The sequence below is a fragment of the Polynucleobacter sp. Fuers-14 genome (assembly GCF_018882045.1).
Lineage (GTDB): Bacteria > Pseudomonadota > Gammaproteobacteria > Burkholderiales > Burkholderiaceae > Polynucleobacter.
The window spans coordinates 1-57,671 of record NZ_JACVPG010000005.1 but is presented as its reverse complement, the minus strand read 5'-3'; the positions used below and the strand labels follow the sequence as shown (position 1 = coordinate 57,671).

Annotated in this window: 52 protein-coding genes, 1 other RNA gene and 1 pseudogene (1 of these 54 running past the window's edge); 40 read left to right on the top strand and 14 right to left on the bottom strand. The window is 46.3% G+C overall.

Annotated features, from left to right (window positions below; translation table 11 throughout):
* Window positions 1–621, bottom strand: the 5' end (the start) of a protein-coding gene (gene rho, locus ICN40_RS03175; RefSeq protein ID WP_011903147.1) for a transcription termination factor Rho. Its footprint begins 642 nt before the window's first position; the window shows 621 of its 1,263 coding nt (coding positions 1–621); it begins with the start codon at window positions 619–621; the stop codon falls past the left edge of the window.
* Window positions 622–869: 248 nt separating this feature from the next.
* Complete coding sequence (trxA, locus tag ICN40_RS03170; RefSeq protein ID WP_062309025.1) at window positions 870–1,196, bottom strand: thioredoxin TrxA; 327 nt, start codon at window positions 1,194–1,196, stop codon at window positions 870–872.
* 110 nt (window positions 1,197–1,306) lie between these two features.
* Between trxA and ICN40_RS03165 the strand changes: the two genes are divergently transcribed.
* Window positions 1,307–4,273: a PD-(D/E)XK nuclease family protein gene (locus ICN40_RS03165; RefSeq protein ID WP_216242146.1), complete on the top strand. Its 2,967-nt coding sequence runs from the start codon at window positions 1,307–1,309 to the stop codon at window positions 4,271–4,273.
* On the top strand, window positions 4,270–7,806 hold the full coding sequence (locus ICN40_RS03160; protein ID WP_308281762.1) for a UvrD-helicase domain-containing protein: 3,537 nt from the start codon (window positions 4,270–4,272) through the stop codon (window positions 7,804–7,806). The genes ICN40_RS03165 and ICN40_RS03160 overlap by 4 nt, the downstream gene beginning before the upstream one ends.
* Window positions 7,807–7,810: 4 nt before the next feature.
* Here ICN40_RS03160 and ICN40_RS03155 read toward each other — a convergent pair whose 3' ends face one another.
* Both ICN40_RS03155 and ICN40_RS03150 read right to left on the bottom strand, forming a co-directional pair.
* Window positions 7,811–8,158, bottom strand: coding sequence for a BrnA antitoxin family protein (locus ICN40_RS03155; RefSeq protein ID WP_216242145.1), 348 nt, complete (start codon window positions 8,156–8,158; stop codon window positions 7,811–7,813).
* The gene (locus ICN40_RS03150; protein ID WP_216242143.1) at window positions 8,139–8,411 is read right to left on the bottom strand and encodes a BrnT family toxin; all 273 of its coding nucleotides are present in this window, start codon (window positions 8,409–8,411) and stop codon (window positions 8,139–8,141) included. Before ICN40_RS03150 ends, ICN40_RS03155 begins: the two co-directional genes overlap by 20 nt.
* A gap of 225 nt (window positions 8,412–8,636) precedes the next feature.
* Here ICN40_RS03150 and ICN40_RS03145 point away from each other — a divergent pair, with 225 nt between their 5' ends.
* Together ICN40_RS03145 and ICN40_RS03140 are read left to right on the top strand one after the other, a co-directional pair.
* Window positions 8,637–9,449: a tol-pal system YbgF family protein gene (locus ICN40_RS03145; RefSeq protein ID WP_255561111.1), complete on the top strand. Its 813-nt coding sequence runs from the start codon at window positions 8,637–8,639 to the stop codon at window positions 9,447–9,449.
* Window positions 9,450–9,477: 28 nt separating this feature from the next.
* A complete protein-coding gene (locus ICN40_RS03140) occupies window positions 9,478–9,981 on the top strand; it encodes a DUF1993 family protein (RefSeq protein ID WP_072582147.1) in 504 nt (167 codons plus the stop codon).
* A gap of 207 nt (window positions 9,982–10,188) precedes the next feature.
* Here ICN40_RS03140 and ICN40_RS03135 read toward each other — a convergent pair whose 3' ends face one another.
* A complete protein-coding gene (locus ICN40_RS03135; RefSeq protein ID WP_216242141.1) occupies window positions 10,189–11,151 on the bottom strand; it encodes a tripartite tricarboxylate transporter substrate binding protein in 963 nt (320 codons plus the stop codon).
* Window positions 11,148–12,215, bottom strand: coding sequence for a tartrate dehydrogenase (locus tag ICN40_RS03130; RefSeq protein WP_216242139.1), 1,068 nt, complete (start codon window positions 12,213–12,215; stop codon window positions 11,148–11,150). The genes ICN40_RS03135 and ICN40_RS03130 overlap by 4 nt, the downstream gene beginning before the upstream one ends.
* Before the next feature lie 229 nt (window positions 12,216–12,444).
* Between ICN40_RS03130 and ICN40_RS03125 the strand changes: the two genes are divergently transcribed.
* The 3 genes from ICN40_RS03125 to ICN40_RS03115 all read left to right on the top strand — a co-directional run bounded on the left by ICN40_RS03125 (window position 12,445) and on the right by ICN40_RS03115 (window position 14,541).
* Entirely contained in the window at window positions 12,445–12,936 is a 492-nt protein-coding gene (locus ICN40_RS03125; RefSeq protein ID WP_216242137.1) for a LexA family transcriptional regulator, read from the top strand.
* A gap of 1 nt (window position 12,937) precedes the next feature.
* Entirely contained in the window at window positions 12,938–14,254 is a 1,317-nt protein-coding gene (locus tag ICN40_RS03120; protein ID WP_255561110.1) for a Y-family DNA polymerase, read from the top strand.
* Window positions 14,255–14,397: 143 nt separating this feature from the next.
* Window positions 14,398–14,541 carry a hypothetical protein gene (locus ICN40_RS03115; RefSeq protein ID WP_216242133.1) on the top strand — a complete coding sequence of 48 codons (144 nt, stop codon included), beginning with the start codon at window positions 14,398–14,400 and terminating at the stop codon, window positions 14,539–14,541.
* Between the two features lie 94 nt (window positions 14,542–14,635).
* Here ICN40_RS03115 and ICN40_RS03110 read toward each other — a convergent pair whose 3' ends face one another.
* The 4 genes from ICN40_RS03110 to ffs all read right to left on the bottom strand — a co-directional run bounded on the left by ICN40_RS03110 (window position 14,636) and on the right by ffs (window position 16,435).
* On the bottom strand, window positions 14,636–14,923 hold the full coding sequence (locus tag ICN40_RS03110) for a helix-turn-helix domain-containing protein (protein ID WP_216242131.1): 288 nt from the start codon (window positions 14,921–14,923) through the stop codon (window positions 14,636–14,638).
* A complete protein-coding gene (locus tag ICN40_RS03105; protein ID WP_216242129.1) occupies window positions 14,920–15,267 on the bottom strand; it encodes a type II toxin-antitoxin system RelE/ParE family toxin in 348 nt (115 codons plus the stop codon). The genes ICN40_RS03110 and ICN40_RS03105 overlap by 4 nt, the downstream gene beginning before the upstream one ends.
* Before the next feature lie 116 nt (window positions 15,268–15,383).
* Window positions 15,384–16,043: a putative quorum-sensing-regulated virulence factor gene (locus tag ICN40_RS03100; protein ID WP_216157040.1), complete on the bottom strand. Its 660-nt coding sequence runs from the start codon at window positions 16,041–16,043 to the stop codon at window positions 15,384–15,386.
* Window positions 16,044–16,336: 293 nt separating this feature from the next.
* Window positions 16,337–16,435: signal recognition particle sRNA small type (gene ffs, locus ICN40_RS03095), an RNA gene on the bottom strand.
* A gap of 32 nt (window positions 16,436–16,467) precedes the next feature.
* On the opposite strand from ffs, the gene dnaX reads away from it, so the two are divergent.
* The 13 genes and pseudogenes from dnaX to ICN40_RS03030 all read left to right on the top strand — a co-directional run bounded on the left by dnaX (window position 16,468) and on the right by ICN40_RS03030 (window position 31,977).
* Window positions 16,468–18,129: a DNA polymerase III subunit gamma/tau gene (dnaX, locus tag ICN40_RS03090; RefSeq protein WP_216242127.1), complete on the top strand. Its 1,662-nt coding sequence runs from the start codon at window positions 16,468–16,470 to the stop codon at window positions 18,127–18,129.
* Between the two features lie 52 nt (window positions 18,130–18,181).
* Complete coding sequence (locus ICN40_RS03085; protein ID WP_215359808.1) at window positions 18,182–18,505, top strand: YbaB/EbfC family nucleoid-associated protein; 324 nt, start codon at window positions 18,182–18,184, stop codon at window positions 18,503–18,505.
* A 33-nt stretch (window positions 18,506–18,538) separates the two neighbouring features.
* On the top strand, window positions 18,539–19,153 hold the full coding sequence (gene recR, locus ICN40_RS03080) for a recombination mediator RecR (protein WP_072582157.1): 615 nt from the start codon (window positions 18,539–18,541) through the stop codon (window positions 19,151–19,153).
* Window positions 19,154–19,396: 243 nt separating this feature from the next.
* Window positions 19,397–20,812: a carbohydrate porin gene (locus ICN40_RS03075; protein ID WP_216242125.1), complete on the top strand. Its 1,416-nt coding sequence runs from the start codon at window positions 19,397–19,399 to the stop codon at window positions 20,810–20,812.
* A 185-nt stretch (window positions 20,813–20,997) separates the two neighbouring features.
* Window positions 20,998–22,515 carry a TolC family protein gene (locus ICN40_RS03070; RefSeq protein WP_072582159.1) on the top strand — a complete coding sequence of 506 codons (1,518 nt, stop codon included), beginning with the start codon at window positions 20,998–21,000 and terminating at the stop codon, window positions 22,513–22,515.
* Between the two features lie 9 nt (window positions 22,516–22,524).
* Window positions 22,525–23,784 carry an efflux RND transporter periplasmic adaptor subunit gene (locus ICN40_RS03065; RefSeq protein ID WP_216242123.1) on the top strand — a complete coding sequence of 420 codons (1,260 nt, stop codon included), beginning with the start codon at window positions 22,525–22,527 and terminating at the stop codon, window positions 23,782–23,784.
* Window positions 23,785–26,862, top strand: a complete 3,078-nt coding sequence (locus tag ICN40_RS03060; protein WP_216242121.1) for an efflux RND transporter permease subunit — start codon at window positions 23,785–23,787, stop codon at window positions 26,860–26,862.
* A 2-nt stretch (window positions 26,863–26,864) separates the two neighbouring features.
* Window positions 26,865–27,650, top strand: a complete 786-nt coding sequence (gene surE, locus ICN40_RS03055; RefSeq protein WP_216242119.1) for a 5'/3'-nucleotidase SurE — start codon at window positions 26,865–26,867, stop codon at window positions 27,648–27,650.
* Window positions 27,651–27,679: 29 nt separating this feature from the next.
* A pseudogene (locus tag ICN40_RS03050) lies at window positions 27,680–28,303 on the top strand (protein-L-isoaspartate(D-aspartate) O-methyltransferase); the annotation flags it as partial.
* A 37-nt stretch (window positions 28,304–28,340) separates the two neighbouring features.
* Window positions 28,341–29,102: a peptidoglycan DD-metalloendopeptidase family protein gene (locus ICN40_RS03045; RefSeq protein ID WP_216242115.1), complete on the top strand. Its 762-nt coding sequence runs from the start codon at window positions 28,341–28,343 to the stop codon at window positions 29,100–29,102.
* Between the two features lie 24 nt (window positions 29,103–29,126).
* A complete protein-coding gene (locus ICN40_RS03040) occupies window positions 29,127–29,948 on the top strand; it encodes a 3'-5' exonuclease (RefSeq protein ID WP_216242114.1) in 822 nt (273 codons plus the stop codon).
* Window positions 29,941–31,368 (top strand): 23S rRNA (uracil(1939)-C(5))-methyltransferase RlmD, encoded by a 1,428-nt coding sequence (rlmD, locus tag ICN40_RS03035; protein WP_216242460.1) that lies wholly within the window; start codon window positions 29,941–29,943, stop codon window positions 31,366–31,368. The genes ICN40_RS03040 and rlmD overlap by 8 nt, the downstream gene beginning before the upstream one ends.
* 51 nt (window positions 31,369–31,419) lie before the next feature.
* Window positions 31,420–31,977, top strand: a complete 558-nt coding sequence (locus ICN40_RS03030) for an outer membrane protein (RefSeq protein WP_216242111.1) — start codon at window positions 31,420–31,422, stop codon at window positions 31,975–31,977.
* A gap of 357 nt (window positions 31,978–32,334) precedes the next feature.
* Here ICN40_RS03030 and ICN40_RS03025 read toward each other — a convergent pair whose 3' ends face one another.
* Window positions 32,335–33,036 (bottom strand): Bax inhibitor-1 family protein, encoded by a 702-nt coding sequence (locus ICN40_RS03025; protein ID WP_215321835.1) that lies wholly within the window; start codon window positions 33,034–33,036, stop codon window positions 32,335–32,337.
* Between the two features lie 260 nt (window positions 33,037–33,296).
* Here ICN40_RS03025 and ndk point away from each other — a divergent pair, with 260 nt between their 5' ends.
* The 15 genes from ndk to ICN40_RS02950 all read left to right on the top strand — a co-directional run bounded on the left by ndk (window position 33,297) and on the right by ICN40_RS02950 (window position 50,363).
* Complete coding sequence (gene ndk / locus ICN40_RS03020) at window positions 33,297–33,722, top strand: nucleoside-diphosphate kinase (RefSeq protein WP_071465494.1); 426 nt, start codon at window positions 33,297–33,299, stop codon at window positions 33,720–33,722.
* A gap of 46 nt (window positions 33,723–33,768) precedes the next feature.
* Window positions 33,769–35,001, top strand: a complete 1,233-nt coding sequence (gene rlmN, locus ICN40_RS03015; RefSeq protein WP_215321836.1) for a 23S rRNA (adenine(2503)-C(2))-methyltransferase RlmN — start codon at window positions 33,769–33,771, stop codon at window positions 34,999–35,001.
* A 28-nt stretch (window positions 35,002–35,029) separates the two neighbouring features.
* On the top strand, window positions 35,030–36,298 hold the full coding sequence (ispG, locus tag ICN40_RS03010) for a flavodoxin-dependent (E)-4-hydroxy-3-methylbut-2-enyl-diphosphate synthase (protein ID WP_216242110.1): 1,269 nt from the start codon (window positions 35,030–35,032) through the stop codon (window positions 36,296–36,298).
* Window positions 36,299–36,315: 17 nt separating this feature from the next.
* A complete protein-coding gene (gene hisS, locus ICN40_RS03005) occupies window positions 36,316–37,644 on the top strand; it encodes a histidine--tRNA ligase (protein ID WP_216242107.1) in 1,329 nt (442 codons plus the stop codon).
* Window positions 37,645–37,692: 48 nt separating this feature from the next.
* Window positions 37,693–38,352 carry a tetratricopeptide repeat protein gene (locus ICN40_RS03000; protein ID WP_216242105.1) on the top strand — a complete coding sequence of 220 codons (660 nt, stop codon included), beginning with the start codon at window positions 37,693–37,695 and terminating at the stop codon, window positions 38,350–38,352.
* Entirely contained in the window at window positions 38,352–39,509 is a 1,158-nt protein-coding gene (bamB, locus tag ICN40_RS02995) for an outer membrane protein assembly factor BamB (RefSeq protein ID WP_216242103.1), read from the top strand. Before ICN40_RS03000 ends, bamB begins: the two co-directional genes overlap by 1 nt.
* Window positions 39,506–40,870: a ribosome biogenesis GTPase Der gene (der, locus tag ICN40_RS02990; protein ID WP_216242101.1), complete on the top strand. Its 1,365-nt coding sequence runs from the start codon at window positions 39,506–39,508 to the stop codon at window positions 40,868–40,870. Before bamB ends, der begins: the two co-directional genes overlap by 4 nt.
* A gap of 186 nt (window positions 40,871–41,056) precedes the next feature.
* Window positions 41,057–41,308 carry an RNA chaperone Hfq gene (gene hfq / locus ICN40_RS02985; protein WP_072582173.1) on the top strand — a complete coding sequence of 84 codons (252 nt, stop codon included), beginning with the start codon at window positions 41,057–41,059 and terminating at the stop codon, window positions 41,306–41,308.
* The gene (hflX, locus tag ICN40_RS02980; protein WP_308281761.1) at window positions 41,268–42,542 is read left to right on the top strand and encodes a GTPase HflX; all 1,275 of its coding nucleotides are present in this window, start codon (window positions 41,268–41,270) and stop codon (window positions 42,540–42,542) included. Before hfq ends, hflX begins: the two co-directional genes overlap by 41 nt.
* Window positions 42,532–44,037 carry an FtsH protease activity modulator HflK gene (hflK, locus tag ICN40_RS02975; protein ID WP_216242099.1) on the top strand — a complete coding sequence of 502 codons (1,506 nt, stop codon included), beginning with the start codon at window positions 42,532–42,534 and terminating at the stop codon, window positions 44,035–44,037. Before hflX ends, hflK begins: the two co-directional genes overlap by 11 nt.
* Window positions 44,037–44,906: a protease modulator HflC gene (hflC, locus tag ICN40_RS02970; RefSeq protein ID WP_216242097.1), complete on the top strand. Its 870-nt coding sequence runs from the start codon at window positions 44,037–44,039 to the stop codon at window positions 44,904–44,906. Before hflK ends, hflC begins: the two co-directional genes overlap by 1 nt.
* A gap of 20 nt (window positions 44,907–44,926) precedes the next feature.
* Complete coding sequence (locus ICN40_RS02965) at window positions 44,927–46,090, top strand: ATP phosphoribosyltransferase regulatory subunit (RefSeq protein ID WP_216242095.1); 1,164 nt, start codon at window positions 44,927–44,929, stop codon at window positions 46,088–46,090.
* Between the two features lie 96 nt (window positions 46,091–46,186).
* Window positions 46,187–47,527, top strand: a complete 1,341-nt coding sequence (locus tag ICN40_RS02960; protein WP_072582178.1) for an adenylosuccinate synthase — start codon at window positions 46,187–46,189, stop codon at window positions 47,525–47,527.
* 60 nt (window positions 47,528–47,587) lie between these two features.
* On the top strand, window positions 47,588–49,804 hold the full coding sequence (locus ICN40_RS02955) for a malate synthase G (protein WP_216242092.1): 2,217 nt from the start codon (window positions 47,588–47,590) through the stop codon (window positions 49,802–49,804).
* 70 nt (window positions 49,805–49,874) lie between these two features.
* Window positions 49,875–50,363, top strand: a complete 489-nt coding sequence (locus ICN40_RS02950; RefSeq protein ID WP_072582180.1) for a hypothetical protein — start codon at window positions 49,875–49,877, stop codon at window positions 50,361–50,363.
* Window positions 50,364–50,456: 93 nt separating this feature from the next.
* On the opposite strand, the gene ICN40_RS02945 is transcribed toward ICN40_RS02950, so the two are convergent.
* A complete protein-coding gene (locus ICN40_RS02945; RefSeq protein ID WP_083564199.1) occupies window positions 50,457–50,963 on the bottom strand; it encodes a hypothetical protein in 507 nt (168 codons plus the stop codon).
* Between the two features lie 109 nt (window positions 50,964–51,072).
* On the opposite strand from ICN40_RS02945, the gene ICN40_RS02940 reads away from it, so the two are divergent.
* Genes ICN40_RS02940 through ICN40_RS02925 form a run of 4 tightly spaced genes read left to right on the top strand, consistent with a single transcriptional unit; the run spans window position 51,073 to window position 54,338 of the window.
* Window positions 51,073–52,293, top strand: coding sequence for an MFS transporter (locus ICN40_RS02940; RefSeq protein ID WP_255538615.1), 1,221 nt, complete (start codon window positions 51,073–51,075; stop codon window positions 52,291–52,293).
* 25 nt (window positions 52,294–52,318) lie between these two features.
* On the top strand, window positions 52,319–53,005 hold the full coding sequence (locus ICN40_RS02935) for a dienelactone hydrolase family protein (RefSeq protein WP_216242090.1): 687 nt from the start codon (window positions 52,319–52,321) through the stop codon (window positions 53,003–53,005).
* A gap of 5 nt (window positions 53,006–53,010) precedes the next feature.
* Window positions 53,011–53,820, top strand: a complete 810-nt coding sequence (locus ICN40_RS02930; RefSeq protein ID WP_072582183.1) for a DUF4239 domain-containing protein — start codon at window positions 53,011–53,013, stop codon at window positions 53,818–53,820.
* 17 nt (window positions 53,821–53,837) lie between these two features.
* Window positions 53,838–54,338, top strand: a complete 501-nt coding sequence (locus ICN40_RS02925; RefSeq protein ID WP_216156977.1) for a hypothetical protein — start codon at window positions 53,838–53,840, stop codon at window positions 54,336–54,338.
* Here the strand turns inward: ICN40_RS02925 and ICN40_RS02920 are convergent.
* On the bottom strand, window positions 54,324–55,646 hold the full coding sequence (locus ICN40_RS02920) for an APC family permease (protein WP_216242088.1): 1,323 nt from the start codon (window positions 55,644–55,646) through the stop codon (window positions 54,324–54,326). The genes ICN40_RS02925 and ICN40_RS02920 overlap by 15 nt on opposite strands.
* Before the next feature lie 154 nt (window positions 55,647–55,800).
* On the opposite strand from ICN40_RS02920, the gene ICN40_RS02915 reads away from it, so the two are divergent.
* Window positions 55,801–57,504, top strand: a complete 1,704-nt coding sequence (locus ICN40_RS02915; RefSeq protein ID WP_216242086.1) for an amidohydrolase — start codon at window positions 55,801–55,803, stop codon at window positions 57,502–57,504.
* 68 nt (window positions 57,505–57,572) lie between these two features.
* Here the strand turns inward: ICN40_RS02915 and ICN40_RS02910 are convergent.
* The coding region (locus ICN40_RS02910) for an IS3 family transposase (RefSeq protein ID WP_216242455.1) at window positions 57,573–57,671 on the bottom strand (99 nt) is incomplete at its 5' end.

Here is a 57,671-nt window from a genome sequence, read left to right as displayed (position 1 = left end):
CAACACAATCAAAATCGCTTCAGGATTATTGGCAGCAATCGCGTGAGCAATGTGCTGCATCATCACAGTCTTACCGGATTTTGGTGAGGCCACAATCAAGCCACGTTGGCCGTAACCAATCGGGGAGATCATGTCGATGATGCGGCCAGTGAGGTTCTCTTCGGCTTTGATATCACGCTCTAAGCTGATCACGCGATTTGGGTGCAATGGGGTTAAGTTCTCGAACATGATGCGGTTCTTGAGGGCTTCTGGAGCCAAACCGTTGATCTTGTCTACCTTTACCAAAGCAAAGTAACGCTCACCATCTTTAGGTGTACGTACTTCACCTTCAACGCTATCACCAGTGTGCAAGTTAAAGCGACGAATCTGCGCAGGGGAGATATAAATATCGTCAGGAGAAGCCATGTAAGAGGCTTCAGGAGAGCGCAAGAAACCAAAGCCATCAGGCAGTACTTCCAAAGTGCCGTCACCGAAAACGGTTTCGCCAGCCTTCGCACGTTTTTTCAGAATGGCAAACATTAATTCTTGTTTGCGCATCCGTTGTGTGTTTTCAATCTCCAAGCTAGCTGCCATTTCAAGCAGAGCGGATACGTGGAGGACTTTGAGTTCAGTTAATTGCATGTGGTTCTCGGGTGTTGATGAATTTGAATTTGGGAATTTGTTTTGGAGTATCGCTGCGCTGATTTAGATCACGCAGAAGTGGAAAAACAGAATTTGGGAATTTGCTAAAAGAAGGGGGAGGTAAATTGCTGAAAATCGGAGCACTGATTAGTGCGTTTGAGTAATACTACACCAAAAAATGCATGTGACAAGCGTTTAAAGCGGTAAAAGCCACAGGCTCAGCTGGTGAACCTGTGGTCTGAGACTATTTACAGATGACTATCAATAAATGCAGTCAACTGGGATTTGGCCAAAGCGCCTACTTTTTGAGCAGCCACGGTGCCATTTTTGAAGAGGATTAGGGTAGGAATGCCGCGAATATTGAACTGGGCAGGAACGCCTTGGTTCTCATCTACGTTCATTTTTGCGATCTGTATCTTGTCGCCATACTCGCCAGCGAGCTCTTCCAGGATCGGACCAATCATTTTGCAAGGACCGCACCACTCAGCCCAGAAGTCGAGCAGAACAGGTTTATCGGACTTGAGGACGTCTTGTTCGAAAGAGGCGTCAGTTACATATTTAATGCCGGCACTCATGAAAATTCCTTATTTAGACTTATTTAGCGAGTTATTTAATTATGTCGTTACAACGCTTATATTAGCAATAAGCGAAACATTCTGCTCAAAATAGATAAATTACTCCATTCATGCCCCAGCCTTTCCAAGCCCTTTCTGAGCAAAAGCAGCCACAAGCTTGGGCAATTGCACCCAATAGCCAAGCGCTTACCCAATTGGCAAAAGGCATCTGGGATTGTGCAGTGCAAACCAATCAGCGCCCCCTAGTGGTTCTGAGTACTGCGGGACCATTAATCGGGGTAAGAGCAGCCCTTGAATTAAACCGACCCAAAGATCTTCCAAGCAACATCGCATTCTTGCCTCAAGTCATCAGCTTTACAGATTGGCTGGAAGCTGCGCCAGGCGCATGGAAATTTCCAAAGAAGCAAAGTGATTTAGAGAGGTGGTTGGGGGTCTATGCCACTTTGCGCAAACACAAAGATCTGCAGTCATGGTTTAAAGCCGAAACAGAATCTGGTGCATGGGGTCTAGCGCAAGCAATCGTTGAAGCATGTGACACCTTATCAACTGCAGTGAGTCCACAACTGCAAAAACAGATTCATGAATTCATTCAAAATAATCGGAGTGAGCAAAGTAATCTCGGCGAGATCTGTCTGAGTCAGGCGCAGAATTTGCTCGATAGTACCGTTGCTAAAGTCTACTCAGGAATGGCGCGTAAGGTCGTTGATCAAGAGACCAAGGTCTTGCTCACATTTTGGCGCTACACCGCGAGTGTGAGCGATCCAGCATTTCGTAATCAGTTTGCAATGGCAGCTCATCTCGAAGCTGCTAAGAATGCAAATCCCGCAAGACCTCTGATATGGGTAGAGACTGCTGATCCGACTCCCATCGATCAAGAGATCATCGGAGCTCTGCTGGCCGAGTATGCCCAATATGCTCCTGTGGTAGAGGCCAGGATGAGCTGGGGTGATGTGGGTTTATGGGCAGAGACAATTGGTACTAGTGATGCGCAGGCAGAGGCGCTCAGGAATGTTAGGCAAGCCCATAGCAAGAGTTGGAGCCTGATTGCAGCTAAACGCTTTGAAGAGCTTGCGTGGGCTGCTGCCAAAACAATAGAGCAACATCTGATTGATGGCAAAACTCAGCTGGCACTTGTTGCACAAGATCGCTTGGTGGCTAGAAGGGTGCGTGCACTGCTTTCAAGATTAGGCCCAGCACTTAACATTCGGGATGAAACCGGTTGGAAGTTATCCACTACGCGTGCTGCAGCTGCACTTAATAGTTGGTTAGAACTTATTAAAGCGCCAAAAGATGGGCCCAGTGCAAAAGCCTTGCTTGAGTTTTTGCAGAATCCTTTTTTAGATCTTGGAAAGATTTTGAATCGAGATGCAGAGGTCTGCATCGGACTCATTGCAGAGCTTGAAGATATCCTGGTGGGTAGTAAGGCAGAGTCTGGTTGGAAAACCTTTCATCTAGCTATCGAAGGCGCGCGAGCGAATGCTGCAAAAACCTCTGGCACGATGCCAAGTGCAGCACTATTTGAGTTATTGCAGTTTGCTCGAGAGCATCATCATGAGTGGCTGACGCTTAAGGTTGATTGCAGTACGACCTATCAGTTGTTGCAGGCTAATCTCCAAGCGACTGGCATGGATCAGAGTCTTGAAAAAGACTCGGCCGGCAAGCAATTGCTGGAAGTGCTCAAGACATTTGATTTGAGTAAGACGCAATACCAACAAACCTCTATTCGTTTGAGTGAATGGCTTAGTTTGCTTAAAACAGTTATTGAAGGCGCAAGCTATCAAGAAGCTGGTAAAGAAGCCAAAGCCACACTGAGCATTTTGCCTTTGAGCTCTACACGTATGCGTGACTTTGAAGCAGTGGTTGTTGTGGGTTGCGATGAGCAGCAGTTGCCAGCTTATTCAGAGCCACTATTATTTTTCTCAGACGCGCTTAATCAGCTGTTAAAGACCTCAACGATAGCGATGCAGTTTGTGCAGCAAGCTAGAGATCTTTCGCAATTGCTAGTGTCATGTCCCAGTGTTGATTTGCTCTGGCAAAGCAAAAGTAATAATGGAGAACCGCTCAGACCATCGGCATGGATACAGCGTTTGCAAAATCTAGTTAAGTGGGAAGCCATTCCAGCTCAATTGAAAAAACGTGCTTTTGAACCGAGGCCCATGGAGATGGCGGTTGCGCATTTTGAAGAAGATCTACCCATGCCGCTATCGATGAGTCCCAGCGCCTATAAGGCTCTGCGGGATTGCCCATATCGATATTACGTCCGCAGTCTGCTAGGCTTACGTAAGAATAAAGAGTTTGATGAGGGCTTTGACGCTTCGTTGGCAGGACAGACATTGCATAAATTGCTCAAGCGTTTCTACCAAGCACTCAAAACCCAAGAGCATACCAATCCCGCTCTAAAAACCAATTCAGATCAAAGACGTGCTTGGATGGAACAAGTCTTAAGCGTTTATTCAGAGCAAGAGTTTGCTTCTTTGATTGAGGGCGATGCAAGAGTGATGGGTGCGTTAAGGGATTGGCAAAAACAAATTCCTAGTTTTGTAGATTGGCAGTTGCAACGTGAGTTAGCGGGTTGGCAATATTTCGATGGCGAAGTCAAAGTTGGCTTTGATTTGCCATTTAAGGATGTAGATGGCAATCCTAAGATCATTCGTATTGAGGGTTATGCCGATCGTTATGACATCAATGTAGATAACAACAAGCTTGCCTCAGTGATTGACTATAAAAATCAACGTTTTGAGAGAGTCAAAGTAAGGGCTGAGCATATTCTGGATGATCCACAGCTATTGATCTACGCACAGGCCGCCAATGAGGGTCAAGAAAGCCATAAGCTGAGTGGACATCAGGTACAGCAAGCCGAATGGGTGGCCTTGAAGGCGGATATTTCTAAGGGCGAGCAAAAAGCACTGCGCAGCCAAGAGGTGGTTGATATGCCGGAAATGATGCAACAGTTTTCTGAGCAAATTACAGAAGATATAGAGCAGCTTTGGGCTAAAAAGCCCATGCAAGCATTCGCTCCTGAAGGGGTATGCCAATACTGCGAAGCAAGAGGCATTTGCAGGAAGGGGATTTGGTGAGCAATCGAATGAATACGCTTCCAGAAAAGCAACCCTATTCAGAGAAGCTTGCTTGTGAGCCACAGCGTTCGGTTATTGTGTCGGCTTGCGCAGGAAGCGGCAAGACTTGGTTATTGGTGGCGCGGATGGTACGGCTGTTGCTCGATGATGTGAAGCCACAAGAGATACTCGCACTCACGTTTACACGCAAAGCGGCGCAAGAAATGCGTGACCGCCTATATGGATTGCTCGAACAATTTTCAAAAAGTGACGATGTCTCTTTGATGAAAGAGCTAACTGCTCGGGGTATAGAAAAAGAGCAAGCTGAAAAATACCTGCCCAAGGCTAAAGCACTTTATGAGCAGGTGCTGGCAAACCCACAACCAATTGTGATTGATACCTTTCATGGTTGGTTTGGCAAGTTGCTGGGCGCAGCCCCAGTATCAATGGGCATTCAGCCAGGGTTTAAGTTGCGTGAAGATGCTAAGCGACTGCAAGAGGAGTGTCTTGATGATTGGTGGGGTGGTCTCAGTCCAGAATTGAAAGCGCATTACGACGTTTTATTGGGCTATTTAGGTTCACACGAGACGCAAAAACTTTTAATGGGTAAAAGTAGCCTCTTTAAACAAAGGGGTGCATGGACTTTCTTTGCAAAGAAATGCCATCAAACTGGCGTCACTCCAATTGAGCAACTAAAGCAATCTCTGCATAAACTCAATATGCCAAACCCATTACTGGCTACTTGGAATGCGCCTAATACATTAGCTGACCTCGAGTTTTTGGAGTATTGCTTTAAAAATAGCAGTACCAATGATCAAAAGCTATTGCCTAATTTAATGCCGGCCCTAGTCTGTAAAAAGGGTGGCGGCAACGTGATGGATGTTGCCAAGAGTTTGCAAGATGTCTTTTTGACGAAAAGCCCTGTGAAGTACCGCAGCGGTAACGATACGATTTTGAATGTTTTGGAAACCTTCTTAAATAATGAAGGTAAAGCAGATCGCATAAGTGATTACATTGCTATCAAGCAAAACTGGGGCCACACCTTTGAGGAATATCTCCTCTGGCAGGCAGAGCAGGAAGTCTTTTCGATTAATGAAGCCTGGTTTGCCTTGAGTCAATCCATGATGGCGCACGCTAATGCCCAAAAAGAGAATATGCGCGTGCGTGATTTTGATGATTTAGAGATTGGTGTTAGCTTATTGATGGGGGAGCCTGAGCACGCAGCCTATCTTCAATCGCGCCTTGATGCAAAGTACAAACAAATTTTGGTGGATGAGTTCCAAGATACCAACCCATTACAGTGGCAAATTTTGCGAGCTTGGTTAGCGGGCTATAGCGAAGGTGATGAGCGGCCAAAAGTCTTTATCGTAGGCGATCCAAAGCAATCAATTTATCGCTTTCGCCGTGCCGATCCTCGATTGTTTGTAAGTGCAGCGCAGTTTTTATATCAACGTCATGATGCTGCTTACATTGAGCAGGATAAAACGCGCCGTAACGCCCCCGAAATCAATAGCGCTGTTAATAGAATTTTTCAGGGTGAGCAAGTACCCCCTGACTATCCGTATTCAGAGCAGCAAACACTGTGGTCCACCCCAGATGAGAGTAAGCCTGCCGACGCTTATGCTGGGCAAGGTGAGATTTACTTGCTGCCATTGATTGCCTATGCAGAGCAGACCCAGGAGTTGCGAGAGGGCAGTGCATTTGATGGAGCGATTGCTGATTCAAGTGAAACAGTTGGAGTAATTCAGCGTCAGCATGAGGGTGAGTTGGTTGCGAGCCTGATTAAAGAAGTTATTGCTACACGCAAGGTCGCTGATAAAGAAGGTGCTAAGGAAATTTGGCGTGAGGCTAGAGCAAGCGATTTTCTATTGCTAGTAAAACGTCGTAAATATTTGCCTCAGTACGAAAGAGCGCTGCGTGATGTGAAGCTCGCCTATGAGAGCCCGCGCTTAGGCGGCTTGCTCAACACTCTTGAGGTCGATGATCTGATTGCCTTGCTTACTATACTTGTGACGCCGCGTCACGATTTACCGCTAGCCCAGGTTCTCAGAAGTCCTATATTTGGTTTTACAGAAAAACAAATGCAGCAACTAGCGGTGGCGATGACTTCTGGTCAATATCGTTCTTGGTGGGATGGGCTACAAGATAGTAGAGAAGCAAAAATACAAGGTGCTGCGCGTTATCTCCAGCATTGGCGGCTTTTAGGGGAGTGCTTACCAGTGCATGACCTACTTGATCGTATTTATCAAGAGGGTGATGTACGCCTCAAATATGCAGCAGTCTGTCAGGATCTCGATCGCCCACAGATATTAGCCAACTTGGATGCATTCTTGGAGGTGGCCCTTAATCAAGATGGCGGCCAGTATCCAAGCCTGAGCCGTTTTATTCAGGAAATGAATACTAAACGCCGCGGTGATGATGATGAAACACCCGACGAAGGTGATGTCGATGCGGCTAGTGATGACAACTTGGTTGAAGTAGATGAAGAGAGCGAGATGTCAGAGGAGGATCGCCATAAGCGCGTGCGCCTGATGACAATTCATGGCGCTAAAGGACTAGAATCGCCATTTGTCATTATTCTTGATGCGAATAATACTGACACTAATGTCGACTACAGCGGTGTCTTAATTGATTGGGCGCCTCAAGAAGAGGGTCCATCCCATTTATCCCTGTTTACTTCTAAAACATTAACTACCCCCCGCGCCAAAATCAATGAGGCCGAGAAGCAAATCGGTGAAAAAGAAAACTGGAACCTGCTTTACGTCGCTATGACTCGTGCACGTCAAGGTCTATGGATTAGCGGTGATGCCCAAAAGCCTACCACCAATAATCCCAGTGGCTTGGATAAAGCTTCTTGGTATGGCAAGGCGAGCAAAGCTGAGTTGTCTGTGTATCAGGTAGGTGAGCAAGTAGTGGCTAAGGGGGAGTTTGAGGCCATCAAACCTGTGCAAGAAAACGCAGTTGAGGATTTTGTCTTGGACTGGGACTCTGCGCAAGAAAGTTATGCGCAAATGCTGTCTGACATCGAGAGCGGTGTGACGGTTGAAGTATTTGCCGGTGAAGATGAGAAAGTAGGCAATTCCGATCCAGAAATCCTAGAAGAGGGCACAAACTTCCATAAGCTGCTCGAGTTCCTCACCCCAGATTCCAGTAATGAAATAAAGCCACCTATGCCAAGCGAGCAAGAGCTTATGAATTGGTTAGGCGTAGATCAAGAGCATGCGAAAACATTACTCTCTCGCACCAAAACAGTCTTAGATGCTCCAGAGCTCAAGCGCTACCTGACATCGGGTGAATGGCTACAAGCTTGGAATGAGCTCGATATCGCTAGTGAAGATGGTAAGAGCTATCGCATGGATCGCTTGGTGGAGCTTGCCGACCATCTGGCCATCATCGATTACAAGCTGACTATCCCAGAAGTGGGTAGCGAGAAATATGAAAAGTATCGCAAGCAATTACAGGGCTACCAAGCTGAACTTACGCGCATCAGAAAAGATAAACCAAACAAGGCGTACTTGATTTCATCAAAAGGCGAGATGGTAGAAGTGAAGTAGGGTGTTAAGCAGCTACCTTGAATTTATTGGCGATCAAGGTCCCCTTGTTTAACTTCTTTTCAACCATCAAGATGGATTTAGATTCTCTTTTTACTTCGCCAAGCACTTGGTTGATAAATGTTTGCCAACCTTCACCTTTAGATTTATAAAAATCTAAAACCTCCTTATCAATCCTTAGGGTAACTTGTTCTTTAATCCCGCTACCCACAGGTCTTCCCCTGCCGCGAACGACTCTGTGTTTAATCGCATTCCACTCTTCTTCCGTGATAGGCGGGTTATCGGGGTCAGATAAGGCGGCCTTAGTAATTGCGGCATCCTCTTCGGCACTCAGTCTAATTAGCTTCTTCTTCATAGATTTTCATCTCACGGTTATTTGCTTTTCTTAAACTAATAATTCTTATCGCTATTTTTGACTCTACATAAATCACGCAATACAGGCGTTCATTCATTAACACCAAAGCAATCCGTCTTTCTTCACCGCAATTCTTTCTTTCATCGATCCAGCTAAAGGCTGTATCCCAATCAAGTATCTTTGCATCTGAGGGCGGAAGGCCATGTTTTACAAGGTTTGAGTCATTTTTTACCGAATCATAGGTGAATTTCATCGGAAATATTGTAGTTACGTTAAATCATAACATCAATGAATTAATATAACTACAAAAATTATGGGAATTTCAATCTAAAGAAGAGGGTAGCAAGGGGTGTGAAGGGGGTGGTCATGCCCTTGAATTTCCCGTAAAAGCCCCCATATAGATCATGAATAGCAAAAATGTCTAAACTGGCGATAATGAAATTCCCAGCAAAACATTTCACGAGGAGTCATGATGAAAATGGGTAATTTACTCAAGTTGTTTGTTGGTCTATTCGCAAGCGCGCTATTACTAACGAGTCATCTTGCTTTTGCAGAAGCTACTTTGCCCGAGGTCTATCAAGCAATTGAATCTGGGCAATTGGCAAAAGCGGATGCCATGATGCAAGAGGTCTTGAAAAATCATCCTAATAGCGGCAAGGCACATTACATGGCTTCTGAGCTTTACCTCAAAGAAGGTAAGTTAGATGCTGCAAGAAGCGCTTTTGTACAAGCAGAAAATCTGGCACCAGGTTTACCATTTGCTCAACCTGATTCTGTACAAAGGCTCCAAGCGCAATTACGTGCAGGTACAGCACCAGGCAACGTTAATACTAATGCGGGTGCAAGCTCCATCTTTACTAGCCCAGTTTTTTGGATCTTGATTGCCATCTTGGTTGCGGGCGTAATCTTCTTTATGAGGAAGCGCCAGCAGCCAGTGGAGGTTTATAACGCGCCGACTGCAAATGGACCATATCCAGGGGCACCAGGAGCGCCTGGCACCTATCCGCCTGGTTACCCAGGCGCACCAGCATCTGGCATGGGCGGCGGTTTAATGGGCAGCTTAGCGACTGGTGCAGCACTCGGTGCTGGTATGGTTGCTGGTGAAGCTTTGGCAAGTCATTTAATGGGCGGTAATCAACGCCCAAATCCAAACCTCAATAACGACTTTAACCAAGTAGGCGGTCAAGCACCAGATGCTGCCAACTTTGGCGTCAATGATGCAAGCTCTTGGGATGATGGTGGTTCGAGCTCTTGGGATGATGGCGGTGGTGATTTTATGAGCGACGTGTAAGAATAACTAAGAAGGTGGAGAGAGCGCTATGGCAATTTCAATGTATCAAGCATCAATTCCGCAACTCACAAAGATGCTTACCAATCTTTCGAATATCCTCAAAAAGGGTGAAGCATTTGCGAGTGCTAAGGGTCTCGATAGCAAAGCATTGGTGGAAGGCCGTCTTGCCCCAGATATGTTTCCACTATCCAAGCAAGTTCAAATTGCTTGTGATCAAGTGAAGAATGGTATGGCGCGCCTAGCCGGTGTTGAGCCACTTAAATTTGAAGATAACGAAACTACTTTTGACCAGCTACAAGACCGTATTGCTAAAACCATTGCTTTTGCCAATAGTCTCAAGCCAGAGCAGGTTGATGGCACGGAAGCAAAAGAAATTAAGTTCTCAATTAAAGAGTGGAACTTTGAGTTTGTTGGCGAGCAATATCTGCTGACCTGGATCATCCCTAATTTTTATTTCCATATCACTACGGCTTATGACATCCTGCGCCATAACGGGGTAGAGGTTGGTAAGTCCGATTACCTAGGTGGCTAAATAGTCCTTACAATATAATCATGGAATATTTTTCACAAATCGTTGAGACAGTAAACCCTTGGCTCTTCCGAGCCAGTGTTTACCTATCCAATGCTTTTCTAGACGATCCGGCAATTCTCGCTTTTGCTTTTTGCTAGAGCGGAAAGCAAGCATCCAATAAAAAACCACCGAACATGCGGTGGTTTTTTATTTAAGGATGTTAAAGCCTTACTTAATCATCCCGGCATTCTTCGCATCATCCATGGCTTGAGCTGTTTTCTCTTTCATGAATGTCGGCATCTTTGCCAATGGAATATCCACAATCACAAAGCCAGCATCTTCCAATTTCTTTTTAGTCTCGGGATCGGCATTGAGCTGTGCGAAGTAGTCAGACATCTTTTGCTGCAATACCAGCGGGGTTGCTTTCGGTACAGCTACACCACGATAAGCGCCGTCTACCCAGTTCAATCCCAGTTCTTTAAAGGTTGGCACGTCTGGTAGAGCGGGATTACGTTTCTCGGTAGCGATTGCCAGTGTGCGCACCTTACCTTTTTGCTGAATAGCCAAAGGTAGATAACCCATCGCGCCATCAACGTGCATCCCAATCAAGGCGGTAATCAAATCACCCGTACCTTTAAAGGGAACGTAAGTAATTTTGACGCCAGCCAGTTTATTGAGGCGCTCGACTGCCATGTGGTTGGCTGAGAACTGTGCAGATCCAGCAAGCGTCATCTTGCCAGGATCTTTTTTGGCGGCCGCAATAAATTCTTGATAGGTCTTGTAGGGACTATCTGCAGACACCATCAAAGCATCAGGGGTGAAGTGGTAGTAGTAGATCGCATTAATATCTTCGGTCTTGTACTGAATCCCCTCCTGTAGCGGCTGCAAGATAGTGTGGGGGATATTCACGCCCACTACCGTTGTACCGTCAGCGGGATAGGTATTCATAGTGCTCCATACCAATGCGCCACCAGCACCAGCGCGGTTCATAACCACCATCGGCTGCTTGAATTTCTTAGCTGAGATGTCGGCTTGATAGCGCGCTACTAAATCAGACTCGCCAGCAGCAGGGAAGGGGATGATGTACTGAATGGTTCTATCGGGGAAAGGTTGAGCATGCGCGCCAGATAGCAAGCCAAGTGAGATTAGGCCAATACTCAGCAATCTACTTAGTAATTTAAATAGCCTCATTTAGAAATCTCCTCAATGACTGCATTAGTAACATCACTCATCATGGCCGTGCCGCCTAAATCACGAGTATGTAACTTTGGATTGGCTGTCACTTTTTCAATGGCTGCCATTAACTTTGCACCGAGCGCTTTTTCACCCAGGAAGTCGAGCATCATCACTGCTGACCAGAAGGTGCCAATTGGATTGGCAAGACCTTTGCCCATAATGTCAAAAGCAGAACCATGAATCGGCTCAAACATGGATGGATAGCGACGCTCTGGATCCAGATTGGCAGTTGGTGCAATACCTAGGCTACCGGCTAATGCAGCTGCCAAATCACTGAGTACGTCTGCATGTAAGTTAGTAGCAACGATGGTGTCTAAAGATTCGGGGCGATTGACCATGCGCGCAGTAGCGGCATCAACCAACTCTTTGTCCCAAGTGACATCCGGAAAATCTTTAGCAACGATGGTGGCGATCTCGTCCCACATCACCATGCCATGGCGCTGCGCATTAGATTTAGTGATGACGGTGAGGTGTTTGCGAGGGCGTGACTGCGCTAACTTAAAGGCGAAGCGCTGTACGCGTTCTACTCCAACGCGAGTCATGATGCTCATATCTGAAGCTACTTCGATGGGGTGACCCTGGTGTGCTCGGCCACCTACACCAGAGTATTCGCCTTCAGAGTTCTCGCGCACGATCACCCAATCCAGCTGATCTGGTTTGCAATTACGTAGTGGCGTTTCAATGCCAGGAAGAATGCGCGTAGGGCGTACGTTTGCGTATTGATCAAAGCCCTGACAAATTTTGAGACGCAAGCCCCACAAAGTAATGTGATCTGGAATCTTAGGGTCGCCAGCTGAGCCGAACAAAATCGCATCTTTAGAACGCAAAGGTTCGAGACCATCCTCGGGCATCATGATGCCGTGCTTGCGGTAGTAATCGCCACCCCAATCAAAGTGCTCGAATTGGAAAGCGACTTCAGGATATTTTTTGCTTAAGGCATTTAATACCTTCTCGCACTCCGGGATTACTTCTTTGCCAATGCCGTCGCCTGGGACGGACGCAATCTTATACGTCTTCATATGTCTCCTACTGTTCTTTTTATATGAGCTACTGGATCACTTGCACAGTAACTTCTGGGATCATTATGCAATTCCTTAGGGGGTAATATGAGTAGGGTCAACTCGGGGTTTATGACTAGGGAGATCGAGAAAAAGGAGGGGGGCGGGAGGGGGCTCATAGCCCCAAAACAACAAAAATAAGGCCATTTTTGCGGTTTTTACATATACTGTATAAACATACAGTATATTAATGACTATGACGCAAGTAATGAACCCCGCAAAAGTAACCCTGAGTCAGGTGCCACAAGCCTTGGCAGGCCATTTTGCTGCCTATGAGCTCAAGCTCCTAAGCCATCGGATATCAGCTGGATTCCCTAGTCCAGCGGCAGATTACGCCGAAGACGGCCTCGATCTGAATCATTACCTCGTCCAGAACAAGCCAGCCACCTTCATGTTTACCGTGAAGGGGGATTCCATGCTGGGTGCGGGGATTTGCGATGGCGATAAGGTCGTTGTTGATAAAGCCCTTAAGCCAAAACATAAAGACATCGTGGTTGCCGTAGTGGATAGCGAGTACACCATCAAGCGCCTTTATCAGTTGCGCGGCCGTATTGAGCTCCAGCCAGAAAACCAAAACTATCAACCCATTACCTTTAATGAAGGCAGCGAGCTGCAAATCTGGGGTGTAGTGGTTGGGGTAGTGCGTAAGTACAGCAATGCCAGTGGCAGAAATGGGAAGTGAGATGAACTCCAATTCACAAACTACACCAACTCCACTTTTTGCACTCGTGGACGTAAACAACTTCTACGTTTCTTGTGAGCGTGTATTTCAGCCCAAGTTGGAAGAAGTGCCGATGGTCGTGTTATCTAATAACGATGGCTGCGCTGTAGCGCGTAGTGCTGAAGTCAAAGCGCTTGGCGTGAAGATGGGAACACCTTGGTTTCAGATGAAGGACTTGGCCAAGCAGCATGGTATTCAGGCTTACTCGTCTAATTACACCTTGTATGGCGACATGAGTAGTCGTGTAGTTGAGGTGCTGAGAGCATTCACGCCAAACCTAGAGGTTTACAGCATCGACGAGAGCTTTTTACAAATCGAGACAGCCTTAAAACAATATCAAGACACGATTGAATTAGGTCAAAAGATCAAACAGGAAGTGAAAGATACCACCGGCTTGCCAGTCTGCGTGGGTATTGGTGCCAGCAAAACCTTAGCTAAGTTAGCCAATCACTTGGCTAAGAAACATAAGCAGTTCGTTGGCGTATGTGATGTCAACGGTATGGCAAAAGAAGAGCTCTACCAGTGGATGAGCGAGACTGAGGTGGGCGAGGTCTGGGGTGTTGGTAAACAAATCGCCAAGAAAATCAAAGCCCAAAACATTCAGAGCGTATTTGATCTTTTGCAAGCCTCACCACAAGCTATGCGTCAACAGTTTGGCGTAGTGATGGAGCGCCTCTGTTATGAACTGCGTGGCACATCTTGTTTGCAACTAGAAGAAGTAGCGCCAGCCAAACAACAAATTATTGCCTCACGCAGTTTTGGTAAGTTGGTGACTAGCCAGGTAGAGCTTGCGGAATCGGTTGCCACTCACGTAGCGCGTGCTGCTGAAAAGCTCAGAACGCAAAACAGCACTACGGGCGCGCTCACGGTATTTATTCAGACCAATCCGTTTAAGCAAAACGAGCCACAGTATCACCAAGGCGTCACGATTCCATTAGCGGATCCAACGGATAACACGTTGACCTTAACGAATGCAGCGCTAGCAGGCCTCAAGCAAATCTATCAAGCGAACTTCCGTTACAAGAAGGCGGGCGTCATTCTCAATCTGATTAGCGACAAGCCAACAGCTCAGCAATCCTTGTTTGAGGATATCGAGACTAAAGGTAAGTCTGCTCATTTGATGAAAGCGGTAGATGAGATCAACACGCGTTTTGGCAATGCATTCATCAGATCTGCAGCCGCAGGAACCAATGGCACTAAAGAAGAGTGGCAGATGAGATCAAACAATCGGTCGCCGAACTACACCACGAGGTGGGATGAGTTGCCCATCGCACGATAAAAAACATGAAATATTTAAATAAAAAACCACAATTTTTTACAAGCTCATTTTGTGAGCTTTAAGTCAATTATTCTGAATTCGTAGCAGTAGATAAGCGGTAAAAAATAGATAGCAAAAGCCAAATAGCAAAAGAGGAGAAACAAATGAACACAATTAGCAACTTGATGAACAACTTTAATGGCATCTCATTGGCAGTGATCATGATCCTGTCTTATTGCGCAGTGTTGAAAAACACCATGCGTCATGATGCTGAAACAAAACAGATCTTTAATCGTAGATATCAGTAAAAAATATCGGCGGTAGTAGTTAATGAAAAAAGCAGCAGGCAGCAAAAGTAGGGGGGAATAAGGAAATCACGGATTCCTTATTCCCTTGCTCTTTTTAGGCGGCCTTTAGTTCAAACTTAATTCTCTTTCCTAGGGCAGTTGCTGCACTGGCTAAGGTAATTAAAGTAAGGCTAGTGTCGGTTTCATTAAGAAGACGATTTAAAGCAGCACGACTAGTGTGCATTTTTTTAGCCATAGAAGTCTTCGTAATTTGCTGTTTCTCCATCTCACTTTCAATTTGCCAGGCAATGACACGTTTTACTGCTACGGCAGTAGAGTGCTCAAGCAGTGATTCATCTTTTAAGAATTCATCAAAATTACTACCAATATGTTTCTTTTTCATAATCCTCTCCTTAACTGCTTTACTCTAGTTCTTGCTAAATCTAAATCAGGCTTTGGTGTCTTTTGTTGTTTCTTGATGAATCCATGAATCAGTATCATGGCACTGCCATCCAGCACAAATAGAACTCTGGCAATGCCATTGGATAGCTTGCTGCGAGCCTCCCAAAGTTCGCCATCAATATGCCTTACTAGGGGCATGCCAGGGGGCCAGCCAAATTGAATAGTTTTTATATCTTCGCCCATTACTTTTTTATCCCTAGGGGTTAGTAGTCGGAGCCATTGCCTAACGGGTTCGTTATTTGATTCTGTCTTAAAAAAGTACACATCTAGGATTGGGGTTTTCATCCGCATAGCGTACCAATAATGGTACATATATTACATCAGAAATTACTGAAAAGCTTGTAGGGGGCTTTAATAAAAAAACAGTAAGGGTTGGATCAACCTAAGCAAGAAAGCTAAGACTACTTAGCTTCTAGAGCTTTGCGTAAAAACTCGGAGACATTATCTTGGCGAAGCATCCATTGCTTATAGTCAGTGGGAACTTGGCTAATGGGCTCGCCCTTATGTTTGCCAAAAGGCATGATTGTTGGAATCCTGGCCTTCTCAGACATTTCCCATAGGGCATCTAAAGAGACTGGGTGTAGCTTATCAATAATTTGCCCAACAATCTTGGAGCAAATCCATACGTCAGCTAATGCGCTATGCGCATTGCGTAATTGGTCCCTAGCTGTATCGCGTTCGAAGAAGTAGAGCAGAGCACTTTGAGTGTGACTATCAAGCTCAGGCCATAGACTGCGTGCAAGAGCAAGGGTGCAGATACGCTTTACTTCAGGCTTGCCAATCGCAACCCAGTCAAAATCAATGTTGTGCCCAATCAGGTATTTGGTGCCAGTAGGTAATCTAAAAGAACTACTCGCCGGGCAATTGACCAGCTCTTCGTCCATGATGTGATGAGTAGCAAGTGCACCCAAGCTAATAGGCTTGCCGGGGTTATAGCGCTGCACCCAAGGATTACCCACTTCAAATGGCTTCAGGGAGGTGACATCTAATGAAGCAGCTTCAATAATGACGGCATCGTTCTTATCAGTTGCTTCTACATCGAAAATAATGGCTTGGGACATAAGGGCTTTGTTGGTATTGAATGGATCTATTGTGCCCTGAGTATCAATCTGCTTACATCTTAATCATCCTAATTGCCTATGCATTGTGATCCTGGGGTTCTACGCTCAATCTTTATATATAGAGGAGGGCTTGCTTTGCGAGTTTCTATTGAGTGTTCCCATAAGCACCTGCAGTTATTCAGAATCTCGCTGGATGCGCGAACTGTTCTGGTTTTGCTAATTATCTGGATAATTTGGGGGATTTTTAGGATTCTGAAGATCTTCTGAATAACTGTTTTTGATGGGGGGTAAGGGTGGATGAGCCAAACCCCCGGCACTGGCAGAAATTGGGTTTGGCTGCTTCGTTCCCGACCTGACCAGGTTATCCAACCCACCATGCGGGGAGGCCCATCCAATTCCATTTTAGCTTGTTAGAATGTAAGACATGACAGCATTGGCATTAGCCCGTTCGTGGCGCCCCAAAACCTTCTCTGAATTAGTCGGCCAAGACCATGTGGTTAAGGCCTTAACCCATGCTTTGGATCAGGGTCGTCTGCACCACGCATGGCTCTTTACGGGTACCCGTGGAGTAGGTAAGACCACGATTGCCCGAATTATGGCTAAAGCCCTCAATTGCACGGGGTCTGATGGTTCCGGCAAGATGACTTCAGAGCCTTGCGGAAAATGCCCAGCTTGCATGGAAATCGATGCTGGTCGCTTTGTTGACTATATAGAGATGGATGCTGCAAGTAATCGTGGCGTTGACGATATTGCTGCCCTCCTAGAAAAGGCAGCTTACGCACCCAGCAATGCGCGCTACAAGGTCTACATGATTGACGAGGTGCATATGCTCACCAATCATGCCTTCAATGCCATGCTTAAAACCTTGGAAGAGCCGCCAGAGCACGTCAAATTTATTCTAGCTACTACCGATCCACAAAAGATCCCAGTTACCATTCTGTCTCGTTGCTTGCAGTTCAACCTCAAGCAAATGCCAGTACCGCTCATTGTTGAACATTTAGAAAAAGTGCTCGCTGCTGAGAAGGTGGAGTGCGAAGTCAATGCCTTACGTGTTCTCGCCAAGGCGGCTCAAGGTTCAATGCGTGATGCTTTGTCGCTAACCGATCAGGCCATTGCCTATGCGGCTGGCAGAGTTAGCGAAGAATCCGTACGCGGCATGCTTGGCACATTAGATGATGCTTATCTCATCCGTATTTTAGATTGCTTGATTGCTAAAGATGGTGCAAGCCTTCTTGCAGTCGCAAACGAAATGGGTGAGCGCAGCATGTCTTTCTCATTGGCGTTGCAAGATCTCTCTAGTCTGTTGCAAAAAATTGCAGCAGCCCAAGTCGTTCCAGAATCCGTTTTAGAAGATTGGCCAGAAGCAGGCGAGATTTGTCGCTTGGCAGGCCAGCTCACAAAAGAAGAGGCGCAACTCTTCTATCAAATCACGATTACAAGTCGTCCAGATTTATCGCTGGCACCGGATGAGCAAACTGGCTTTGCCATGACCCTATTACGTATGTTGGCGTTCCGTCCCGGAGGCAATAGCGGCGGAGGAAGTAATTCTTCTCCAGCACCGTCATCTCCATCGGCTCCACCAGTCAATACTGCTCGTCCAATAGCGTCTGCACCAGCACCTGCTGCTAGAGCAGCTGCGCCTGCCGCTCCAGTGTCTACACCGTCAGCACCAGCTGCACAAATTTCCGTGGCCAGTTCTGCCGAGCGTCCTGATTGGCATGCCTTGATGCGTCAGTTACCCGTTAAAGGGATGGTGCAGCAGTTAGCATTTCAGACAGAGTTGCAAGATTGGAATGATTCAGCTTCTGGGGTGCGTGCAACTATCCTCACGCCGATGCCGCAGTTAGCTTCAGAAGCTTCTGTTGGTCGTTTGGCTGATGCGCTTACAACTCACTTTGGCAAGCCCGTCAAGATCGTAATTGAAAAGGGCGAAGTAGAAGGTAAGACAGTGGCCAAGGTGGATGCCCAGATTCATCAAGAGAAAAGAATGAATGCGGAGCAAATGATTGCTGCCGATCCATTTATTCAGCAATTAGAAAAAGAGTTTGGTGCCAAGGTAGTTGGCGGTTCTGTGAAACCTCTTTAATTCAATATCAATATTCATAAATCACAATTAATACCACTAAGGAAATAAAGCGATGATGAAAGGTGGACTTGCTGGCCTCATGAAACAGGCTCAGCAGATGCAAGAGAAGATGAAGACTGCGCAAGCCGAGTTGGCTGCGTTGGAAGTAACTGGTCAAGCTGCCGGTGGCTTGGTAAAAGTAACTGTCTCTGGCAAATACGAACTCAAACGTGTGCAGATTGATCCAGGCGCCATGGATGATCGTGAGATGTTGGAAGACCTCATCGTGACTGCTTACACAGAAGCATTCAAACAGGTGGAAGCGGCAAGTGCCCAGATGATGTCTGGCGCCACTGCTGGCATGCCAATGCCCCCTGGCTTTAAGTTACCGTTCTAATTCAATTTTGTTAAATACGAACCTGAATATTTAATGGCGCGCATAGAAGCACCTCAAGATGCACTCGGGCGATTGATCGAGGCATTACGCGTTCTGCCTGGGGTAGGCCCCAAGTCAGCGCAGCGCATGGCGTTCTATTTATTGCAGCATGACCGTAATGGTGCGGCAGTACTCGCTCAATCATTGGGTGAGGCAGTTGAAACAGTAGGGCACTGCGCGCGTTGTAATACTTTTTCAGAAACTCAGGTTTGCGGTACTTGTTCCGATGGTCGCCGTGATCCTTCTTTGCTTTGCATAGTAGAAACGCCTGCTGACCAAGTGATGGTGGAGCAGACGCTCAGTTTTAAAGGTAACTACTTTGTATTGATGGGTCGTCTCTCACCACTCGATGGCATGGGTCCAAATGAAATCGGCTTTGATCGATTACTCAATCGCATTGAGACCCCTGATACTGGTGTGTCGATTCGGGAAGTGGTGCTGGCTACGAATTTCACGAGTGAAGGTGAGGCTACTGCTCATTACATTGGCGAGGTACTTAAAGCTAAAGGCATCAAAGTTACGCGTATTGCACGAGGCATCCCAGTAGGAGGAGAGCTTGAGTATGTGGATGCTGGCACCTTAGCTCGCGCCTTAATGGATCGCCGTTAATTCTTCTGATTGCTCCTTGAGTTGTTTTCAGGGCACACCCAAGACTAATGCGAGCCCAATCTATCAGTGATTCTTCCCTGATCTGTCATCTCTAGGACATAAAGACTAGGTAAATTGCCTCTTTTTGGGGATAATTTGGACTGCGCCGCCCTTGGGCTTCAATCCCAGGCCGTGAGTGCACTGATTTTTCCTTCAATCTGTTGCCATAACCACTAGGTTCAGCAACCTCATCAGAAATCGTGAATGACCCGCAAGCTTTTGCTCATTCTCTTGTTAAGTTTTGTCACTGCTTCTGTGTACGCACAGCGGGCAGGGTCAGGCGCCGACCAAATTGCGAGTTTTGCAGAAGCAATTCAGGGATTGCCAACAGAAGGTGAGATCCTAGGGTTGCCTGTAAACGTACACGGTCAAACTACCTATATTAATCAGCGCTACAACGCATTCAATTCCCCTTATCAGGGGCAAAACAGTTTGCTACCCGATAAGTCGATGAGTTATACCTGGTCGGGGACGCTATTTTTTGGTGCACGTGTCGCCTCTGATACTGATATTTATTTCAATCCTGAAGTAGTTTCTGGGGTGCCTTTTTCTGGATTGACAGGTTTAGGTGGTCCTACCAATGGCGAGGCAACTCGCGCACAAGGTGCACAAGCCCACTTTTATTCTGCTCGCGCATTCTTGCGTCAAACGATTAACCAAGAGGGCGGTAAGGTCGAGTTAGAAAATGATGCCAACCAGATTGGTCAAACAGTCAGCAGCAATCGATTTGTGATTACTGCAGGACAGTTTTCTACATTAGATATTTTTGATGACAGTAGGTACGCTAAAGATCCCCGCGTGCAATTTATGAACTGGGGCAATATGACTTACCTATCTTATGACTACGCAGCCGATGCGCGCGGCTATAGCTGGGGCTTGGCGGGTGAGTGGTATCGTGATAATTGGGTCTTTAGAGCCTCACGCATGCTAGCTCCAAAAGACCCAAACGGGCGCGATCTGAACTGGCAAATTTTTAATTCTTACGGTGATCAGATTGAGGTAGAGCGTCAGCATAGTATTGGCAGCTTACCGGGTAAGGTCAGTGTCCTAGGTTACCGTAATCGCATGGTTATGGCACGATTTACTGACGCTACTAATTATTTGTTGGTGAATAATGCTCAGGGCACTCAAGCTATTGTCAATGTTCGCAATAGCGCTCAAGTCAAAACCGGTATTGGTTTAAATGCTGAACAAGCCTTGACCAAGGACATGGGTATATACATGCGGGCATTCACATCCGATGGCCATACAGAAACTATGGCTTTTGCAGAGGCCGACAGCTCTTTATCTGTTGGTATGGGGATTAATGGTGAGCGCTGGGGTAGGGCCAAAGATACGATAGGCCTATCTGCGATGCTCAATGGCATTTCATCTAATCGAAGAGCCTATTTACAAGCAGGAGGAATTTCCAATTTCATTGGTGACACCCCTTATCCTTACGCAGGTCCAAGTCAGTCTATTAGTTATAAGCCTGAACAAATTAGTGAGGTGTACTACAACGCTTTGGTGATTCAAAATGTCCTCTTGGGTCTCGACTATCAGCACATCATGAACCCAGCCTACAATGCTGCTCGCGGCCCTGTAAATGTTGTGTCTTTTAGGATTCATGCCGAGTTCTAAGAATTTTTAGACTCGATCCATAATTATTATCTTTAGAATCAATAACATAGAGAATTTTAATAATTCGACTTTTATCCTTTATCCCCTATAATCCTTAAAACCTCCAGAATCGCGTTTAAATTTGGTCGAAATCTGCATCTGGAGCTATAAAAACAGCATTTTTATTGATTTAGAGGCTGCCGCATTTGTTAATCCTTACACGCAAAATTAGCGCATTCAATGCTGCTCACTGCATCACTTCCTTGGTAGTTGCGACTTTTGCTTGCTCTGTGTTTGCGCAGTCCGCTACCAATGACATCACGCCGGCAAGTGTCAGCGTGCAAACAGGTGATACATCTTTAACTGCGCCTCCCTCAATTAGTGCTCAGCTGAGTGCTAAGGATAAGTCCTCAAAGGCTACGGAACTATTTGCACCAGTTACCAAACAAAATACCCCAAAGATTTATGTCAACAACGCATCAACTGGCTCATCAGAAATGGATTTACGCCAACTTTGGAGTGAGCTCAAACTCAATAATCCCCAGCTTGGCGCATTGCGTGAATCGTATTTATCGGCGAAAGCAACTGTGCCTCAAATTGCAGCACCAGCTAATCCACAGGTTGGTCTAGTGTGGTCCGGTATGCCGGCTAACTCCCCATTTGCATTAGGTGGTGCTAATGCACCATCTCAGCAATACCCCGGTGGAATTAGTAGTAATAACTCAATTTCGATTGCTCAGCCATTTCAGTTTCCTGGTAAAAAGAGTTTAGCTGCTGATATTGCCGATACCAATGCAGAGGCATTGCTGGCTCAATCTGAAGCAGCCTATTTGCAGTTAGGTGCACAGTTATCTACGCTGTATTACAGCGCGCTTGCTGCGCAAAAGCAGTTGCAAGTGCTAAAAGAGTCGGTGATTCGTTTGGAGATGATTAAGAATGTTGCGAAGGCTCGCTATGCGAATAATGCTGCTGCTTATGTTGAGTATTTAAATGCTCAAGTTGCTCAAAGTTCTGCAGAAGCAGATCAATTTAATTTAGAGCGCCAGCTACAAGTAGCGTTAAACAACATTAATACTTTAGTGGGGCGCCACTCACGTGAAAAGCTTGTTCTCAAAGGCGATGTCCGCCGTTCGATGAATGCAATGCCAACCTTGATAGAGTTAGAGGATTACGCTGAGTCTAGTCACCCAAGTCTAAAAGGATCTGCCCTCCAATTGGAGGCCGCTCGCAAAGGGGTGACCTTGGCGAAGAAGGCCTACTTGCCAGATTTCCAGGTGATTGGTTCTTCCTATACCCCACGCGGACCATTTTCAGCCAATAACGGTGCCTTGTTTTACCAGTTAGAGTTAGACCTCATTATTCCTTTGTATTTTTTCACCAAAGAAAAGTACGGGGTAGAACAAGCGATCCGCAATCAAGCTTCTGCTGAGGCAAGCGATATTTCTAATCGTCAACAGATCGTGTTGGCTGTGAACTCAGCTTACGCTTCTTATGAGCAAGCCAGAACTGCGGCAAACTTTCTCAGGGATAGGCAAGTACCTCAGGCTGATGCCGCATACAAGGTCGGATTAACTCAGTATTCCAATAATGGCCAAGGGTTCAATGATTTGTTAACAGCACAAACGCAATTACGCGGCTTGGAAATTCAGCTGGCTCTTGCGGAGAGTAATTTATTGCAAGCGCAAGCTGTTTTATTGGCTACGGCCGGTAAAGAACCTTTTTAAGGAGTTGTTTTGAAGCATAAACTGATTGCCATTTACCAGCGAGCTCTTGCAGAAGCGCATAAGCTAAAAGTTCAATTTGTAGCGCGCATTGATGCGAATACAAATAATATCCATCGCTCCTATTGGGCGCTACCACCGGAGACGCGCGCTCGACTGCGTTTAGTGATCATTTGTATTTCAATTTTGATGCTGGGCATTGTGATAGGGCTATTTGTTAATGTGAACCGTCCAGTCAAGCTTGAAAAAAATGATAAGTCATTAAAGGTAGAGTCGTCTGGTGCGATGGAGTTAAAGCTCCCAGGTCTCAATTTAAATCCAGATGTTTATGTATTTACCGAGGCCATTAAATCGGATGTTCCAGTTGAGTTAGCTATGCCTGGTCGTTTGACGTTTAATGCTGAAAAATCGAAAGTGCTCTCGGCTCGAGCTGCTGGACGGGTTGAGCGGATTGACGCCTTTGATGGTGCGCAAGTAAAAGTGGGCTCTCCTGTTTTGGAGATGTATAGCCCAGATTTTATTTCTGCTCAGCAAGAATATCTACTGTCCTCTAAGACTACGAAGATTCTAGAGGGTAATAAAGCGATGGGTGATTTATTGTCGGATTCTCGTATTACACAAGAGGCTGCTGCCAACCGCATTCGTAATTTAGGTGCCGGTGATGGCGACATTCATTTCCTAGAAAAGACTGGTAAAACGCAAACCAACTTAGTGGTGCGATCACCAATTGATGGCGTGGTAGTGAAGCGTGCAGTAGAGCCTGGTGCTTTTGCCAACATTGGCGATGTTTTGGCCACCTTGGCAGATCCGAAGGCCTTATGGTTCTTGGGTAATGTATACGAGCAAGATATTGCCAAGATTCAAAAAGGTCAAACCATTATTTTGCGTACTGAAGCCTATCCGGACAAAGTATTCACTGCTAAAACTAATTTTATTGCGCCCACTCTTGATCCGGATACCAGGGCCTTAGTGATTCGTTGTGATGTTGATAATTCCGATGGTTTATTGCGTCCGGATATGTTTGCTTCGGGCAAGCTACAGGTTGGCTCATCGCAGGCTGTCGTTTTGCCACAGACTGCTATTGTGCGGGTTCGCGAGATGCGTTATGTCATTATCAGAACGGCCCCGGATACTTTTAGACGTTTTGTGGTGAAAGGTTTCGATCTTGATGGCAAACAATTTGCGGTGACCGAAGGTGTTGAGCCTGGTATGCAAGTATTAACGGATGGCGCGGTCTTGTTAAATGATCGTTTTGCGAAGCAGGAGGAGTAATTGAGTTTCGCAACGAACTTTCTAAGGAGCGTTTTAGATAAACGTGTTCTCATCCTCTTCGCTTCTTTTGTTTTATTGTGTATGGGCGGATATAGTCTCAAGCAATTGCCTATTCAGCCTTACCCTGGTGTAGCGCCGCTCACCATCCAAGCGATCTCCCAATGGCCTGGAAGAAGTACAACCGAAGTAGAGCAGCAGGTGACTATTCCAGTAGAAAATGCACTCGCTGGCATTCCCGGAGTTAAGGCATTCCGCTCGGTATCTCTCTTTGGTCTTTCTGTTGTCACACTCAAATTTAATGACAACGCAGATCCTTTTAAAGTACGCCAAATCTTTATTTCCAACTTGGGAAATGTGACTTTCCCCCCGGGCGTAAGTTCAAGTGTGAGTCCTGATTCGGATGCTACTGGCGAGATCTTGCGTTACCAAGTTAAGTCTGACTATGCGTCTCCAACCCGACTAAAGACTTTGCAGAACTATGAAATCTATAAAGAGCTCAAACAAACACCGGGAATCGCAGACGTTTCTTCCTTTGGGGGGAAGGTACGGCAGTACAACGTGATTGTTCGCCCAGAGAGCCTGCAATCTAAAAATATTACTGTGGCGCAGCTAATTGATGCCTTATCAAAGGCTAATGACAATACTGGCGGCGGTGTTTTGCCAAGTGGTGAACAGCAGTTTGTTGTACGCGGTGTCGGCTTGCTAAAGAATTTAGATGATATTAGGCGCGTGGTGATTGCTGTTAATAATGGCGTGCCCGTTCGTATTGGTGATGTAGCAACGGTAGAAATTGGCAATGCACCACGTTTGGGCTTGTTCCAGTTTGACGAAAATCCTGACTCAGTAGAAGGAATCGTCTATTTGCGTCGCGGCGAGAATGCCTCCGAAGTCTTGGCGCGAGTGCGTGAAAAAATTACCACAATCAATGCCCATGTATTGCCTCCTGGCATTGAAGTCAAGCCATTCTATGATCGTCAGGTGCTATTAGATATTACTGTCGGCACAGTAAAGCATACGATGTTCTTTGGCATCTCTATGGTCTTGATATTGCTGTATATCTTCTTAGGAAATTTTAGGGCCGCCGCAGTAGTTGCAGTTGTCATTCCGCTGGCACTGTGTTTCTCTTTCATCATGATGTACGTGTTTAACGTACCAGCTAATCTAATTTCTTTAGGAGCCATTGACTTTGGCGTGATTGTAGATGCCGCAGTGATCATCACTGAAAACGTTATGCGCCATCTAGAGGATGGCGGAAAACGCTTAAACCAAAGCATTATTTTGGCCACTGCCGAAGTACAAAGGGCCATGGTGTATTCCACCAGCATCATTATTGTTGCTTATTCCCCCTTATTTTTAATGGGTGGAGTTGAGGGAATTATTTTTAAGCCCATGGCCTTCACCATGGGCTTTGCGTTAATTGCCTCGATTATTTTGAGTCTGACATTTTTGCCGGCGGCGATTTCATATTCGTTTGGTGAAAACTTCCACCATGAGCCACCAAAATTTATCACTTGGATACTCAGTCGCTATAAGCCATTACTTAGACGTCTCATGGATCATCCTCGGCATGTAATTACGATATCTATTTTGGTGTTGGGGATTACTTTAATAAGCGCTACCCGTTTGGGTACGGCATTCTTGCCTACTCTTGAGGAAAACAATATTTGGTTGCGGGTTGTCTTGCCCAATACAGTAGATTTGGACTATTCCATTAGCATAGCCAATCAGCTGCGAGAAACCTTTACAAGGCAGCCTGAGATAGACCATGTTGCCGCCCAAATTGGGCGCCCTGATGATGGTACTGACTCTACCGGGGTATTTAATCAAGAGTATGGTTTGTATCTGAAATCCCCAGAAGCGATGCCTAAGGGCACTACAAAAGCCGACCTCTTGAAACGTTTACAGGGTGAGCTCAATCGTATTCCTGGAGTTTCCTTTAGCTTCTCTCAATATATTCAAGACAACGTGAATGAGGCTTTGTCGGGTGTCAAGGGTGAGAACTCGGTAAAGATTTTTGGTACCGATCTGAATATTCTGAATACTAAAGCTCATGAAGTTATTGATCAGCTTAAAAAAGTACGCGGTATTGAGGACGAAAGTATTTTGAGGGAGCTTGGTCAGCCAACCTTGAATATTCAAATCGATCGTGAGCGAGCGGCGCGATATGGTGTAAATGTCGGAGATGTTCAGACTGTAGTGGCGAATGCCATTGGTGGGGCACCAGTTAGTAATTTCTTGGAAGATGAAAAAACTTTTGGTATTGCGGTGCGTTTAAATGAGTCAAGCCGAAACGATTTACCCGATATTGCTAATTTACTGATTGATACCCCTTCAGGTGCCAGGGTACCTTTGGGTATGGTCGCCAATGTTGAATTAACTGATGGCCCATTCTTTATTTACCGCGAAGCTGGGAAACGCTATATTGCTGTGATTTTTAGTGTGCGTGATCGTGATCTTGGGAGTGCCGTAGAGGATGCTAAATATTTAGTGGAGAAGAATGTGGCATTACCCGCCAATTACTCTATTGCATGGGATGGCCAATTCAATCAAATGAAGGCTGCGCAGCAAAAGCTGATGGTCATTATTCCATTAACACTGGTGGCAATTTTCTTGCTGCTAGTGACTGCTCTAGGCAACTTCCGTGATGCCATCATTGTTCTGATTAACGTACCTTTTGCGGCTATCGGCGGCATTATCGCATTGCATCTTGGCGGTGAGACTTTAAGCATTTCTGCCTTGTTTGGATTCTTATCGTTATTTGGTATTGCGATTCAGGATGGCGTGATTTTGATTTCTTGTATCAATAAAACTGTTGCGCAAGAGCATGGCGCTATGAAAGATGCGATGGTTGATGGGGCTGCCTTGAGAGTGCGCCCTGTTCTGATGACCGCGATGCTAGCTGGCCTTGGTCTCTTGCCGGCAGCGCTGTCACATGCAATTGGTTCGGAAGCGCAGCGTCCATTGGCCCTTGTGATTGTAGGCGGAATGATCACCACAACTATTTTGACTTTACTAGTATTGCCAGTGATCTACGCAGCAATGAGAGCGCGTGGCAAACACAAACCAGGACTCGTTTAATCATGTCTAAGCAACCCCACATCCTGGTCTCTAATGACGATGGCTATTTAGCTCCTGGCTTGCTAGCTTTAGTAGAGGCGGTACGTCCCTTGGGTCGTATTACCGTGATTGCTCCTGAGCAGAACCATAGCGGTGCCTCGAATTCACTCACATTATCTAGACCATTGTCGATTCATCGCGTTGCTGGTGGCGAGCGGGATGGCTTTTTCTTTGTCAATGGTACACCAACCGATTGTGTGCACGTTGCCATGACAGGATTTTTGGATGAGAAACCTGACCTAGTGATCTCTGGCATCAATCAAGGTGAAAACATGGGTGAAGATACGCTTTACTCAGGCACTGTTGCTGCCGCAGTTGAAGGTGTGATGTTTGGTGTGCCAGGCATTGCTTTCTCGCAAATTGATCGCGGCTGGAATCGCATTGAAGATGCCGCTAAAGCGGCGCATGATGTAGTGGCCCAAATGCTGGTTTCTGCCTTGGCTCGTACTGAGGGTACAGCAACACTACTGAACGTCAACATCCCCAATCGCCCTTATGCTGATTTGTATCGCTGGCGTGTAACGCGCCTCGGTAATCGTCATCACTCTCAACCAGTAGTGGTGCAGGATAGTCCGCGTGGTGAGAAGATCTACTGGATCGGCGCTGCGGGCGATGTCAAAGAGGGTTCAGAGGGTACGGACTTTCATGCGATTGCTGAAGGATGTGTTTCGATCACGCCTATGCAATTGGATTTAACGCACCATGCTCGCTTAGCAGCGATGCGCGCGAATGGTTGGGATCGCGGTTGAAGGCTCCAACCGAACGCTTTGCTGTCTATCGGCAGGCCCTAGCAGCAAAAGTACATGCTGGCGGAGTAAGGCACGGTAAAACATTAGAGGCGATTGCCACCGTCCCACGTCACGCTTTTATGGATGCTGGATTACATGCGCAAGCCTACGAAGATACTGCGCTACCAATTGGTCACGAGCAGACTATCTCTAAGCCATCAGTAGTGGCACGCATGATTGAGTTGCTTCACAAGCCTAAACATAAACTTGGCAAAGTGCTGGAGATTGGCACTGGTTGCGGTTACCAAGCGGCGGTACTGAGTTTATTGGCAGACGAGGTTTACTCCATAGAGCGTATTCGTCCGCTACATGACATGGCAAGAGCTAAGTTGCGCCCATTTCGCATTAACAACCTTCGTTTGATCTATGGCGACGGTATTTTAGGTTTGCCTCAGGCTGCTCCATTTGATGGGATTATTTTGGCTGCAGCTGGCTTGGGTATTCCGGATGCCTTGCTAGATCAGTTATCGATAGGTGGACGCTTAGTAGCCCCAGTCGTCAAGAATGACAAAGAGCAGCAGCTGGTAATGGTTGAAAGAATGAGTTCCCAGCGCTATCAAAGAACTGTACTGGACGGGGTCTTTTTTGTACCCTTACAATCAGGGGTAGTATGAGATTTATGATGAATTCACCAATTCAGAACCCAATTTAATGTCATCCACTTTATTGAAGCTTTTCCTCGCCGCGCTCATGTCCTCATCTTTGATGTTGATGGTTGGATGTTCTACACCTCGCACTAAGCCTGCTAGCGTGACTGATCGTAGCGGTGGCTCAACTGAGCCTGCGCCCCCTGGTTACTATCGCGTTAAAAAAGGTGACACCTTGGCGCGCATTGCTTTGGACCATGGTCAGGCACCGCGTGATGTGGTGCAGTGGAACAAGACAGCCAATCCTAGCTTTAATCCCAACGTGATTGAGGTCGGTGACTTGATCATGGTTAAAGCACCAGCGGGAACTAAGCCCGCAAAAGTGGCTGAGAAAAAACCTGCAGCGGATAAAGCAGATTCAGTAGCCTCCACTCCTGAGTCAGCGAAAAACGAGGTAGTTGCTGAGCCAGGTATTCGTTTATCTTGGCCTGCAAAAGGTAAGGTCACCGGTGAGTTCAGTGAGGCAAATAAGGGGATCGATATTGCTGGTAAGGTCGGCGAGCCAGTTCTTGCCGCCTCTGATGGCAAAGTGGTTTACGCAGGGAATAGTTTGCGTGGCTATGGCAATCTCGTGATTATTAAGCACGACAACACCTATCTCACTGCTTATGCCCACAACAGTAAGCTCTTGGTAAAAGAGGGTGATACTGTTCGTAAGGGTCAGAAGATCGCTGAGATGGGCGATACAGACACTACTGCAGCCAAGCTGCATTTCGAGTTACGCGTTAACGGCAAACCAGTTAATCCAACGCCGTACTTGCAGTAATGTTGTTGGTCTAGGGTAGGCGCCATGGCGACCGTTCTTGTATTCGATATTGAAACCATTCCAGATGTCACTGGATTGCGTCGTCTGGAGGATTTTCCAGACTCCATGAGCGATACCGAGGTTGCTAGCAAAGTGATGGCTGAGCGCGCAGAGAAGACCGGTAGTGAATTTCTACCCTTGTTTCTGCAAAAGATTGTTGCTATCTCTTGTGTGATCCGCAGGACTACTAAAGAAGGTTTGCCACAAATTAAAGTGGGCACTCTAGGCACTCCGCAGGATGATGAGAAGGTGTTAATACAAGCCTTCTTTGATCTCATCGAAAAATATACCCCTCAATTGGTTTCTTGGAATGGCAGCGGGTTTGATTTGCCAGTGCTGCACTATCGCGCCTTAGCCAATCATGTGCAAGCTCCGCGCTACTGGGAGATGGGTGAAAGCCAGGATTCTGATAGCCGAGAATTTAAGTGGAATAACTACATCAGTCGTTATCACATGCGCCATCTCGACATGATGGATCTATTGGCTAAATTTAACGGCCGCGCTAATGCACCATTGGATGGCTTGGCCAAGCTCTGCGGTTTCCCTGGCAAGATGGGTATGGATGGCAGTCAGGTATGGCCTGCCTATCAGGATGGCAAGATTCATGACATCCGCCGTTACTGCGAGACTGACGTGGTTAATACTTATCTCATGTACTGTCGTTTTCAATTGCTGCGTGGTGGCTTTTCTCACGCTGAATATCAAGAAGAAATTGAGTTTGTTAAGTCTTATTTAGAAAAAGAATCTAAAGAGCCTAATGGCAGTCAATGGCAAGAATATCTGCAAGGTTTTTCTGCGGATGCGTAGAGGGGATAAGCCAGTCAATATAGAGGTGACTGAGCCAATTAAAGTCGAAGCGCTGGATTTGGATGCTCAGGGGATTGCACGCCTAGCCCCCAATGAGGAGGAGGCCGCCCAAGGTCAAAGCGGTAAGGTGATCTTTATTAAAGGCGCACTACCAACAGAGTTGGTCAGTTACACCATCACCAGTAATAAAGCGCGCTTTAGCAAAGCCAAAGTACGCGATATTCTGAAACCCGCTGTGTTTAGGGCGGAACCTAAGTGCAAAGCCTTTGGTGTGTGTGGTGGCTGCACCATGCAGCATCTAGATATTAGAGCGCAAGTAGCGATGAAGCAGCGTGTGCTTGAGGATGACTTGCAACATATTGCCAAGGTAAAGCCTGAAGAAATTCTGCGCCCGATGGGTGGACCTACTTGGGAATATCGTCACAGAGCACGTCTAAGCGCTGTCAATCGCTCCATAAAAAAAGGTACGGTACTGATTGGTTTTCATGAGGGTAAGAGTGGCTATGTAGCTGACATGCTAGCTTGTGAAATTTTGCCTAAGCACGTATCAGACTTATTGCCGCAGATGCGCAAGTTAGTGATGGGATTATCGATCGTTGACCGTATGCCGCAGATTGAGATTGCGGTTGGTGAGCCGGAAGATGTCTTCTCGGATGATCCCAAGAAATCAAAACCAGTTACTGCTTTAGTGTTTCGGAATCTCAAGCCCTTAACGGCTGAAGATGAGCAGCTTCTCCGAGAGTTTGCTGATCAGCACCAGGTTTGGGTTTGGCTCCAGCCTAAAGGCATTGAGACCGTCGCACCGTTTTATCCCGAGACCGGCAAGCTTTGTTATCGGCTGCCTGAGTTTGAGATAGAGATGCCATTTAAACCTGCGGATTTCACACAGGTAAATCATATGATGAATCGTGCCTTAGTCAGTAGGGCTATTCGCTTATTGGAAGTGAGAGAAACAGATCGAGTGTTGGATTTGTTTTGCGGTATTGGCAACTTCACATTACCGTTAGCCAGAAAAGCAAAACAGGTCCTAGGGATCGAGGGTTTGGAGAGTCTGACGACTCGAGCTAAAGCCAATGCAGAGCATAACGGACTCGTTGATAAGGCCAGCTTTATGCAAAGCGATTTATTCCAAGTTACAACAGAAACAATTGCATCGTGGGGCAAAGCAGAGCGTTGGTTAATGGATCCGCCGCGCGAGGGTGCGATGGAGATTTGTAAAGCGCTTGCAGAGTTGCATATTGCGCAAAGTGAATTATTGCCACAACGGATTGTTTACGTATCCTGTAATCCCAAAACTTTGGCGAGGGATGTAGAGATCTTGTGCCATCAGGCAGGCTACACATTAAGTAGTGCGGGCATTATTAATATGTTCCCCCACACCTCCCACGTGGAGTCTATGGCTGTTTTTGATAAAGCCTAGCCTTTTGATATAGTAGCCAGTAATATATAAAAATAAGTATCAAGGGGGTAGTTGCATGAAAAAATAGCAATTTTGCTATGGGCTCTTTCTGCGCCTATTGCTTATGGTCAATCGCAAAACTTTGAAGGTTTTGGTTTGTCTGTGGACTACGCATTAAATTCTATTACTGATGTTTCAACACCTGGCGGCTCACAAACTAGTCGAAGCGGAATTCCCAGTATTACTGCTGACGCATACAAGGCTATAAATAATCAATGGCTAGTTGGCGCCTATGGTAGTTATGATTTGGCTACAACGGATACTGCGGGCTCTGATCCTGATGCACAGCACCCCATCGAAGCAGGCGGAAAAGTAGCTTATGCGTTTACTGAAAATTTATTGGGCTATATCAAGCTTGGATGGTCTTGGTCGAAGTACTCATCACCCGGTTACTATCAATGGTTGAATGGACCTAGTTACGGAATTGGTGCCGAATACCTGCTCACCAAGCATCTCTTTACTAGAGTAGAGGTATCGCAACAAAACTATAAAACCATTCAATGGAACGATGGCTCAACCGACAAGGTTAATATCAATTCCTATGGCGTTTCTTTGGGTTGGCGCTTCTAAACTTTCATTCTCGAGTGTTCCTGATGCTTAATAATTGCACCAAAAGGGCGCTAAATTAGTGCATCAAGCCTATTGATGGTGCGGCATTCTCAAAACCACTGTCTTACAGAAGAGTAGATTGAACTTGTGCAGTGGCGTATCACTGCCAACCCTTTTTACCTTCGGGAGCGCGTCATGAAAGCCTCAGATAGTTTTGCAATCTTATTGATCTTGCTTGCGCTATCCTATGCTGTGAGTATGTTTGTAGCAACTTAATTATTTAGCTAAACAAACAGACTAAATAGCAGTAGTAAAAAAGGCGCCCGCAGGCGCCTAATGAGAACAACACACTAAAGTTTTAGCGTGTCTTAATCTCCCTTAATCTCGATTACCACCAACAATACCCAAGAGGGCAAGTAAGTTGGTGAAGACGTTATAGACATCTAAATAAATAGCCAGAGTAGCCATGATGTAATTTGTCTCGCCACCATTGATGACGCGTTGAACATCAACCAGGATGAAGGCTGAGAAGATGGCAATGGCTAACACCATCACTGTCAACATCAACGCTGGTAATTGCAGCCAGATATTTGCCAATGAGGCAATGATCAAGAGAAGTACGCCTACCATCAAGAATTTGCCTAGGCCAGAGAAATCACTCTTGCTCACTGTTGCAATGGTTGCCATTGTGGCGAAGATTGCAGCCGTACCGCCAAATGACAACATGATCAATGTCGCACCATTGCTATAGCTATTGAGGGTGAAGCCAATCAAGCGGGACATCATGATGCCCATAAAGAAGGTAAAGCCCAGGAGCAGGAGAACGCCCACGCCTGTATCTTTATTCTTTTCAATTGCCCAGAAGAAGCCAAAGGCTACGGCCATGAAGACGATAAAGCCAATAAATGGACTACCAGAGAAAAGGCTTAGACCCATGGCCACTCCAAGCCAGGCGCCAATCACGGTTGGAATCATGGAGAGCGCCAAGAGGGCATAAGTATTACGGAGAACGCGGTTGCGCACCTGGACATTACTAATTGAGCCGGTTTGGCCAAAGCCGTAAGAGTTCAGATCACTCATATTGACTCCTTCTTTTTCATAGTGAATACAAGAGCCCATGAAGGGCTGTTGAGGTTAAGTATAGACAAAACACCCTAATTTCAAGCCCCCATAGAAAAGACCTACAAATTAAAGGCTTATGCCCTGTAAATTCAAGGGCTTAGCCCTACAGACATAGGGGTAAATACGGTCAGGCAATGTATAATTCGGGGGTCGCTGGAGTGGGGTGGCTTATTGACCTCACCTAGCAAATACCTTTGAAATCACTATTGGAGTCTTGCATGGCAATTGAACGCACCCTTTCTATTATCAAACCTGATGCTGTCGCTAAAAACGTCATCGGCAAAATCTATGACCGTTTTGAATCCGCTGGTTTGAAGATCATTGCTTCCAGAATGGCGCATTTGTCACAAAATGAAGCTGAGCAGTTTTATGGCGTTCATAAAGACCGTCCTTTCTTCAAAGATTTAGTGAGCTTCATGATTTCTGGTCCTGTGATGATTCAAGTGTTGCAAGGCGAAGGCGCTATTGCTAAGAATCGTGACTTGATGGGCGCTACTGATCCGAAGAAGGCAGAAAAAGGCACAATCCGTGCTGACTTTGCTGACAGCATTGATGCAAATGCGGTTCACGGTTCTGATGCTCCTGAAACAGCTGCTGTGGAAGTTGCATTCTTCTTCCCTGGCATGAATGTTTTCAATCGTTAATCAACGATTGCTAACGAACAACCTATTTAATTTATAAGTAGGCGCAGTGACCTCCCCGCGCGTAAATCTCTTAGATTTTGACGCTGACCAAATGGCAGCGTATGTCGCGGGGTTGAATGAAAAGCCCTTTAGGGCAAAGCAACTCATGCAGTGGATACACCAACGCGGTGTAGCTGACATTAATGATATGAGTGATTTAGCAAAAAGCTTTAGAGCAACTTTGCTAGATAAAGCTGAAGTACTTTCCCTCCCCGTTATCAAAGATGAGCATGCCAATGACGGCACACGCAAGTGGCTATTGGATGTGGGCGCTGGCAATGCGGTCGAGTCTGTGTTTATTCCTGAGGATGATCGAGGCACCTTGTGTATCTCTTCTCAGGCAGGCTGTGCAGTCAATTGCCGTTTTTGCTCAACTGGGCACCAAGGCTTCTCACGCAATCTGACTTCTGGCGAAATCATTGGCCAACTCTGGTTTGCTGAACATCTTTTGCGTAATGACCCCGAGGCTATTCGCAGAATTGAAAAGTTTCCAACGCCAGGCTGGGAACACACGGGTCGTGTGATTTCAAATGTGGTGATGATGGGCATGGGTGAACCCTTGCTCAACTATGACAACGTTGTATCTGCATTGCGCTTGATGCTGGACGATAGGGCGTACGGTTTATCACGCCGTCGTGTGACAGTTTCTACATCAGGTGTAGTGCCGATGATTGATCGTCTCGCACAAGATTGTCCAGTAGCGTTGGCGGTTTCATTGCATGCACCCAATGACGCATTACGTGATCAATTAGTGCCACTCAATCAAAAATATCCCCTGCGTGAACTGCTTGATGCGTGTGAACGTTACTTACCATTTGCGCCAAGAGATTTCTTGACCTTTGAGTATTGCATGCTCGATGGCGTGAATGACTCTGACATCCAAGCAAAAGAATTAGTGCGCTTACTTAGAAACATTAAGTGCAAAATTAATCTCATCCCATTTAATCCTTTCCCGGAGTCTGGCCTCAAGCGCTCATCAGCCCAACGCGTCAATGCTTTTGCCGGTATCCTTTTAGATGCGGGCATGGTGGCTACTGTGCGTAAGACGCGCGGTGATGACATTGCTGCCGCCTGTGGTCAGCTGGCAGGGGATGTAGTCGACCGCACCCGTGTGCGTGAACGTGCTGTTCACAATACTGAGATCGAGCTCACAGAGGTTGGGTCGGATGAAGAGTTTGATGAGGATACCAATCTGGGGCCAAACGAGCATCCCATCGAGTGGCTCAAAAAGCTTAAGTAAAAAATGAGAACCCAACCCATAGATCCTAATGAGCTCTAATCAATCATTGCCACCACTGCCGCTGGGCCCATCCCTTAAGCGTGCAACGCGTCAAGCAACCGTTGCCTGGAAAACCAACATCATTACCGTTGGTGGGGATGCACCAGTACGTGTGCAGTCAATGACTAATACCGATACTGCGGATGCGGTGGGTACTGCAATTCAGGTAAAGGAATTAGCCCGCGCTGGTTCGGAGATGGTGCGTATCACTGTCAATACTCCAGAGGCTGCTGCTGCAGTTCCCTATATTCGTGAGCAGTTGGACAAGATGGATGTCTTGGTGCCATTGATTGGCGACTTCCATTACAACGGGCATACTTTATTAAATGATTTTCCGGAGTGCGCTAAAGCCCTCTCGAAGTACCGCATCAATCCAGGCAATGTGGGTAAGGGCGCCAAGCGCGATCCACAATTCGCGCAAATGATTGAAGCCGCTTGCAAATACGACAAGCCTATTCGAATTGGTGTGAACTGGGGTAGCTTGGATCAAGAGCTTCTGGCTTCGATCATGGATGGCAATGCAGCTCTGGCAAATCCAAAAACTGCTCAAGAAGTGATGATTGAGGCTTTGATTCAGTCGGCTTTGCAGTCAGCAGAAAAAGCGGTTGAGTTTGGCATGGATCCCGATCAAATTTTGCTTTCTTGCAAAGTCAGTAATGTTCAAGATTTAGTTGCTGTGTATCGTGATCTGTCACGTCGCTCCGACTATCCGCTGCACTTAGGTCTAACTGAAGCAGGCATGGGTAGCAAAGGCATTGTTTCCTCTACTGCAGCAATGGGTATTTTGTTGCAAGAAGGTATTGGCGATACCATTCGTGTTTCATTGACGCCTGATCCAGGCGCTCCTCGTGAAAATGAAGTCATCGTTGCCCAGGAAATATTGCAAACCATGGGCTTGCGTAATTTCACACCGATGGTAATTGCATGTCCAGGTTGCGGAAGAACAACTAGCACCACCTTCCAAGAGTTGGCAGCGAATATCCAGTCTTATTTGCGTCAACAAATGCCTATTTGGAAGAAAACCCATCCTGGCGTAGAGAATATGAATGTCGCCGTGATGGGCTGTATCGTGAATGGCCCAGGCGAGAGTAAGCATGCCAATATTGGTATTTCATTGCCTGGAACGGGTGAAACCCCTGCAGCCCCAGTGTTTGTCGACGGAATTAAGGTCAAAACCCTGCGTGGTGAGAAAATTGCCGAAGAGTTTCAGGTGATCGTAGATGACTATGTCAAACAAAACTACGCTGCCAAGCTTTAACAAGAAGAATAATAAAAATGACTGACGAGAACAAGCAAACCAAAGTCCAGAAAACGCAAAAGATAAATGGCGTGCGCGGTATGAATGATTTACTACCGGCAGATGCTGCGCAGTGGGCTCATCTTGAGCATGTATTACGTGATTTGACTCGTGCTTACGGCTATGAGTTTTTGCGAACACCCATTGTTGAGGCAACTGCAGTATTTCAGCGTGGTATCGGTGAGGTTACCGATATTGTTGAAAAAGAAATGTATTCGTTCGAGGATCGCTTGAATGGCGAGCAACTCACCTTACGCCCTGAGGGTACTGCCGCATTAGTGCGCTCTGTAATTGAAAATAATTTGTTATACGAAGGGCCTAAGCGTCTTTGGTATACCGGCCCCATGTTCCGTCATGAGCGCCCACAGCGTGGTCGCTATCGCCAGTTCCACCAGTTTGGTGTTGAGGCCTTAGGCTTTGCCGGACCTGATATTGATGCTGAAATCATTCTCATGGGTCAGCGTTTATGGGACGAGTTGGGATTGAAGGGCGTTCGTTTAGAAATGAACTCCCTAGGTCAGGCCCCTGAGCGTGCTGAACACCGCGCCGCATTGGTTACTTACTTTGAGAAAAATCAATCGCAGCTAGACGAAGATTCACAGCGTCGTCTCATTACCAATCCCTTGCGTATCTTGGATTCTAAAAATCCAGAGATGCAGGCATTGATTGAGGGCGCACCAAAATTATTGGATTTCTTGGGCGAAGAGTCGCTGAAGCATTTCAATGCGGTACAGGCATTAATTAAAGCAAATAACATCCCCTGCAAAATTAATCCTCGTTTAGTTCGTGGCCTTGATTACTACAACCTCACTGTATTTGAGTGGGTGACTGATGAATTAGGTGCTCAAGGCACTATTGCTGGCGGTGGACGCTATGACCCATTAATTGAGCGTATGGGAGGCAAAGCCGCGCCGGCTTGTGGTTGGGCGATGGGTATGGAACGGGTTCTAGAATTAATGAAGGTTTCTGGATCATTGCCAGAAGCTCAGGCTCAATGCGATATTTTTGTATTGCATCAAGGTGGCGAGACGTTGACTGCCTCCATGATCATCGCTGAACGCTTGCGGAGCGCTGGAATCGATACCATCCTGTTCTGTCCTCCTGATGGTCAATCAGCCAGCTTTAAGTCCCAAATGAAGAAGGCTGATAGTAGTGGGGCTGCCTTTGCGGTCATTATTGGACCTGATGAATTAGCCAAGAATGAGGTGCAACTCAAGGACTTGCGCGGTACGGGCGAGCAGAAGTCTGTACCCCTGGATGATGTCTTAGGTGCTGCAATTGATGCCTTGGTAGGCGCCTCCGAATAGAATTAAGCTAATACATACTAATTACCTATTAAATAAGTTTGGATTGACATGCCTTTAGATCTAGAAGAACAAGAACAATTAGACCAATTCAAAGCGTTTTGGCAAAAGTACCGTAACCTTATTACTGGGGTCGTTACAGTTGCGTTGTTTGCTTATGCTGCTTACAGTGGCTATCAATGGTGGCGCAATAGTCAGGCACTCGAAGCGTCTAAGCTTTATGAAACGATGGTAGGTGCCATTGCTAAAGGCGATAAAGACCAGACTCTGCGCGCAACAGACGACTTGCAAAAAGATTTTGGCCGTACACCTTACGCAGCAATGTCTAGTTTGATCGCTGCACGAATTGCATCGGATGCAGGCGATAGCGCAAAAGCTTTGGAGTATTTGCGTTGGGCGGCAAAAAATGCATCCAATGATGGTTATCTTGGATTGGCGAAATTACGCCTAGTAACTCTATTGATTGAGCAGGGCAGTGAAAAAGATTTTGCAGAGGCTGATCAAATATTGAATGAGAAACCGATTGCTGGTTTTGAATCTTTATGGCTTGAGCGTCGTGGCGATTGGTATTTGGCGCAAAAGAAAAATGAGCAAGCTAAAGTAAGCTATCAAGATGCCTGGAAAAAATTAGACCAAGCAAAAGAATTTCCTGAAGAGGCGCGTCGCCTTCTCAAGGTTAAATTAGATGCTGTTGGAGGAGTTGCTCAGTGATGACTAAAGAAATGAAGCGTTTACCGATGCGCTTAGGCGCCGCCTTGGTATTGGGTGCCGTGGTAATTGCTTTAGCCGCATGCTCTGGTAGCTCCAGAGTAAGGAAACCTGCTGAATTAGTGACCGTTACCAATCAATTTGATTTGCAGCCTGTATGGTCAACTAGCATTGGTTCATCTGAATCCTTTAACTTTCATCCTATTGTTGCTGGCGATGCGGTGTATGCAGCCTCTCATGGTGGGAACTTGGTAAAGATTGATTTAGCAACCGGCAATAAGGTCTGGTCAGTATCCGTTCCTGAGAATTTGTCGGTTGGCCCTGGCTCTGATGGCCGTACTACTGTTGCCGTTACCACCAAGGGGGTGGTCTACGCCTATGACGATACTGGTAAGCCGATGTGGAATGTCAGCGTTGGTAGTGAAGTATTGAGTGAGCCAGTGGTAGCCGGTGGCGTTGTCGTAGTGCGCGCGCTAGACAATCGCTTCATTGGACTGGATGCGCTAACGGGCGCTAAAAAATGGACTTATCAGCGTCAACAGGCTGCATTGTCATTGCGTGTTGGCTACGGCATGCTGGCTATTGGCAATGAAGTCATCGTTACTGGTTTCACTGGTGGGCGCTTTGGGATGATTGCTATTGCTAATGGCGGCTTAGTTTGGGAGACACCCGTTTCTTTTCCTAAGGGCTTCTCAGAGATTGAGCGCTTGAATGATGTCACCGCTAAACCAAGTATGGAAGGCGATATCCTCTGCGCAGTCTCTTATCAAGGACGTATTGGTTGCGGGCAGGCTCGTACAGGCAACCTTTTATGGTTCAAAGACTATTCAAGTTATACCGGTACCTCACAAAGCACCGACATGGTTTTCTCGGCAAACGATAAGTCTTACGTCACCGCCTTTGCAACGAAAGATGGCACTCAAGTTTGGGAAAACACCCAGCTGACATTCCGTGATGTTGGTGAGTCGCTTGCGGTGGGCAGAGTGCTGCTCATGGGTGATGCTCAAGGTTATATCCATGCATTTTCACAGGCGAATGGCGAAATGGTTGCGCGTATTCGTCACGACAGCAGTCCAATCTCGGCTGCCCCCATTGCGGTAGGTGGCCTCATCTTGGTTCAATCTCAAGGTGGAAAAATAGCGGCGTACAGTCCAAAATGAATCCAGTCATCACTATCGTCGGCCGTCCTAATGTGGGAAAGTCGACTCTCTTTAATCGCTTAACGCGTTCACGTGATGCATTGGTGGCTGACTTTTCTGGCCTAACCAGAGATCGACACTACGGCAAAGGTCGTATTGGTGAGCGCGCTTTTATTTGCGTAGACACCGGTGGTTTTGAGCCAGTAGCCAAGACCGGCATTGTTGCTGAGATGGCAAAGCAAACTAAGCAAGCTGTTGCTGAATCTGACATTGTGATTTTCTTGGTTGACGGTCGTCTCGGTATGGCGCCACAAGATCGCGTCATCGCTGATTTCTTACGTAAGACTGGCCGACCAGTCATCCTCGCGGTTAATAAAACAGAAGGCATGCAGGCTGGCGTTGTCACAGCCGACTTCCATGAGCTTGGTTTAGGCGAGCCGTTCCCAATTTCTTCAGCGCATGGTGATGGTGTGCGCGGCTTGATCGACGACGCATTAGATTCCCTTGGTATTGCAGAGCCAGATGAAGATGAATTGGTTAACGATCCAAATCGTCCAATGAAGATCGCCGTAGTAGGGCGCCCTAACGTTGGCAAGTCAACATTGATTAATAAATTAATCGGTGAAGAGCGCGTCATTGCATTTGATATGCCAGGTACCACTCGTGATGCGATCGAAGTTCCCTTTGAGCGCAATGGCAAGCCTTACATCTTGGTTGACACTGCAGGTTTGCGTCGCCGTGGCAAAGTTTTTGAAGCGATTGAAAAGTTTTCTGTTGTTAAAACATTGCAAGCGATTGCTGACTGTAATGTGGTGATCTTGATGTTAGATGCTCAGCAAGATATTTCTGAACAAGATGCGCACATCGCTGGATTTATTGTGGAAGCTGGTCGCGCCTTAGTGGTTGCAGTGAATAAGTGGGATGGCTTGGATGCGTATGTAAAAGAGCGTGCTCGATTAGAGATTGCACAAAAGCTCCGCTTCCTCGATTTTGCAAATGTGCACCCAATCTCCGCTAAAAAGGGTACAGGCCTTAAGGAGCTCTTTAAGGATGTGGATTCTGCTTATGCAGCTGCAATGGCAAAACTACCAACCCCACGCTTAACCCGTATTTTGCAAGAGGCAATTGAGCATCAACAGCCTAAACGCGTTGGTATGGGCCGTCCTAAATTGCGTTATGCCCACCAAGGGGGCATGAATCCTCCAATTGTGGTCATTCATGGCACATCCTTGAGTGGGGTGACTGATAGCTACAAGCGATACTTAGAAGGTCGCTTTAGGGATGTCTTTAAATTACGCGGTACGCCTCTGCGTATTCAGATGAATACCGCTAAAAACCCCTACGTAGAAGCGGATAAGGGTAAAAAAGGCAAAAAGCGTTAATTTGAGCTGAGTTTTATCCATCATTCGAAATGGGCTTGATTTTTTCGAAAATCAGCCCAATATAGAGGGCTGAGTGAGTGGTTTGCAATAAATGGTTTGTAGTGAAGGTTTGTAGTGAATTGGTATTTAATAAAAAAGCAAGACTCCCAAAAAAAGTAATTAAGCAAAAAATAATTAAGGAGCAGTATGAGTAATAGCAACCCCAACAAAATTCAATTACTTCAGGATCCTTTTCTCAATGCTTTGCGCAAAGAGCATGTTCCTGTTTCGATCTATCTTGTAAACGGTATTAAGTTACAGGGCAATATTGAATCTTTTGATCAATATGTTGTCCTCTTGCGCAATACCGTGACACAGATGGTTTACAAACATGCAATCTCCACGATCGTTCCTGCTCGTGCGATTGATTTCCGTTTGGAAGAAGCTAGCCCTGTATAAAACTGGAGTAGATGCGGCACGCGCCGTTCTGGTTGGAGTAGATACAGGACGCGAGGATTTTGCGGATAGCATGGCTGAGCTCAGTCTTTTGGCTGACAGCGCCGGCTCTATCCCTGCAGCCAGTGTTATTGCACGTAAAGGCAAGACCGACCCTGCCTTGTTTATCGGTTCGGGCAAAGCTAACGAACTCAAGAGGGTGATGGAGGAGCAAGGCGCAGAGCTTGCCATCTTTAATCACCCGCTATCCCCAACTCAGCAACGTAATTTAGAGCGTCACATTGGCTTTCATGTGATGGATCGCACGGGCTTGATTTTGGATATCTTTAGTCAAAGAGCGCAAAGTCATATTGGTAAGACTCAAGTTGAGCTTGCACAAGTCCGCTATCGCATGTCACGCTTAGTGAGAGCTTGGAGTCACTTAGAGCGTCAACGTGGTGGTATTGGTGTGCGTGGCGGCCCTGGTGAGACGCAGATGGAGTTAGATCGACGGATGTTGGCCACTAAAGCGAAGCGCTTGGAAAATGAGCTTGAAAAACTGCAGCGTCAGCAAAGAACCCAAAGACGTTCCCGAAATCGTAGAGATGTGTTTTCAGTCTCCTTGGTTGGGTATACCAATGCTGGTAAATCGACCTTATTTAATGCCCTAACCAAAGCCGGAACTTATGCTGCTGATCAGTTATTTGCCACCCTGGATACCACCTCTAGAAGGGTCCATTTGGAGGGGTTTGGTTCCATTGTTGTCTCTGACACGGTTGGATTTATCCGGGATTTGCCTCACCAGTTAGTGGAGGCTTTTAGGGCTACTTTGGATGAAACCATCCATGCCGACCTGATTTTGCATGTGATTGACGCCTGTAGCCCTGTAGCTAGGGAGCAAAAAGCGGAAGTTGAGGCGGTTTTGGAGGAGATCGGGGCTGACGACATCCCCCGTATCGAGGTTATGAATAAGATCGACCAGATGCCTCAAACCTTTACCCGTGGGGCTGTTTTAGAGCGGGATGGGGAGGGCATTCCGAGCCAGGTTTTCCTGTCGGCCAAGACGGGCTTGGGCCTTGATTTACTCCGTTCAGCCTTGGCCGAATGCTCCCAAATGACTGATAGAATAAGGGTCGAGCACAACCGTGCCAAGAAGCAATTGGCCCCGGATGAGTTTTTAGAGCCTTTACCCGAACGACCAGAAACTTCTGAATTTAATCCGATTGCCAAGCGAAGCTATTTTTCAAATGATGCGTAAATTTCTCGACCTGTTTTCGGTCAATGATCCAGGTTGGGGCAATAGCCACAATTCCGGTGGATCCAAAGATGCCAAAGATGGGCAGGGAAATGAACAAGCTCCCAAGGCGGATCCAGAAACCAATAAACCGGTAGAAACTCAGCCAACGAATCAGCCAACTAAGCCAGATGGCCCGCCAGACTTGGACGAGCTATGGCGCGACTTCAACGACAGAATTGCTGGCATCTTTGGCGGCAAGAAAATACCTGGCGTAACAGGCGGTCCTGCTAGTAAGCCAACGAATAAACCAAGCAGCACTGATATTCCTCCGCCTTCACAACGCGGAAATGGAGGTAACGGTGGTGGCGGCATCAATAAGCCTAACTTTAATTTCAGCAATCCATTTGGATCGAAAGCAAGCATTCTGGTTGCTGGGGCGCTGGTCTTCTTTGTGTGGATCTGCAGCGGCTTCTTCATTATTCAAGAAGGGCAGGCCGGCGTTATTCTGACTTTTGGTAAATACGATTACACCGCTAAGCCGGGTATTAATTGGCATATGCCTTGGCCGATTCAGGCTGAAGAGACTGTCAATCTCTCAGGCGTTCGCTCGGTAGAGGTCGGTCGCCCTGTGTTGATCAAAGCTACCAATCAAAAAGATTCCTCCATGCTCACAGAAGATGAAAACATCATCGATGTGCGCTTTGCTGTGCAATACCGCCTCAAGGATCCTACGGATTATTTATTTAATAATCGTGATCCTGATACTGCAGTTGTGCAAGCGGCAGAAACTGCAGTACGGGAGATTGTTGCCCGCAGCAAAATGGATACCGTGCTGTATGAGGGGCGCGAAAAGATTGGTATTGATTTAGCCAGCTCAATTCAGAAGATTTTGGATAGCTACAAAACGGGCATATATGTGACCAGTGTGACTGTGCAAAACGTTCAACCGCCTGAACAAGTTCAAGCAGCGTTTGACGATGCAGTCAAAGCGGGTCAAGACCAGGAGCGCTTGAAGAGTGAGGGCCAGGCTTACGCTAATGACGTTATTCCGCGCGCCAAAGGTACTGCAGCCCGTCTGATTCAGGAGGCTGAGGGCTACAAGGCTCGTGTAGTTGCTACTGCAGAGGGTGATGCCACGCGCTTTAAGCAAATTTTGGTGGAGTACGCAAAGGCGCCACAAGTAACGCGTGATCGCATGTATATCGATAGCATGCGTGAGATGTATAGCAACGTGACCAAAATCTTGGTTGATACCACCAAGAGCAATAGTCTTTTATATCTCCCGCTTGATAAGATCGTTGCACAGGTGAGTGCTGAAAGTGCTCAAGCGGCAAATACACAGACAAATCAGTCTGGTACCAACACTCCAACTGGTAGCGTGACGGTTGGTGGTGCCACTGGAGTAAATACACCAGCCCCAACTTCCAGTGCCACTCCTGCAACCCCAGCGTCAGCTGTGAATAACTCTACCGATAAACGTGATGGTCTCCGTAGTCGTGATCGGGAGTCCAGATAATGAATGCCAATCGTTTAATCGCTGCAGGTATTAGCTTTATTGCGCTGATTTATGTTCTGTCTTCTAGTATTTTTGTCGTGGATCAACGTCAGTTCGCTGTGGTGTTCTCATTTGGACAGATTGTTCGCGTGATTGAGAAGCCGGGCATACAAATAAAGTTTCCAGCGCCATTTGAAAACGTGCGCTTCTTCGATCGCCGCATTTTGACAATCGATAATCCAGAAGCAGAGCGTTTTATTACTGCCGAGAAGAAAAACTTATTAGTAGATTCTTATGTGAAGTGGCGCATTGTTGATCCACGGAAGTTCTTTATTAGCTTTAAAGGTGATGAGCGTCTGGCTGAAGACCGCTTAACCCAGTTAGTTCGATCGGCACTAAATGAAGAGTTCACCAAACGCACTGTGCGTGAGTTGATTTCTGATCAGCGTGAAGAGGTGATGCAGGGTATTCGTAAAAAAGTCGCTGATGATGCTGCTGATATCGGTGTAGAGATTGTTGATGTGCGCTTGAAGCGTGTTGATCTCTTAGCGGAAATTAGTGATTCTGTTTATCGCCGTATGGAAGCAGAGCGTAAGCGTGTAGCGAATGAGCTCCGCTCCACTGGTGCTGCAGAGTCCGACAAGATTCGTGCGAATGCAGAGCGTCAACGCGATACGATCTTGGCAGAAGCCTATCGCGATGCCCAAAAGATTAAAGGCGCTGGCGATGCTAAAGCAACAGCACTCTATGCAGAAGCATTTGGGCGCGATCCTCAGTTTGCCCAGTTCTATCAAAGCCTAGAGGCCTATAGAAGTTCTTTCAAGGACAAGAAGGACATTATGGTGGTTGAGCCAAATGGCGAGTTCTTCAAGTTCCTGCACAAAAAATAAGAAAGCGAATAGTCCATACCATGAATCGCTGGTTACTTCCTGAAGATATTGCAGACGTTTTGCCTGCGCAGGCTCGCAAAGTGGAGTCATTGCGTCGTGCCATTTTGGATTTGTATCAATCCTATGGCTATGAGTTGGTTGCGCCTCCGATTCTGGAGTTTTTAGATTCCCTATTGACCGGTACTGGTTCCGATCTTAATCTGCAGACCTTTAAATTAGTGGATCAACTCTCTGGTCGTACTTTAGGCCTGCGTGCTGATATAACCCCTCAAGTAGCCCGTATTGATGCGCACCTCTTAAATCGTGATGGCGTTACTCGCCTTTGCTATGCCGGATCTGTTGCGCACGCTCGCACACCAGTTGGGAGCTCAGCGCGCGAAGAGTTGCAGTTGGGCGCCGAAATTTATGGTTGTGCGACTTGGGAAGCTGATCTAGAAGCTATTACCTTATTGCTCAAAACGCTTTCAGTTGCGGGTTTAAAGAAAGTCTATCTGGATTTATCCCATGCCGGCATTTTGACTGGCATCTTAGATGGTCAGAACTTAGATAAAGAAACCATTGAGACCTTGTATGGGTTGTTGCAAAGTAAAGATCGCCCTCGCTTAAGTCAGTGGGCGGCGTGTTTACCTGCGAATGTTGCTAAAGCGCTGATGGCCTTGACTGAGTTAAATGGCCCTTGTGCTGAAGTGTTGGCAAAGGCTAAGAAAGACTTGCCTAAGCACGTAGCAATTGATCAGGCTTTGGCAGATCTGGAGCGTTTAGTTTCAGCTGCAGCGAAGTTATCTGTCAACTTAGAGCTCAGTATTGATTTGGCCGATCTTCGTGGCTATCAATATCACAGTGGTGTGATGTTCGCGGCTTATATAGATCAGTTGCCTCAGCCTATTGCCAGAGGTGGTCGATACGATCATGTGGGTCAGGCCTTTGGTCGCCCTCGTCCTGCAACTGGGTTCTCATTAGATCTTTTGACTCTAGCAAACTTGTCACCATTGAATGTGCGTAAGACGGCAATTATTGCTCCTTGGATAGAGGATGCTGCCCTGAGTCAAGCCATCGCAACATTGCGCGAGTCTGGTGAAGTGGTTATCCAGGCTCCAACAGGTTTGAAATTAGAATCTGCCGAATATGAATGTGACCGCGAGCTTGTGAGGCAAGGCAGCTCTTGGGAAGTAAAGAAGAAGTAGTAAAAAATTGAATTAATGCAGCGAATTAATAAAGCATCGAACAAATAAAGCAGTAAACAATTAACTTATTTTGTAATTATCTTTTTGGATTTCATTATGTCTTCAAAGCAGCAAACCAAAGGTCGTAACGTAGTTGTCATTGGCACTCAGTGGGGTGATGAAGGCAAGGGTAAGGTAGTGGATTGGTTGACTGACCATGCACAAGCAGTGGTTCGCTTTCAAGGTGGACACAACGCTGGCCATACCTTAATCATCGGCGACAAGAAGACCATTCTGCGTTTGATTCCTTCCGGAATCATGCATAAAAATGTGATTTGCTATATCGGTAATGGCGTGGTGCTTTCACCAGAGGCGCTTTTTAAGGAGATCGGTGAGCTCGAGGCTGCTGGTTTAGATGTTCAGTCCCGTCTCAAAATTTCTGAAGCAACCACTTTAATTCTGCCTTATCACGTAGCTATTGACCATGCTCGCGAGAAAAAGCGCGGTGAGGCAAAGATTGGCACAACTGGTCGTGGCATCGGACCTGCGTATGAAGATAAAGTAGCTCGCCGTGCTTTGCGTGTGCAAGACTTGTTCTACCCAGAAAAATTTGCTGAGCAGTTGCGTGAGAACTTGGAATATCACAATTTCATGCTCACGAATTACTATGGTGCTGAGCCAGTCAGCTATGAGAAGACTTTAGCCGAAGCGATGTCTTATGCAGAGCGTCTCAAGCCAATGGTGGTGGATGTATCCAGTGCTTTGTATGCCGCCGAGCAATCTGGTCAAAACTTGTTATTTGAAGGTGCCCAGGGCACATTGCTCGATATCGATCACGGCACCTATCCCTATGTAACCTCCAGTAACTGTGTAGCAGGTAATGCTGCTGCTGGTTCAGGCGTTGGCCCAGACTCCTTGCAATACATTTTAGGTATTACGAAGGCTTACTGCACACGCGTTGGCGCTGGCCCATTCCCGAGTGAACTGTATGACCATGACAATCCAGTAAGACAAGATCCGATTGGCGTGCGTTTGGCTGAAGTGGGTAAAGAATTTGGTTCTGTCACTGGCCGCCCACGTCGTACTGGCTGGCTAGATGCTGCTGCATTGAAGCGCTCGATTCAGATCAACGGCCTATCTGGTCTTTGTATTACTAAGTTAGATGTCCTTGATGGCTTTGAAACCATTCGCTTGTGCGTTGGGTATAACCTTGATGGCAAGAAGTTGGATGTGTTGCCGCGTGGTGCAGAATCAGTTGCCCGTTGCGAGCCAATTTATGAGGATTTCTCGGGCTGGAAGGGTACAACTTTCGGTATTCGCGAGTGGGATAAGTTGCCCGCCGAAGCCCAGAAGTTCCTGCGTCGTATCGAGGAAGTGGCTGGTAAGCCGATTGCAATGGTATCTACAGGCCCAGAGCGTGACGAAACCATTCTCCTCCAGCATCCTTTCCAGGATTAATGGAAAATATTTAATTAACCATATTTATTAACTTTCGCTTTAGAGACAAAGGTTCACAACATGACTGCGCGCACTACTTGCAATAGCCTCCAGGTGGCAACTCCCTTATATCGATTCATCGAAGACAAAGTGCTTCCAGGTACCGGTATTAAGAGTGCCGATTTTTGGAAAGGTTTTGATGGGATCGTTAAAGACCTCACACCAAAAAATGATGCCTTGCTCGCAAAGCGCGACCGCATTCAGTTGGATTTGGACAAATGGCACCAAGCCAATCCAGGCCCAATCAAGGATATGCCTGCGTACCGCAAGTTTTTGAAAGAGATCGACTACTTAGTTGATGTGCCAGGAAAAATTACTGCAACCACCAAGAATGTAGATGATGAGTTGGCTCTGCAAGCGGGTCCTCAATTAGTCGTTCCAGTACTCAATGCGCGTTATGCCTTGAATGCTGCTAATGCACGTTGGGGCTCTTTGTACGATGCCCTCTACGGTACCGATGTTCTCTCAGAAGAAGATGGCGCTACTAAGGCTGGCGCTTACAACCCAATTCGTGGTGCAAAAGTAGTTGCATACGCTCGCAATTTCTTGGATCAGGCTGCGCCTTTGGCTAAGGGCTCACACCGTGATTCAGTTGCTTACTCTGTTGATGGCAATAAGCTGTCCGTTAAATTAAAAGACGGCACTACAACAGGTTTGGCGGACGAGAAGCAATTTGTTGGTTACCAAGGTGAGGTAGCAGCTCCAAGCTCTATCTTGTTGCGTCATAACGGTGTTCATATTGATATTGAAATCAATAAGACCAAAACGATTGGTGCTAGCGATCCTGCTGGCATTAATGATGTTGTGCTTGAGGCTGCACTCTCTACTATTTTGGATTTGGAAGACTCGATTGCTGCCGTTGACGGTGACGACAAGGTTCTTGCTTATGAAAACTGGCTAGGTATCTTAAAAGGCACTTTGGTTGAAGAGGTGAAGAAGGGCGACAAGACGATTACTCGCTCACTAAACCCAGATCGTAAGTACAAGGCCGGTATCGGTGCTGTTGATGCAAAAGATGGCGTGGTAACTTTGCATGGCCGTTCACTCTTGTTCCTTCGTAACGTTGGTCATTTAATGACAAACCCAGCCATCATTACTGGTGAAGGAAAAGAAATCTACGAAGGTATCTTAGATGCAGTAGTGACTGTATTGATTGCTCTATACGACATCAATCGTCCAGCAAGCCAAGCCATTGGTAATACTCGTAAGGGTTCTGTTTATATCGTCAAGCCAAAAATGCACAGCCCAGAAGAAGTGGCTTTTGCAGGCGAGCTCTTTGGGCGTGTTGAGAAATTACTCGGCTTACCAGCAGATACGGTGAAACTGGGCATCATGGATGAAGAGCGTCGTATGAGTGCGAATATCAAAGCAGCTATTGCTGCTGCCGGTGCGCGCGTAGCCTTCATCAATACTGGCTTTCTAGATCGTACTGGTGATGAAATGCACACAGCAATGTATGCGGGTCCAATGATGCGCAAAGGTGATATGAAAACCAGCAAGTGGTTATCCGCTTACGAGCGTCGTAACGTATTTGCAGGATTAGATTGTGGCTTGCGTGGCCGTGCTCAAATTGGTAAAGGTATGTGGGCAATGCCAGACATGATGAAGGCCATGGTTGAGCAGAAGATTGTTCACCCTAAAGCGGGTGCAAATACTGCTTGGGTACCATCACCAACGGCAGCAACCTTACATGCGCTTCACTATCATCAAGTAAACGTAGCTGAACTCCAAAAAGAAATGGAAAAGCTCGATACAGCTGCTGAAGCTGAAGCGTTAATTAACGACTTGTTGACTATTCCAGTGGTTGAGAATGCTAACTGGTCTAAGGAAGAGATTCAGCAAGAATTAGATAACAACTGCCAAGGTATCTTGGGTTATGTGGTTCGCTGGATTGATCAAGGTGTTGGTTGCTCTAAGGTTCCTGATATTCATAACGTAGGCTTGATGGAAGATCGTGCTACCTTACGTATCTCTAGCCAGCACATCGCTAACTGGTTGCTCAATGGTATTGTGACTGCTGATCAGGTCAACGAGAGCTTGCAACGTATGGCTAAAGTGGTTGATGGTCAAAATGCTGGTGATTCTTTGTATCAGCCAATGATGCCTAACTACCAAGATTCATATGCCTATAAAGCGGCGAGTGACCTGATTTTCAAAGGACTTGAGCAGCCTAATGGCTACACAGAACCTTTGTTGCATGCATGGCGCCTAGAGGTAAAGAAGGCACACGCTAAGTAATTTAGCCGACGCTTTAAGTCAAAATGGATTTGCCCATAAAGCAAATCCATTTTTTATTGGGTACAGTCAAATGTTTGGATTTCTAAACCCCTTCTCTAGATCTTCCCAGTTTCCATTTCAATTGAATGATGGTGGCAGGGAGGCGGCTGGCTTTAAAGGCGGCGCAGGAGATTGCGTTGTGAGATCCATTGCGATTGCCGCAAGCCTGCCTTATATGCAGGTCTATGAGGATTTAAGACTGGCAAATGAGAGTTACGCCCAGCTGAAAAATGACCGCCTTGCTAAAAGGCTTAATGTCAAAGGTTCATCTCCTAGGAACGGGAATCATCGCAATGTCTTTCATGACTACATTATTAGTCTGGGTTTTCGATGGGTGCCTACGATGGAAATAGGTGCTGGCTGCAAGGTTCACCTAAGGTTAGGCGAGCTTCCTGCAGGGGTCTTAATTGTGAAGGTCTCAAAGCATCTGACTGCTGTGGTGAATGGGATAATTTACGATACGCATGACCCCTCAAGAGGTGGAAATCGATGTGTTTATGGTTACTATATCAAGCCTTAAGGTGGTTTCTTAACTTCTGAAAAATGCGAATTTTGCGCTTAAAGAGCATAAATTAACCCTAAAAATGACTGTTTTTCGGGTTTTTATTTAAAGTTATTTATAACGTCTTAAATACTTTAGATTCCAAGCCTGTCTGTAGATGCCTGTCATTCCAATCATTGTAGAGGTGGTCCAGGCAATTGAAAAAAGGCCCGAAAAGGCAATAAAGAAGGCCATCGTTTTCCAGCCATAAGGAAGAATGTCGGATATAAAACCCACAGTCGTATAGCAGCTGCCAGCAAACAGAATGGCATTTACCCCGCTAGGGATTAGATCCAACCAAAAGAGCATGGCAGCCCAAATGAAGATCTCGCAAATATGAATCAAGGCAATAATAATGAAGGCTACGTAGAAGTGAAAAAAGATCCGATCATATTGATTGCGATCTAGATTTGCCTTAGTAATGCGCTCAAAACGCATGACCATGTGATTCAAGCCGCTGCCATGGAATATCAATATCAGTATTAAGCCTGTTACCCCAACAAAGAGGTCCATAAAAACAAAGGTAAGCGAGACGGCTGTTGTAGTGGCTGGTAAAACTGGCAAGGCCATAATTTCCATTCAGAAATAGGTTAGTAGGCAATATAGCCATAATCCTACCCCAAAGCAGATCCGTGCGCTAGAGAGGATAATGCTCTCTTGTCCCCTAATTTGCACTGTTGAGTCTACTTTGAGTTTAGTTCGCACCCCTCAGCAAGAGAGATTCTTTTTGCTTGCCTTGGCTGGCATTCAATTCACGCATATCCTCGATTTTATGATCATGATGCCGCTTGGGCCTCAGTTCATTGCAGCGCTTTCCATTAATACGCATCAATTTGGATTGTTGCTATCCTCCTATACTTTTGCTGCAGCAATTGCTGGCGTATTTGCAACCTACTATATAGATCGCTTTGAGCGCAGACAGCTGTTATTGGGTTTGTATGTCTGCTTCATTATTGCCACCGTGGTGTGTGGCTTTGCGCCAAATTATCATGCGTTATTTATTGCTCGCGCATGCGCTGGTGCCTTTGGCGGAATCTTGGGATCATTAGTGCAAACTATTGTGGCGGATGCCATTCCGTTCGAGCGGAGAGGCAAAGCTTTGGGAACGGTCATGGCCGCTTTCTCGGTTTCAACTGTTGCAGGTGTTCCATTAAGTTTATTTTTGGCAAACCATATCACCTCACTGGGTTGGCGTGCGCCATTTATGTTTATTGGTCTGATATCTACCCTGATTCTTTATCTGGCATATCGCAATATCCCGAAAATTTCTGGCCACTTGCATCACGTTCATGAGGGTAGCCGCTTCCAGCAAATCTACGAAGTCTTTGTTGCCCATCGTCATCTACGCGCCTTTCTGTTTGTGGGGCTAATTATGCTGACTGGATTTACTGTCATTCCTTATATTGCTCTCTATCTCACCGCTAACGTTGGGATCGAAAATTCCTACATTTCCCTGATCTATCTTTGTGGTGGTTTGGCGACTTTGATGAGCTCTAGATTTATTGGACACATGGCGGATAAATATGGCAAGGTCAAAGTATTTCGCATACTAGCCATCATTAGTTTGATACCGATCTTAGTAACAACCAATTTAATACCGGTTCCTTTATGGGTGGTACTTGTTAATCAGACCGCCTTCTTTGTCTTGATTTCTGGTCGAATGATTCCGGCCATGGCTATTGTGAGCCAAATGGTAGAGCCCAAAATTCGGGGAACCTTTATGAGCTTAATTGGCTCAGTTCAGATGTTAGCTTCCGGCATAGCGTCAGTAGTAGCGGGCCTAGTGGTCACAATTACAACTAATGGCAGGATGGAGCATTACAACCTAGTTGGTTATGGGGCTGCCATTTGTGGCTTGCTCACTTTTTGGGTTGTGGGATATATTCATGCTGATGCGAAAAAAGCGTAAGAACTAAAGAACATAAGGAGACCTCATGATTGAATTTAAAAGACCCGATGGACAGGCGGTAAAGGGTTACTTGGCTGAGCCAGTTGATAAAGCAACTGCTCCTGGCGTGGTCGTTATTCAGGAGTGGTGGGGTCTTGATGATGAGGTAAAAGCGGTTGCTGATCTCCTTGCTAAAGCAGGGTATCGTGCATTAGTTCCGGATTTATATCGTGGCAAGTTGGCGATTGAGGCTAATGAAGCTGAGCACCTAATGGGCGACCTGAACTTTGGTGATGCGGCTGGTCAAGATATTCGGGGTGCAGTTCAGTACTTAAAAGCTACTGGTAGCGCAAAGGTAGCAGTAACAGGATTTTGTATGGGCGGTGCGCTGACCATTTTAGCTGCTTGCAATGTGCCGGAGCTCGATGCTTCTATAGTTTGGTACGGCAATCCTCCTTTGGAGTATGTCAATGCGGATGCTATTAGCAAGCCGATGTTAGGCCACTGGGCTATGCATGATGAGTTCTTTCCAATTGCTGGTGTCGACAAGCTAGAGCAAAAGCTAAAACAAGCGGGCGTGGATTATGAATTTCACCGCTACGATACCAAGCATGCCTTTGCAAACCCTAAATCGGATGCGCGGGGATTGACTCCACTAAAGTACAACGCAGAAGCAGCGCAGTTAGCCTGGGAGCGTACGCTTCATTTTCTACAAAAAAATATTAGTAGCTAGGCCTTATGAATACTCCTTCCAAAGAAAGTCTATTCTTTAACTGGATATACAGAAGAAGTAATATCCAAATTCTGATATTGCTGATTATCTTTTTTGTTACTTTGCTCGATGTGATGCCGCGTGCATTGCAACACATCCCGATCTTTGCGCCCACACAAGATAGCACCCGATTGGGTTTGGGTCTTTTTGGATCCATCATCACGCTTAGCGGATTATTGATTGGTTTTTTACTCAATCAAGCACAAAGCAATTTTCGCGAGGTGCAAACACTGGTGTCTCAAGAGGCTGGACGTATAAATAACTTAGATCGTCTACTCACGCGATTTGGTGATCCATCTATAGCGCCTATACGTGTTGAGCTATTTGACTATATGAACTCGATTGTGAATGACGAGTGGGCTCTATTGCAAAAGGGTGAGGGCAGCTCTAAGACGCACATGTTGTGGCGCGGAATTTCTAGACAATTGATGTCAATTGAACCCCAAACCAATCGTCAAACAGCAATGTATACAGATATCATCAAAAAATCTGAAGAGGTTGCTGAGAGCAGGGAGGCGCGTATCGAACGTGCCAATATCCGTTTACCGGACTTATTTTGGATAGTCATTTTGATCTGTATGTTTGCCTTGATGGGCATTAATACTCTCTTCTTGCCCTCAGATTCATTCTTCTTGGGATTGAAGATCTTGCCTATCACCATGGGTGCGCTGATATCTTTGTTGGTGATAACCGATCAGCCGTTTAAGGGTCAGAATTCAGTACAGCCCGACTCTTTCTATAAAATTATTGAATCTATTAAAACTCGTAAAGAGTAACATCTTCCTGAATCAACATGCACTTATTTTCTGAAAATCTTGCAGTAGAAATTTCCTCCTATTACCGTAATTTGGCATTGGGTCATGGGGTTGTTCCAAAGGTATTTACTTTGGTACACGGCGAGGGAGATCAATACCTATTCTTTATTGATGATCTCCCTATGAAGAGTGATGATGAGCAGAATCAATTTCTTGCGTATATCGTACAAGCACATGAGGCGGTTTGTTATGCGCGTGGCACTTTGGTAATCGTTGAAAAAAATCAACAGTTTATTGAATTTGCAGTCATTGATCGGGATGATGTGGATGCGATTGTCTGCTCAGCTGAGCTCGCTAGAGATGTGGACGATAGGCCTATATCCTTAGGCGAGTTTGATAAGACATTGGTTAAGAAGGGCTCGATTATTTTTGGCGGCCTCTTTGATCCCGTACAACTATCAGAAGACAAGACTGAAGATTTTGAAAGTCTGTGGGCGGAGATGAAGTCTAAAATTTTGCACCGTTCAATGGGGCTTTAATTTCTTTCGGAGGAATTTGCGAGATGTTGCCTCAATCGCAAAAGATCCAACCAGGGCAGCCACTAAAGCAATTGCACTATTTGACGCAGTCTCGATTACATTGATAAACAGGGTGGCAAACAAACTCAAGTTAATGATGATTGCCGCCCAGAGTGGCCAAAGCTTGGCGCCTGTTTGATTGCGTACGCGAATATGCCCATAAGTAATGGCAGCGTAGACCAATAAAAAGGCAAGGCTTGCCATTTTTCCAACAACGTCTAATGGAAATGCTAGTACCAAAGCAATTACTAGCAGCGCTGAAATAGTTAATGCGCGAAGCTCTGTTTTTAAGACTTCGTCACCCAAGGCCTCTGAGACCGAATTCTTTTGCGCCATATCGGCTGCAATATTCGAAGCTGCAAAGATGGTGGCGTTGAGTGCTGCTGCACATGCTAGGAGGGCGGAGGCTCCAATGACAACAAAACCAATCTTCCCAGCAGCTATTTGGGCGGCATCGGCTAAGACATGTCCACTATTAATAATCATTTGGGCTGGAGTAAGGAGGAGGACCACGGCGGTGCTGACCAATATATACGCAATAGTTACCAAAATCAGGGCGGAGAACATTGCTAGCGGTAACTCTTTATGGGGTACTTGCATGGCATTGGATGAGTTGGTTACTACACCAAAGCCTTGGTAATTGATGTATAGAATTCCTGTAGCAATCGCAATACCATTGATCGACCAATTGGTCATCTTAAATGCACTAACATCCGCAACATGTATGCCATCTATAGAAAATAAGATCAGTGCAAGTGTTACAAATCCAATAGCAAGCATTTCAGCTCTTCCAACGATATCAGTGCCTAGTAAATTAATGCCGGCACAAAGAATCACTATCACGGCACCAATGAGTTTGGTTTCTGCGGGGGATAAATGGTCGCCTAGCAAAGTATTGGAGTATTCGGCAAAGCCTGCGGCGTAGAGTGCGGCGGCGATAAGGTAGGCAATGTATTGAAATACATTGAGTCCACCTGAAATCAGGCCGGGACCGAAACTCATGACTGTGAAAGTAGCTGCTCCTCCGCTACTGGGGAAGGTGGCTCCTAATTTAGCATATGAATAGACCGAAAAAGAAGCGGCAATCGCCCCCAACAAAAAGGCGAGGGGAATATGCGTTCCAGCATGAGCACTAGCGGTACCCAGCAGAGAGAACAGCCCGGCACCCATCATTCCACCAATACCGAGGGCAGTAGCAGAAAAAAGACTAATGCTCTTCCCTTTGAGGGTGGTACTTTTTAGAAGGGCAGGTTTAGATGGGTTTATCAAGGGGCGCAGGTTTCTGTTTATAGCCTCTATATTAAAGCTTACAGTAAATTTAAGCCAACTTACGGCAAGATCATTTGGGGTTGCGAAGTCCGTGGCTAAGGGTCAACTTTGCGCTGTTAGAATCATCTTAAACCAACTTTTCTGAAGGTAAAAAATGCGATATATCAATCGAATCGCTCTCGCAGCAATGTGCCTAGTTGCGCAATCAGTTATTGCGGGTGGAAATGCAGATACTATATTTTATGGTGGCCCCATTCTTACGGTAAACCCAAAAAATGAGCAGGCTCAAGCATTGGCAGTGCAGAACGGAAAAATTGTTGCTGTAGGAAAAAAAGATGTCGTTACAAAAGAATGGCAATCTAGCTCAACTAAGGTTGTGGATCTTCAGGGTCAAACCTTGATGCCAGGTTTTGTTGAGCCTCATGTTCATATCATTGGCACAGCCATGACTGAGGTATTGGGCTTAAATCTCTCCAATTTTAATTTGCCGTATGACTCATTGGGTACATTGAGCGCAAAGATGAAAGCTGCGTTGAGTAGCATTCCTCCGGGAGGGTGGCTTTTTGGTTTTGGTGTTGATCCATCGCGCACCGATCCGTTTATGACTGAGTTGAACGCGGATGTTTTGGATAAGGTATCCACTACAGTGCCGATTTTTATCATTAATCAATCAGGGCATATTGGTTACGTAAACCATAAAGCATTGGAATTGGCTGGCGTTACAGAAAGCACGCCCAATCCTGGCGGCGGCGGAGTATATGTCAAAGATGCAGCAGGAAAGTTGACTGGTGTGCTAATTGAGCCGCCAACTTATGCGCCGTTTATGGCAAAGATGCCTAAGCCACCTATCGCAGACTTGGTAAATGCCATCAAGAAAACTGTTAACAACATTGCATCTAGCGGTGTGACTACCTCTGCAGAGATTACTGTTGGTTTTGACTTGGGGCTAGATCAGGAAGTAAAACTGTACCAATCTTTATTCGCAAATGACGCCATGCCAATTCGGGTACGTGGTTATTTATATGGCCCAGCGATCCCCGCTGGATATACTGGCTTAAAGCCAAACGAGGGTAATGATCGTTTACGCTTTATCGGTGTCAAGTTTATTTCTGATGGATCTACTCAAGGCTTAACTGCGGCTTTAAACGATCCATATGTCTATCCAAAAAATACTGCTAACCGCGGTAATTTGGATTATCAGACTGAAGACCTTTATCAGCAAATGAAAATCTACTTTGATCAAGGCTGGCAATTGGCCGTGCATGCTAATGGCGACCGCGCAATTGATCAAACCTTATCTAACTATGAGAGATTATTAGCCGGCAACCCCAATCCAAAAGAGCGCCGTCTGCGTATCGAGCACTTTACGGTGAATACTCCAGATGAGGTAAGCAGGGCGGTAAAAATTGGCGCTATCCCAGGATTTACGATTGGGCATGTCGACTATTGGGGGGAGGCTTTCCATAATCATTTGATTGGGCCAGAGCGAGCTAATCGAATTGATCCATCGGCGAGCTTCCAAAAGCTTGGAGCACGCTATGCATATCACAGCGATTCTCCAGTTTCTAACGTAGGTCCTCTCAATTACATCTCTGAAGGTGCGGGTCGTTTATGGCAAAAGCCTGCTCGTCACGTGCTTGGGCCTAATCAACGTGTCAGTGTGGATCAGGCTATTCGTGCAGTCACCATTAATCCGGCTTATGAAATGTTCTCCGATGACAAGATTGGCAGTCTGGAAGTGGGTAAGCAGGCTGATTTAGTTGTTCTGGAGAAGAATCCTCGCGCAATTGCTGTAGATGAAATCCGTAATATCAAAGTTAAAGAAACTTGGATTGATGGCAAGAAACAGGCTTGGTGATCAGAGTTTTAGCTAATTGAAGAATGAGCCGCCTTAGTGAACTGACCCCCAAAAGTTGGACAGTTTAGTTAGGTTAGCACGAGGGATTGAGTTCGGTAATTTACCGGGCTTAATCCCTTTAGTTTTTGTTTGATCCGATCATGGTTGTAATAGTCGATATATTCTTT

Excerpts from the sequence above, each read along its gene's own strand:
- trxA (WP_062309025.1), bottom strand. The coding sequence starts at position 1,196 with ATGAGTGCCGGCATTAAATATGTAACTGACGCCTCTTTCGAACAAGAC.
- ICN40_RS03165 (WP_216242146.1), top strand. The coding sequence starts at position 1,307 with ATGCCCCAGCCTTTCCAAGCCCTTTCTGAGCAAAAGCAGCCACAAGCT.
- ICN40_RS03155 (WP_216242145.1), bottom strand. The coding sequence starts at position 8,158 with ATGAAGAAGAAGCTAATTAGACTGAGTGCCGAAGAGGATGCCGCAATT.
- ICN40_RS03150 (WP_216242143.1), bottom strand. The coding sequence starts at position 8,411 with ATGAAATTCACCTATGATTCGGTAAAAAATGACTCAAACCTTGTAAAA.
- ICN40_RS03145 (WP_255561111.1), top strand. The coding sequence starts at position 8,637 with ATGGGTAATTTACTCAAGTTGTTTGTTGGTCTATTCGCAAGCGCGCTA.
- ICN40_RS03140 (WP_072582147.1), top strand. The coding sequence starts at position 9,478 with ATGGCAATTTCAATGTATCAAGCATCAATTCCGCAACTCACAAAGATG.
- ICN40_RS03135 (WP_216242141.1), bottom strand. The coding sequence starts at position 11,151 with ATGAGGCTATTTAAATTACTAAGTAGATTGCTGAGTATTGGCCTAATC.
- ICN40_RS03130 (WP_216242139.1), bottom strand. The coding sequence starts at position 12,215 with ATGAAGACGTATAAGATTGCGTCCGTCCCAGGCGACGGCATTGGCAAA.
- ICN40_RS03125 (WP_216242137.1), top strand. The coding sequence starts at position 12,445 with ATGACTATGACGCAAGTAATGAACCCCGCAAAAGTAACCCTGAGTCAG.
- ICN40_RS03120 (WP_255561110.1), top strand. The coding sequence starts at position 12,938 with ATGAACTCCAATTCACAAACTACACCAACTCCACTTTTTGCACTCGTG.
- ICN40_RS03115 (WP_216242133.1), top strand. The coding sequence starts at position 14,398 with ATGAACACAATTAGCAACTTGATGAACAACTTTAATGGCATCTCATTG.
- ICN40_RS03110 (WP_216242131.1), bottom strand. The coding sequence starts at position 14,923 with ATGAAAAAGAAACATATTGGTAGTAATTTTGATGAATTCTTAAAAGAT.
- ICN40_RS03105 (WP_216242129.1), bottom strand. The coding sequence starts at position 15,267 with ATGAAAACCCCAATCCTAGATGTGTACTTTTTTAAGACAGAATCAAAT.
- ICN40_RS03100 (WP_216157040.1), bottom strand. The coding sequence starts at position 16,043 with ATGTCCCAAGCCATTATTTTCGATGTAGAAGCAACTGATAAGAACGAT.
- dnaX (WP_216242127.1), top strand. The coding sequence starts at position 16,468 with ATGACAGCATTGGCATTAGCCCGTTCGTGGCGCCCCAAAACCTTCTCT.
- ICN40_RS03085 (WP_215359808.1), top strand. The coding sequence starts at position 18,182 with ATGATGAAAGGTGGACTTGCTGGCCTCATGAAACAGGCTCAGCAGATG.
- recR (WP_072582157.1), top strand. The coding sequence starts at position 18,539 with ATGGCGCGCATAGAAGCACCTCAAGATGCACTCGGGCGATTGATCGAG.
- ICN40_RS03075 (WP_216242125.1), top strand. The coding sequence starts at position 19,397 with ATGACCCGCAAGCTTTTGCTCATTCTCTTGTTAAGTTTTGTCACTGCT.
- surE (WP_216242119.1), top strand. The coding sequence starts at position 26,865 with ATGTCTAAGCAACCCCACATCCTGGTCTCTAATGACGATGGCTATTTA.
- ICN40_RS03045 (WP_216242115.1), top strand. The coding sequence starts at position 28,341 with ATGTCATCCACTTTATTGAAGCTTTTCCTCGCCGCGCTCATGTCCTCA.
- ICN40_RS03040 (WP_216242114.1), top strand. The coding sequence starts at position 29,127 with ATGGCGACCGTTCTTGTATTCGATATTGAAACCATTCCAGATGTCACT.
- rlmD (WP_216242460.1), top strand. The coding sequence starts at position 29,941 with ATGCGTAGAGGGGATAAGCCAGTCAATATAGAGGTGACTGAGCCAATT.
- ICN40_RS03025 (WP_215321835.1), bottom strand. The coding sequence starts at position 33,036 with ATGAGTGATCTGAACTCTTACGGCTTTGGCCAAACCGGCTCAATTAGT.
- ndk (WP_071465494.1), top strand. The coding sequence starts at position 33,297 with ATGGCAATTGAACGCACCCTTTCTATTATCAAACCTGATGCTGTCGCT.
- ispG (WP_216242110.1), top strand. The coding sequence starts at position 35,030 with ATGAGCTCTAATCAATCATTGCCACCACTGCCGCTGGGCCCATCCCTT.
- hisS (WP_216242107.1), top strand. The coding sequence starts at position 36,316 with ATGACTGACGAGAACAAGCAAACCAAAGTCCAGAAAACGCAAAAGATA.
- ICN40_RS03000 (WP_216242105.1), top strand. The coding sequence starts at position 37,693 with ATGCCTTTAGATCTAGAAGAACAAGAACAATTAGACCAATTCAAAGCG.
- bamB (WP_216242103.1), top strand. The coding sequence starts at position 38,352 with ATGACTAAAGAAATGAAGCGTTTACCGATGCGCTTAGGCGCCGCCTTG.
- der (WP_216242101.1), top strand. The coding sequence starts at position 39,506 with ATGAATCCAGTCATCACTATCGTCGGCCGTCCTAATGTGGGAAAGTCG.
- hfq (WP_072582173.1), top strand. The coding sequence starts at position 41,057 with ATGAGTAATAGCAACCCCAACAAAATTCAATTACTTCAGGATCCTTTT.
- hflK (WP_216242099.1), top strand. The coding sequence starts at position 42,532 with ATGATGCGTAAATTTCTCGACCTGTTTTCGGTCAATGATCCAGGTTGG.
- hflC (WP_216242097.1), top strand. The coding sequence starts at position 44,037 with ATGAATGCCAATCGTTTAATCGCTGCAGGTATTAGCTTTATTGCGCTG.
- ICN40_RS02965 (WP_216242095.1), top strand. The coding sequence starts at position 44,927 with ATGAATCGCTGGTTACTTCCTGAAGATATTGCAGACGTTTTGCCTGCG.
- ICN40_RS02960 (WP_072582178.1), top strand. The coding sequence starts at position 46,187 with ATGTCTTCAAAGCAGCAAACCAAAGGTCGTAACGTAGTTGTCATTGGC.
- ICN40_RS02955 (WP_216242092.1), top strand. The coding sequence starts at position 47,588 with ATGACTGCGCGCACTACTTGCAATAGCCTCCAGGTGGCAACTCCCTTA.
- ICN40_RS02950 (WP_072582180.1), top strand. The coding sequence starts at position 49,875 with ATGTTTGGATTTCTAAACCCCTTCTCTAGATCTTCCCAGTTTCCATTT.
- ICN40_RS02945 (WP_083564199.1), bottom strand. The coding sequence starts at position 50,963 with ATGGAAATTATGGCCTTGCCAGTTTTACCAGCCACTACAACAGCCGTC.
- ICN40_RS02935 (WP_216242090.1), top strand. The coding sequence starts at position 52,319 with ATGATTGAATTTAAAAGACCCGATGGACAGGCGGTAAAGGGTTACTTG.
- ICN40_RS02930 (WP_072582183.1), top strand. The coding sequence starts at position 53,011 with ATGAATACTCCTTCCAAAGAAAGTCTATTCTTTAACTGGATATACAGA.
- ICN40_RS02925 (WP_216156977.1), top strand. The coding sequence starts at position 53,838 with ATGCACTTATTTTCTGAAAATCTTGCAGTAGAAATTTCCTCCTATTAC.
- ICN40_RS02915 (WP_216242086.1), top strand. The coding sequence starts at position 55,801 with ATGCGATATATCAATCGAATCGCTCTCGCAGCAATGTGCCTAGTTGCG.